The sequence below is a fragment of the Gemmobacter denitrificans genome (genome assembly GCF_036964905.1).
Lineage (GTDB): Bacteria > Pseudomonadota > Alphaproteobacteria > Rhodobacterales > Rhodobacteraceae > Gemmobacter > Gemmobacter denitrificans.
The window spans coordinates 1-57,295 of record NZ_JBALHR010000019.1; the positions used below are offsets into that span (position 1 = coordinate 1).

Consider the following 57,295-nt stretch of genomic DNA (forward strand, 5'->3'; position numbering starts at 1 on the left):
ACAACAGCCGCAATCACAACAAACACAAACAACATCATGATCTTCGAAAACAACTCAGACGGAAGAAGACTCAGGTAAGCGAAGATAAGGACGGCTTTCGTCCGAGGCGGCGCACATGTTCCCCACCCGACAGAAGGTTCCCTGTCTGCGTCTGACACGCCCCCCCAGCGCGAACGCTGGATCGACGGTCAGCTATGTGTGACAAAGCGGAACTAGGTTGGACGAAGCGGTCCTTCCATGAGCACAACGGGCAATAATATTCCCGCCCCCATCGGAACGCGTATCATGTCCAGACGATCCAGCCCCATGCTCTTATAGAATGGTTCAGCATTGAGACTGGATAATGCCTGAATCCGAACCGCCCCATCTGCACGGGCATCGTTGCTCAATCGCTCGAAAATTGCCCTCCCTATGCCAGTTCCGGATCGGTCAGGATCAACTGCAAAATGTCTTGCATGAACAAGACCGTCTACGATGGCGCCGCCCCCGGGCGGGGTAAGACTCCACCCTCCACATCCGACAATAGAGCCAATATTTTCCGCGACATAGAAAGTCCCAGAAGCCACAAGATCAGGATTTGCCCGAGTCATTGCTGGCAGGGCGAGGGCAAGCACATCTGATGCATAGGCTGGCTTCATGAGGGTCGGATAAGAGCGCCCAAGCAGGGCAGAAATCCCCTGCTCATCCTTAGCGGTGGCTACGCGCACAAGCATGATTTGCCTCCAATTGTCGCGTCTTAGGTCCGACTGTCACACAAGGAATGTCATCTATGTGGACCTAAGCAGATATTGTCGTAACTTGCTCTGAGCATATAGACTATCCTAAGCCTGAAGGGGTGTAGCTGCTTGAAACATGTCTTAGTTTTTGACTGCGAGTTCCTGACGGCCGAAGGTTCAGCGTCACGCTTCTGGTGCGGGCCGCATGATCCAGATCCAGTTGTAGCCCAGATCGGCGTGGCAAAAATCGGTCTGGAGGGGGATTTCCCTCTTCTGGATACCTTGCGAATATATATCAAACCCCGTGACCGACATGGAGCCCGGTTTGGGCTCGACCCATTTTTCTCGAGGCTGACGGGCATTACGGAGGATGACCTTCAAGAAAGAGGAATTTCCCTCAAAAACACGCTTGAGCACGTTCAGGAGTTCGCTTCTGGCGCAAGGCTCTGGTCATGGGGAAAAGATGAATTCAACATGGTCGCGATCAGCTGCTATGTGCAGGGATTTGCGCCGCCCATTCCAGCCACGCAGTTCGGCAACGCTTGTGGCCTCTTGCTGAAGGCAGGGATGCCATATGAAGATATCATGAATACCCGCAGCAATGGACTGGCCGACTACTTCAAGATCAAGCATCCCCCCCTTCAGAGGCATGATGCCCTGGATGATGCCCTCTCAGTTGCCTATGTCCTGCAGTCCCTTCTTCAACAGCAGAAACTGGGGCCATCAGATATGGCATAGTTCCCTTTGTCTTATTGATCCATAGTCCGCTTTGGGCTGAGGCTGTGTGGAAACCGGTCTCTGTGGTAGACTTTCGCAGGTCAGGCGGAGGCGGGCATGGCGGGTTTCATCGAGGGCGTTGATCGTGGCCAGTCGGTGCTTTTCCCGGATCGGCTGGAGGATTGGATTGGTGAAGACAGCCTTGTCCGCGTCGTGGATCTCTTTGTCGAAGAACTGGATCTGCAGCATCTTGGTTTCGCCCGCTCTGCCCCTGCGAGAACTGGACGTCCTGGCTATCATTCTTCTGTGCTGCTCAAGCTGTTCATCTACGGCTACCTGAACCGCATCCCGTCGAGCCGCAGGCTGGAGCGCGAGGCAGGGCGCAATGTCGAGGTCATGTGGCTGACTGGCAAGCTCGTGCCGGATCACAAGACCATCGCGGACTTCCGGCGCGACAACGGCTCGGGCATCCGCAAAGCCTGCGCGCAGTTCGTCGAACTCTGCCGCCGGATTGGCACGCTGAAGGGCGATTGCATCGCCATCGACGGCAGCAAGTTCAGGGCCGTGAACAACCGCGACAGGAACTTCACCAAGGGCAAGATCGCCAGCCGCGTCGCCCATCTCGAAGCCGATGTCGAACGCTACATCACCGAGATGGTCCGCATCGACCAGCAGGAGGAAGGCGAGGCAAGGGCTGGAAAGGTCGAGCATCTGGCCCGCCGCTATGGCCGCATCCGACAGGAGATCGCGCGGTTCAAGGAGATGGACAAGGCTTTGGCCGACGCGCCGGACGGCCAGATCTCCCTGACCGACCCCGACGCCCGCGCGATGGCGACCAGCGCCCGGCACAGCGGCTTGGTCGGTTACAATGTGCAGAGTGCTGTCGATGCCGAGACGCATCTCATCGTCGCGCATGAGATCACCAATCAGGGCTTCAACCGCGAGCAGCTCAGCCCGATGGCCATCGCGGCCAAGGCTGCCCTTGGGCGGGACGAGTTGCATGCCATCGCCGACAAGGTCTATTTCAGCGGGCCAGAGCTCCTGGCCTGCCATGAGGCAGGGATCACCACGACAGTGCCGCGGCCCGCGACCTCGGGCAATGCGACCAAGGGCAGTATGTGAAGGCGGACTTCGTCTACGACGCCGAACGGGACGTCTATGTTTGCCCGGCAGGCGAAGACCTGATCTACCGCTACACGACCGAGGAACGCAGTATTCCGATCCGGCGATACTGGATCAACGGATGCAAGACCTGCCCCCTTTGGACCCACTGCACGACCGGCAACGAGCGGCGGATTTCACGCTGGGAGCGCGAGGATCTGGTCGACGAAATGGAAGACCGTCTTGGGCGCGACCCTGACTACATGACCCTCCGCCGCTGCATCGTTGAACACCCGTTCGGCACGATCAAGGCGTCGATGGGCAGCACCCATTTCCTGACGCGCAGGCTGAAGAACGTCCGCAGCGAGATGGCGCTGAACGTCTTAGCTTACAACATCAAACGGATGGTCGCATTGCTCGGCGTCAGAGGGCTGATGCGCGCCATCCAGGCGTAAACATGCCCTCCGACACCCCCAATGCGGCCCAACCGTGGCGGCCAGGGTCCACTCAGACTCACCGCCAGAGTCGTTTTCAACGCAGGGTAAGCATGTCAGCCGACCTGCGCCGTTCCCCGCGCCAACGCTGGGTCGCGATCGCGTTTTCACACAGCCTCGGCCCTTTGCCGACATCCGACATTTTGGCTCGGAAATACCGGACTGGTGCCCGATACCCTGCTTCCACCGGAAACCTTCTGTCAGGTGGCGAATACTAGGCCCGGCGCAGAAGGTAGATGTCCATGATCCAGCCATGATCGGCCCGCGCCTGCGCGCGGGTTTCGATGATGCGCGGCCCGGCTTCCGCCAATGGCCCGTGATCGGTGATCTGTTCGGGCATCCCCGCAAAGCCTGCCCACCAGATGTGCAGCCCTTCGGGCGACAGGTGGCGGAAGGAGCATTCGCCATCCAGCATCACCACGCAGGTATCGGTGCCCGGCGGGAACCCTTCGTCCCGCAGCCGCCGCCCGGTGGTCACCATCACCGGCCCGTTGATCTCGTTCAGCGGGATCGCATGGGCCGCCGTCAGCGCCTGAATGGAGGTGATGCCCGGCACCACCTCGAGCCTTGGGGCGGGGTGCAGACGCGCGGCGATCCGCAAGGTGCTGTCGTAAAGCGACGGGTCCCCCCAGACCAGCAAAGCCACCCGGCCCGCTGCGCCCAGATGATCGGCGATCGTCTGCGCCCAGACGGCGGCGATGGCATCATGCCAGTCATCGACCCGCTGACGGTAATCAGCCACCGATTCATCCCGAACCGGCAGATCGAATTCGGCAATGCGGGTGGCAGGGTTGGTGACCACCTCGGCCACGATGGCGCGGCGCAGTTCAGCCAGATCGGCCTTTGACGCGCCCTTGCGCGGGATCAGGATCAGATCGGCCGCATTCAGCGCCCGCATGGCCTGCCGGGTCAGGTGATCGGGATTGCCGGTGCCGATGCCGATCAGGGAAAGCTCGATCATGTCTGCTCCAAAGCCGCGCGGGGTCTGGCGGCTTATCGGGCAGCGGGGGCGGCGCTGCAAGCCCGGGGGCGGCGCAGGCGTTACCGGGGCGACATCTCGGCCCGCAATTGCGCGCTCAGGGCGGCCGCAGCGGGGCCATATTGCGCGGCAAGCGCGGCTTCGCCACCCCGGGTCAGGCATCGGAAGGCAGGCACAGCCGGAATGGTGCCGAACCAGCCGATGCCGCCGGGGTTGCGCGGGGTGCGCAGCACCTCCATCTCTTCGATCAGCCCGTCACGGATCACCGGCTGCTGCACGATTTCAGGCCCGGGCAGCGCCGGTTGCGCGGGTTGGGCATCGGGAAAATGGCGACGGGCGGCCCAGAAAGGCTGATCCGCGAAACGCGGTTCCAGTGCCAGGAAATCGCGGCCAATGCGGGCCTGATGCCAGGCCGTCTCATGGGCGCGGGTGGCCAGATAGCGGCGGCAGAGATCGGTGGCATCGGCGCGCGCGTCCAGAGTGCGGCGCACCGCCGCCACAGCCAACGCGGAGGAAACCGCCCAGAACTGGCCATGGCCCGACAGCGGGTCCATCGCCGCCAGCGCATCGCCCACCGGCAGGCAGTTCAGATCGCGGGCCAGCGGCGCGGGCAGATGCGGCGCAGCGGCGCGCGCGATTACCGGCCCAGCCAGGCCCTGCAGCGGCAGACCGGATTCTGCGGATGAAATCATGTCGAGCAGCCGCGCCTCGGGCCGTCCCGGCGTGGCGGCATCCTGCATCGCCTGCACCCAGATGCGGTCCCCCGGCAGTGCCACGCGCCAGACCCAACCCCGCGCCACCGCTGTCAGCCGGCTATCTCAACAAGGAGACTCCGGCGCTGGCGAATGGCTATTACCGCACAGGCGATACGGTGGAGTTTGAACCCGATGGTTCGGTCAGCTTCATCGGGCGGTCGGATGATGTCATCACCTCTTCGGGCTATCGCATCGGGCCGTTTGATGTGGAAAGCGCGCTGCTGGAACATCCGGCGGTGATCGAGGCGGCGGTGGTGGGCGTGCCTGACCCCGAGCGGACCGAGATCGTGAAGGCCTTTGTCATTCTGGCCAAAGGGGCGCAGGGCAGCCCGGCCCTGGCCGAAGATCTGGCCCAGCATGTGCGCAAGCGGCTGTCGGCCCATGCCTATCCGCGCGCCATCGACTTTGTGACCGAACTGCCCAAAACCCCCAGGGGCAAGATCCAGCGGTTCCTGCTGCGCAAGGCCGAGGTGGAGCGGCTGGCGCAGAGTTGACCCTGCCCACATGATCCGGGTGCCGGAAAACCAGCGCGTGCCCCGGTTGCGATGCCGCAGGGGTCAGCCGAACCGGCAGCGCACCAATTGCCCGCGCCCGCCCGCGCCGGGTTGAAATTCCAGCCGCGCCCCGAACAGCCCGGCGATTTCCGACACCACAGCCAGCCCCAGCCCGTGCAATTGCTGCGCGCTGTCCACCCGCGTTGCGCGCCGGGCCATCAGATCGGCCAGCCGGTCGGGCGGGATGCCAGGCCCGTCATCCTCCACCTCCAGCACCGGGCCTTGCGGGGTCTGCAGGGCGCGCAGGGTGATGGTGGCCGCCGGTCCGGCATAGGCCATGGCATTTTCCGCCAGATTGCGCAGCAGTTCGGCACAAAGGACCGGATCGGCCTGCGCCATCAGCCGGTCTGCCCCTTCAAAACCCAGATCATGACCGTGCCGGGCGGCCTCGGGGATCAGATCGCCTGCCAGCCCCCGGGCAATCGCGGCGATATCCACCTCGGGCAAGGCCTGATGCGCCGCCGCCGCATCAATCCGCGCCAGCATCAGAAGCTGGGCCAAGACCCGTTCGGCCCGTGCCAGCGCGGCATCGGCCTTGTCCAGCCCATCGGGTGTGACGCCATCGCGCAGCAGACCCAGTTGCGCCCGCACCGTGGCCAGCGGGGTGCGCAATTGGTGGCTGGCATTGCCGGTGAAATTGCGCAGCGCGCCCAGCGCCTGCCCCAGCCGCTGCATGAAACTGTTCACCGACCCGACCAGCCCCGCCACCTCGTCCGGCACCTGCGCGGCCAGCGGCGTCAGGTCATCAGGCGACCGGTCTGCAATCGTTTCGCCCAGCCGGTCCAGCGGGCGCAGCGCCAGCGTCACGGTGATCCAGACGATCAGCGCCGCGCCCAGGATCATGCCCAGCAGACGCAGAGCCGACCGCCACAGGATCGCCCGCGCCAGGGCATCGCGCGCGCGGGTGGATTCGGCCACTGTCACGGTAAAGGGCAACCAGCCCTCGCCGGTGGAAACCTGTCGCGCCAGCGTGGCGATGCGCACCGGCGTGCCGTCAAAGCTGCTGTCGCGAAAGGCCAGACCGTCCTGGGCGCGCAACACCTCCAGCCGGTCATAGCCGGTGATGAAGCCTGCAGGCCCGTCCACCCGGTAGAACACCTGATCTTCGGCCGTCGATGCCAGCATTTCCAGCGCGGAATAGGGAATATCGACCTCGATCCCGCCGGTCAGATCGACAGACACCCGTTCGGCAATCGCCATGGCCGATCCGCCCAATACTCGATCCGAAACACCTTGCGCGGTGCGCAATGCCTCGCCCCAGGTATCCAGCAGCGCCAGCAGCCCGAGAATGGCCGTCGCCACCAGCAGCCAGCCCAGCAGGCGACGCCGCAGCGACCAGCCCCCCGTCCCGGCACCCGCCGTGGCGCCGGTCACTGGCCCGGCCCCTTTTCGATGTAATATCCGATCCCGCGCGCCGTACGCAGCACCACCCCATGCGGAGCCAGCCGCCGCCGCAGCCGCGAGATGTACTGTTCGATCGCATTGTCGGACAGCATGTCGTCAAGCGAGGTGAGCGATTGCACGATCACCTCTTTCGCGACCACCTTCCCCGCCCGCGTGAACAAAAGTTCCAGCAGCGCGCGTTCGCGGGCCGGCAGGTCAAGCATCTGGCCGCCAGCACTGAACTGGCGGCTGACCAGATCAAGCGTTATCGCCCCCAGCGACAGGCTGGAGCTGCGCAATCCGGCCTGACGGCGCAGAAGCGAGCGGACGCGCGCCTCGAACTCGCCCACGTCAAACGGTTTCGACATATAGTCATCCGCCCCCAGATCGAGCCCGCGAACCCGTTCCTCGGGAGTGCCGCGCGCTGTCAGGATCATGACCGCCGCCGGGTTCTGCCGCCCCCGCATCGCGCGCAGCACCGACAATCCGTCCAGTTCCGGCAGGTTCAGATCAAGGATCACCAGATCAAAGCTCTCCGCCGCCGCCAAAGCTTCGGCCGACACACCATCGGCAACGCAATCCACCGCATAGCCCGCCCGGGCCAGAAGCGCCGTCAACGCTTCGGCCAATGGCCTGTCATCCTCCACCAGCAAGATCCGCATTGCCCCCTCCGTCCCTTGTGCAGCCTAAGCGGCAAATGCCGCGTTGTGAACCCGCCCGGGCCTGTGCCACTCTGTGCCCATGTTGCGTATTCTGGCCCTTCTTGCCCTGATCCCCGCCGCGGCCCTGCGTGCCGAGGTGATGGCCGTGCCCGCCCCCGGCCCGCATGAGGCGGAGCTGGTGATCTATTCCTCGCTGGATGCCCGGCTGGCCCGGCCCCTGATCGAAGGATTTCAGACCGAAAATCCCGGGATCGCCGTGCGCTATGAAGACCTGCTGGCCAATGAAATCCGCGAAAGGATCGTGGCCGAAAGCGATGCCGGGGGCACCACCGCCGATTTCGCCTTTTCATCCGGCATGGACCTGCAGATGAAACTGGCCAATGACGGCTATGCCCGCCCGGTCAGCCTGCCCGCCGCCGCACATTGGCCCGATTGGGCCAACTGGCGCGAAACGGCCTTTGCCCTGACCTTTGAACCCGGGGTGCTGATCTATCACCGGCCCAGCTTTCCCGAAGGTCCGCCGCAATCGCGGCTGGCATTGATGCGCTGGTTGAAACAGGCCGGGCCTGCCGTTCAGGGCCGTGTGGGCACCTATGACATTACCCGCTCTGCGGTGGGCTATCTGTTCGTCGCGCAGGATGACGAACATTTCAGCGATATCTGGGCGGTGTTGCAGGCCATGGGCGCGGCGGGTCTGCAGACCTTTCCCACCAGTCAGGACATCATCGACCGCGTGGCCGATGGCCGGTTGCTGATCGGCTATAACATCCTTGGGTCCTATGCGGCGGATCAGGCCCGGCTGCACCCCGATCTGGGCTATGTCCTGCTGCGCGACTATACCGTGGTGGTATCGCGGGTGGCGCTGGTGCCGCGCGCAGCGGCCCGGCCCGATCTGGGTGAAAGGTTTCTGGGCTTTCTCCTCAGCCGGTCGGGGCAGGAAATTCTGGCCCGCAAACTGCGACTGCCTGCCGTCAGTCTGGAAGTGTCAGATGCCAACAGTGCCCGCAGCATGCAGGCCGCCCTGGGCGATCAGTTGCGCCCGGTGAATGTCAGCCCCGGATTGCTGGTCTATCTGGATCAGGCCAAGCGCCGCAGGCTGATCCGCCGCTGGCACGAGGCATTGAACAGCCGCTGACCGGGGTATCAGACCGCGGCGCGGCCTGCCTCTCTGCGGATGAAGTCGATCATCAGCCGCACGCGCTGTGGCAGATAGGCCTTGGTCGGATACAGCGCCCAGATGCCCGATTCAAATCCGGTCGCCGTCACCTCCAACTGCGGGAACAGGTCGATCAGGGTTCCGTCGCGCAGGCTTTGCCCCACCAGCCAATCGGTAAGCAGGGCCACACCCAACCCGTCCAGAGCCGCACGGCGCAGGGACAGCGCATTGCTGCAGATCAGCCAGCCATCCACCGGCACCTCGGTCACCCGGCCAGCCGTATCGCGGAACATCCAGCGATCGCGAAAGCCCGGCAGGGGAAAGCGCAAGGCGGGATGATGCGCCAGATCCTCTGGCCGGGCCGGGGCCGGGTTCTGCTGCAGATAGGCAGGCGATGCGACAACCCGATACCGCGCAGTCAGGATGCGGCTGCTGATCAGCGCCCCTGCCGGGGCCGGGGCCAGTCGCAGCGCCAGATCGATCCTGTCGCGCACCAGATCAAGATTGCTGTCGCTCAGGATCAACTCTACCCTGATGCCCGGATAGGCGGCATGAAACCCGCCAAGCAGCGGCATCACCACCTCGTGCCCGAACGAAACCGAGGTGGTCATCCGCAAGGTTCCGCCGGGATCGGTAGACAGTGTCTCTGCCGATCCAAGCGCCGCATCAAATTCATCCAGCAGGGGGGCCAACCGGGTCAGAAACGCCTCGCCCGCTTCGGTCACGCTGAAACGGCGGGTAGAGCGCTGGAAAATCCGCAGCCCCAACCCCGCCTCGATCTCGGCCACCCGGCGCGAGACCGAGGCGGGGTTCAGATCCAGCGTCCGCGCCGCTGCTGCAAAGCCGCCCTGATCGCGCACGAGCAGCAGGGTTTTCAGGTCATCCAGGTTCATTCGTGCAGAATGCGCACGATTATCGCGCATATCAACGTATTTAACGCAATCCATGCACTTCTTAGCTTTGCGTCATCGCCCATAGCCCTGAAAGGCCGCAGCATGACAACCCTTTTGCGCATCGATTCCTCTAGCCGCCATGATGGTTCCTGGTCGCGCCGTCTTGGCGATGATCTGGCCGCCCATCTGGCACCAACGCAAACCCTGACCCGCGATCTGGCGCTGACACCGCTGCCGCATATCTCGGCTGACAGCATCAGCGCCTTCTTTGCCGATCCCGCCAGCCTTGGCCCCGCAGAACAGCAGGCCACCGCCCTGTCGGATGAATTGCTGGCAGAAATCGCGGCGGCGGATGACATTCTGATCACGGTGCCGATGTACAATTTCGGCATCCCTTCGGCGCTGAAAGCCTGGATCGACCAGATCGTGCGCGTGGGCCGCAGCTTCAGCTTTGACGGGCAATCCTTCGGCGGGTTGATCTCTGGCAAACGGGCCTTTGTCATCGTGGCCTATGGCGCGGCAGGCTATCGCGGCGATTTCCGCCCTGCCGATTTCGCGGCACCATATCTGACCTTCGTGCTGAACTTCATCGGGATCACCGATGTGACGGTGATCCCCGTCGAAGGCATCAACATGGGTCAGGGCGAGAATGCAGAAAGCGCCGCACGCGCCATGATCGCGGCCTTGCCCGTCCGGCGCGCAGCATGAACGCGGGCATGGCACGGATCGGCTTTCTGGGTCTTGGCGCCATGGGTTCGCGCATGGCGGCAAGGCTGCTGGCGGCCGGGCACGATCTGACCGTCTGGAACCGCAGCCCCGATGCGACGGCAAGGCTTGCCAGATCGGGCGCGCGGATGGCCAAAACGCCACGCGACGCCGCGATGGGGCAGGACTTTGTTTTCAGCATGCTGCGCGACGATACCGCCGCAGCCGAAGTCTGGCTGGGCGATGACGGGGCGCTGTCGGGCATGGCCCCGGATGCGGTGGGGGTGGAGTGTTCCACCCTGTCGCTGCCGGGGGTCCGGCACCTTGCGCAGGCCTTTGCCACGGCGGGGCGGGATCTTGTCGAAGCCCCCTTGGCTGGATCGCGGCCGCAGGCCGAGGCAGGATCGCTGATCTTCCTGACCGGGGGCGAGGCCGGACCGATAGACCGTCTGCGCCCGGTGTTGCTGGCCATGGGATCGGCGGTGCATCATGCTGGACCATGCGGCGCAGGCTGTCTGGCCAAGCTGCATGTGAATGCGATGTTCGGAGCTGGGCTTGCCGTGACGGCCGAATTCATCGGGCTGATCCGCAAAGCGGGGCTAGACCCCGCACCCATCCTCGCGGCCTGGGCTGAAACCCCGGTGGCGGCCCCTGCTCTGAAACTGGCAGCGCCGGGCATGCTGGGGGACAGTTTTCCCCCGGCCTTCCCCATTGATCTTGTGGCCAAGGATTTCGCGATGATGCAGCGCAGCGCCACGGGTGCCGGGGCGGCGATGCCGGTCACCAGGGAATTGGGGCAGATCTTTGCCGCGGCGCGTGACGAAGGCCTTGGTGATCTGAATGCAACCGGGATTGTCAGGCGCTACACCATCTGACACGCAGCGATCCGCCTGATCCGGCGCCCGTCCCTTTGGGGGCGGGTGTCGGCATTTCAGGGGATTCCCTCGCTGAAGGCATGCGAATCGTGCTGTCTTGACCGTGGCCTTTCTGAACCCGCTACCCCGCGTTATCGGCGACTGCGCATAGGCCAAACCAGACAGTTCTCTGGCTTCAGTCATAATGCGACGTGCTGATTTTTCGGGATGGCTCTTGGTCGGAGCGAGAGGATTCGAACCTCCGACCCCCTGCTCCCGAAGCAGGTGCGCTACCAGACTGCGCTACGCTCCGACCGTAGCGCGGGCATTAAACCGTTCTGATACGCGATGCAAGGGGCCGGGTGGGGAATTCTAGGCGGGGTTTCCAGATTCTCGGAATGGCTGGGATGCGGGATTTCAACCGTCAGAGTGGCGTCATGCAGTATTTCGATAATTACAGAAATACAGGTTGACCGCATGCGCGCGGGCTGCCACTATTTCGACATACATAGAAATACCGCCCCCTCCCAATTCCATGCCTCTGCGAAAGGACCCGTCATGCCCGATCTCTCTGCCCTTCCCGTGGCCATCATCGGCGCAGGCCCCGTGGGCCTTGCCTCAGCGGCCCATCTTATGGCACGCGGCCTGAAGCCTGTCGTGCTGGAGCGCGGCGCAACAGTCGGCGCTTCGGTGGCCGAATGGGGCCATGTGCAGCTGTTTTCGCCGTGGCGCTATAACATCGACACTGCCGCCGCTGCATTGCTGGATCAGACCGGCTGGCAGCGCCCTGATGACGATGCCGTGCCGACCGGGGCCGAACTGGTATCGGCCTATCTGCAGCCGCTGGCCCAGCATCCGGCACTGGCCGCCGCCTTGCGCCTGCAGGCCCGGGTCGAGGCGGTGACCCGGCACAATCTGTCGCGGATCGGATCGGACAATCGCGACACCACCGCCTTTTCGCTGCTGTGGCGGGATGCGGCAGGGGCGAGCCACCGGCTGCTGGCCCGGGCGGTGATCGATGCTTCGGGCAGTTGGACCATGCCGAACCCGCTGGGTCTGGACGGGTTGCCGATCCCGGGCGAAACCGACCATGCCGATCGCATCGCCTATGGCCCGGCCCATATCCGGGGCGCGGATCAGAGGCTTTATGCCGGAAAGCGGGTTCTGGTGGCCGGGGCGGGACATTCGGCGATCAATGTCGTGCTGGATTTGCTGGACCTGCGGAAAGACCACCCGGATACCCGGATTTTCTGGGCCACGCGGGGCGGTGGCATCGCCCGGCTGCTGGGCGGCGGGCTGAATGACCAACTGCCCGGCCGCGGGCAACTGGGCCTTGCGGCGGTCGAGGCGCTGAATTCCGGGCAACTGACCCTGCTGTCACCCTATGCCGCGCAGTCCATCACCCGCAGCGGCGATGCGCTGGCCGTGCAGGGATTGCTGAATGGCATGCCGCATCAGCTTGATCTGGACCGGATCATCGTCGCGACCGGGTTCCGCCCCGATCTGGCGATGCTGCGCGAAGTGCGGCTGGGCATTGACCCGATTGTCGAGGCCCCTTTGGCGCTGGCCCCGCTGATCGACCCCAATCTGCATTCCTGCGGAACAGTGCCGCCGCATGGTGTGGTGGAACTGGCCCATCCCGAACGGGATTTCTACATCGTCGGCATGAAATCCTATGGTCGTGCGCCAACCTTCCTGATGGCGACAGGGTATGAACAGGTCCGCTCCATCGCCGCAGAACTGGCGGGGGACAGGGCGGCGGCGCGGGATGTGCGTCTGGTTCTGCCGGAAACGGGCGTCTGTTCCACGGATCGCGCGCCGATGGCGCCGGCATCGTGCTGCGGCGGTCCGGCCCAGCCCGAAACCGGCGCCTGCTGTGCGCTGGATGCTGCGGCCAGAACAGCGGGGGCCGAAGAGTGCGGCTGCGGCAGCACGGCCAAGACCCCGGCAGAGGCCAGCCCTTGCTGCGCGCCTGCTGCCTGATCGACCTCGCGGCCTCTGGACCGGCGCGGGGGGATGCGGCACTGTCGGGCCGTGGCAGGCCCACAAGGCAGATCAGGAAAGGCCGTCAGACATGCGCGATTTTCAGCTTCCCGGCCGGTCAGCGGTCAGAACCACCCGGGCGATGGCCGCCACCTCGCACCCCTTGGCGACCGAGGCGGCGCTGGACATGCTGCGCCGGGGCGGCAATGCGGTGGATGCCGCCATCGCCGCATCTGCCGTGCAGGCGGTGGTAGAGCCGCAATCCACCGGGATCGGCGGCGATTGCTTTGTGCTTTATGCCCCGAAGGGCGGCGATCAGGTGCTGGCCCTGAACGGATCAGGCCGCGCGCCGCGCGCCGCCACGATCGACGCCTTACGCAGCATGGGCCTGTCAGAGATGCCCCGCCATGGGCCCCATTCGGTGACCATTCCCGGTGCCATCGACGCCTGGGATCGGCTGTCGCGCGACCATGGGCGCAAGCCGCTGGCCGATTGCCTGCAAGCCGCGATCCACTATGCCGAGGCGGGCTATGTGGTGCATGATCGCGTCGCCTTCGACTGGGCCGATACGGCCGCGCTGCTGGCCGCCGACCCCCATTCCGCCGCGATCTTCCTGCCCGGGGGCAAGCCGCCCGCCGCGGGCGATCTGCACCGCCAACCCGCGCTGGCCGCCACCCTGCGCCTTGTGGCCGAACGGGGCCGTGACGGGTTCTATACCGGCGCAGTGGCCGAGGCGCTGGTGGCGCGGCTGCGCGCCCTTGGGGGGTTGCACAGTCTGGACGACTTCGCCGCCACCCGCTGCGATTGGGTCGCGCCGGTGTCGGTCGAATATCGCGGCTATCGCATCCACCAGATGCCGCCGAACAATCAGGGCCTGACCGCGCTGGTGATGCTGAACATTCTGGCGCATGAGGATCTGGCCCGGCTGGACCCGCATGGCAGCGCGCGGTTCCATCTAGAGATCGAGGCCGCCCGGCTTGCCTATCGCGAACGCAATACCCGGCTGGCCGAGATGGACCGCAACGATCCGGTGATCGGTGCGCTGATATCCCCCGCCCATGCGGCGCGGCTGCATGGTGCAATCCGGCATGACCGGGCGATGACCGATCTGCCACCCATTGATCTGGCACCGTCGGATACGGTCTATATCTCGGTCGTGGATGAAGACCGCAATGCCATCAGCTTCATCAACTCCACCTACTGGGCCTTTGGCAGCGGGATCACCTGCCCGCAAACCGGGGTCGTGTTGCAGAACCGGGGTTCCAGCTTCCGCATGGTCCCGGCCCACCCCAACGCGCTGGCACCGGGCAAGCGCCCGATGCACACGATCATGCCCGGCATGGTCACCCGCGAGGGCCGGGCCATCATGCCCTTTGGCGTGATGGGCGGGGATTTTCAGCCGATGGGCCATGTGCATCTGCTGACCAACATGCTGGATTACGGGATGGATGTTCAGGCCGCGCTGGACAGCCCGAGGGTCTTTCCCGACAAGGGCGTGGTGCGGGCGGAACGCGGTGTTTCGGCGGCAACGCTGCAGGGGCTGCAGGCGCTTGGCCATCCGGTCGCCGAGGCCGAGGAACCCTGGGGCGGCGGTCAGGCCATCTGGATCGACTGGCAGAAAGGCACGCTGACCGGCGGGTCTGACCCGCGCAAGGATGGCATGGCGGCAGGGTTCTGAACGGCCCTGCCCCCTTGGCAACCAAAGGGGGCAGGGGGAATGCGATCAGCCTGCCAGCAGGGCGGCATTGCCGCCCGCCGCCGTGGTATCGACGCAGAGGTGGCGTTCATGCGCGACATGCGCCACATCGGGCAGCGAGGTGATCAGCTGCACGATTTCACCATCACGGTCGGCCAATGCCTGCGCAAGATCGCGCCCGGTGGCCGCATCACCCCACCACAGCGCCGCCGAAAATCCGTCAAGGCTGGTCAGCGTCGAAGGCGCGATGGTGCCCTCCACGATCACCGCGTCGCCCCCCAGCGATTCAACCGCGGTCTTTTGCGCCGTCGCCGCCACCTTGCCGGGGCCAAGGCACAGGATCGGCGGGCGGGTATGCAGCGTCAGGCGGTTCAATTCCCCCGTCGGGCCGGGCATCACCTGTTCCCCGATCTGGCGCGGCGCATGAGCCTGAAGCACCTGCGACAGTCGCGCCACATCCACCCGGTCCGGCCATTGCGCGTCGGGGATGCTGGCCACTGGCGGCGCGAAGAAGCGGCCAACATAATTCGGCCCGCCCGCCTTCGGCCCGGTGCCCGACAGGCCCTCGCCGCCAAAGGGTTGGCTGCCCACCACCGCGCCGATCTGGTTGCGGTTCACATAGATATTGCCGACATGGATCGCCCCGGCCACCTCTTGCACACGGCTGTCGATGCGGGTGTGCAGCCCGAAGGTCAGGCCATAACCCTTTGCATTGATCGCCTGAACCACGCGGCCCAGGTCCTCGCCCCTGAAGGTGGCGACATGCAGCACCGGGCCAAAGATTTCGCGATCCAGATCCTCGATCCCGCGCACGGCGATCATGGTGGGCGGGATGAAGGTGCCCGTCTGCGGCACGGCAAGCTGATGCAGGATGCGCGCGCGGTGTTCTTCCAGATAATCGGCGATGGTGGATTGCGCGCGACGGTCGATCACCGGGCCGACATCGGTGGAAAGCGCCCAGGGGTCGCCCACCACCAGCTCGTTCATCGCGCCCTTGATCATCTCGATCAGATGCGGCGCGATGTCTTCCTGCACATAAAGGCACCGCAGGGCCGAACAGCGCTGCCCCGCCGACCGGAAGGCCGAGGCCACGATATCGCGCACCGCCTGTTCGGGCAGCGCGGTGCTGTCCACGATCATCGCATTCAATCCGCCGGTTTCGGCGATCAGCGGTGTGCCGGGGGCCAGATGGGCGGCCATGTTGCGCGCGATGGTCTGGGCGGTGGCCGTCGATCCGGTAAAGACAAGGCCAGACACCCGTGGGTCTGTCGCCAGTGCCGTCCCGACCACGCTGCCGCGCCCCGGCAGCAATTGCAGCGCGCTGCGCGGCACACCGGCCTGATGCAGCAGGCGCACGCCGATGCTGGCGATGATCGGTGTGGGTTCCGCCGGTTTGGCGATCACGGCATTTCCGGCCATCAGCGCCGCCGCAATCTGGCCCGAAAAGATCGCCAGCGGAAAGTTCCACGGGCTGATCGCACCGATGATGCCGCGCGGCCCGGCGGTGGCGGTTTCGCCTTCCGCCGCATAATAGCGCAGGAAATCGACCGCCTCACGCAGTTCGCCCACGGCATCGGGCAGGGTCTTGCCCGCCTCGTGCGTCAGCGCGGCGAAGATTTCGCCGAATTGCGTCTCGAACAGATCGGCGGCACGGCGCAGCACGGCGGCCCGTTCGGCAGCCGGGGCGTCCCATGGGCGGGCATCTTCGATGGCGCGGGTGACGGTTGCAGCATCGACATGCATCACTTCGCCGATGGTTTCGCCGGTGGCGGGGTTGATCACCGGATGCAGGCTGCCGGTTGCCGGGCGCAGGGCCAGAACCTCGGCCACGGGCCGGGCGGCATCACGGGCCGCCGCGATCCGCTGCAGCGTTTCGACATCTGACTGATCAAACCCTTGCGAATTGGCCCGCCGGTCACCGAACAGATCTTGCGGGGCCAGCAGTGCCGCAGGGGCGCGGGCGGTGGCCAGCGCCTCGAACGGATCGCGGGCCACTTCCTCGGGGCTGATTGCCTCATCGACGATCTGATGCACGAAAGACGAATTCGCGCCGTTTTCCAGCAGGCGGCGCACCAGATAGGCCAGAAGGTCACGATGCGCCCCGACCGGGGCATAGATGCGGCAGCGCCCGCCGGTTTCGGCCAGCACGATGTCATGCAGCCGTTCGCCCATGCCATGCAGCCGCTGGAATTCGAACTTCACATCGCCCGCCATTTCCAGCACCGCCGCAACGGTCTGGGCATTATGCGTGGCGAATTGCGGATAGATCCGGTCGGCATAGCCGATCAGCTTGCGCGCATTGGCGATATAGCTGACATCGGTGGCGGTCTTGCTGGTGAACAGCGGGAAACCGGGCAGGCCTTCAACCTGGGCGCGCTTGATTTCGCTGTCCCAATAGGCACCCTTCACCAGCCGCACCATGATCTTGCGATCCAGCCGCGTGGCGGTTTCATACAGCCAGTCGATCACCAGACCGGCGCGCTTGCCATAGGCCTGCACCACCACGCCGAACCCGTGCCAGCCCGCCAGAGACGGATCGGCCAGAACTGCCTCGATCACCTTCAGAGACAGCACCAGCCGGTCCTGTTCTTCGGCATCGATGTTCATGCCCATGCCCGCCGCCTTGGCCGCCTGCGCCAGTTTCAGCACAACCGGCACCAGTTCGGCCATGACGCGCTCTTCCTGCGCCACTTCATAGCGCGGATGCAGCGCCGACAGCTTGATCGAAATGCCGGGATTGGCCTCGACCGAGCCCTTGTCGCAGGCCCGTGCAATGGCGGCGATGGCATTGGCATATTCGCGGGCATAGCGGGCGGCATCGGCCCGCGTCATCGCGGCTTCGCCCAGCATGTCATAGCTGTAGGTGAATCCCTGCGCCTCGCGGCTGCGGGCGCGGTCAAGGGCGGCGTCGATGGTCTGACCCAGCACGAACTGGCGGCCCATTTCCTTCATCGCGCGGCCCACGGCGGTACGGATCACCGGTTCGCCCAACCGCTTGATCATGCCGCGCAGGGTGCCAGCCACGCCGCCCTGCCCATCGTCCAGCACCTTGCCCGTCAGCATCAAGGCCCAGGTCGAGGCGTTCACAAGGCTGGAGGACGCCTCACCCAGATGGCGGCCCCAGTTCGACGGCGCGATCTTGTCTTCGATCAGCGCGTCGATCGTCAGCCGGTCGGGCACGCGCAGCATGGCTTCGGCAAGGCACATCAGCGCCACGCCTTCGCGGGTGGACAGGCCATATTCCGACAGGAAATGTTCCATCAGCGTGGGCTTGGCCTCGCTGCGGATACGCCGCACCAGCCCGGCCCCCTTGGCCGTGATCCGGGCCCGCAGGTCAGCATCCAGCGCGGCCTCTTGCACCAGATGATCCAGAAGCGCGGCCTCGGGCTGGAACTTGGCAGACAGGGTAAAGTGCGACAGGTCGGTCATGGGGCCTCTGGGGGTCAGATCGGCGGAATAGGGATTGGGCCGATTTTACCGAACAGGCTCTGGTCGATGTGACCAAAGCAGACCAGTATGATAGGCGATTCGCCTGTTTATCCGCGGGAATTATGCGATGTCCGACCTGCTTGATCCGATCAACCGCAAGATTCTGGCCGAACTACTGGCCAATGCCCGCATCCCGATGAGCGAGCTTGCCGCCCGGGTCGGCCTGTCGAAAACCCCGGTCACCCAGCGCGTCCGGCAAATGGAGGAGGCGGGGCTGATCACCGGGTATCGCGCGATGCTGTCGCCCATGAAGCTGGGCCTGACCCATGTGACCTATGTCGAGGTGAAAATGTCCGACACCCGGCAATCGGCGCTGGACAAGTTCAACGCGGGCGTGCGCAACATCCCCGAGGTTGAAGAATGTTACATGATCGCGGGCGGATATGATTATCTGATCAAGGTCCGGTCGCGTGATATGGTGCATTTCCGGCAGATCATGGCGGAAAAGATTTCCGCCTTGCCAGGATTGCACGCCACCAGCAGCTTTGTTTCAATGGAGGCCGTGGTCGAACACAACTGGACCCCGACCTGACAGTCGCCAGGGTCAGGGAACGGCCCCTGACAGAAGGAAAGTGCGGATCATGGATATCGACAGTGCCGCCGCGCGTCTGGCGGCCCTTGGCAACCCGACCCGGCTGCGGCTGTACCGGCTTCTGGTGCGCGCGGGTGAGGCCGGGCTTTCCATGGGCGGGATTCAGGAAAAGCTGGGCATCCCCGGATCAACCCTGTCGCATCATTGCCGGGCGATGATCCAGGTGGACCTGATCCATCAGGAACGGGTTGGCACCTCCCTGATCTGCCGCACGAATTATGCGGTCATGCGGGGCCTGATCGATGATCTGGCCGCCGAATGCTGCGCGGATGCCTGCCAAACTGACGAATAGGGCATTGCCCCGCGCCCATTATTTCGATATTTACCGAAATAGAGTCAGCTGCGGGGGCACCGATGGCCGTAACGATCCGCCGAACCGGCACGCGGCCCGCCGCCCCCTCCCAGGGCGGGCCTGCACCATGGCGTTGATCGGGGTTGCCCCTGCGGCCCGTCCGGTGATTGCCGCGCTTGGGGTTACGCAGATCATCGGCTATGGCGCGCTGTATTACGCCTATGCCGTCCTGACCCCCGCCATGGCCACCGACTTCAACGTCACCGAACCCACCCTGTTTGCGATCTTTTCAATCGGGCTCTTGCTGGGGGGCTTTACCGCCCCGGCCTTCGGTCGCCGGATCGACCGGCATGGCGCGGCGCGGGTGATGTCGGCTGGCAGCGCCGCCGTTGCGGCAGCTCTGGTCGCGCTGGCCCATGCGCCGGATATCGTGACCTTTGCGCTGCTGGTGGTGCTGATCGAAATCATCAGCTTTGCCGTGCTGTATGATGCCGCCTTTGCGACGCTGGCACTGCATGCGCCGCGCAACACCCGGGCGGCGATCACGCTGCTGACGCTGATCGCGGGCTTTGCTTCGACCCTGTTCTGGCCACTGACGGGCTGGCTGGCTGAAGACATGGGATGGCGTGGCACCTATCTGATCTTTGCCGGGCTGACGCTGGGCCTTGCCCTGCCGTTGCATCTGTGGATCGCGCGCCGCCCCCTGCCCGATCCTGCCGCGATTGCGGCACATCCCGCCCAGACCGAAGTGCAGTATCAGCGGCTGTCAGGCCCCGAGGCACGGCGGGCCTTCTGGTTGATGGGCGTGGGCTTTGCCATCAGCGGCATGGTGATTTCGGCGGTCACCATCCATATGGTGCCGATCCTGCTGGCGCGCGGGATGGGGGAAACCGCCTTTCTGATCGCCATGATGATGGGCCCGGCGCAGGTGCTGATCCGGGTGGTGGATGCGACGCTGTGGCGCAACCTGCATCCGGTGGCGGTGGCCATGGTGTCGGCGGGGGCGATGCCGCTGGCGGTGCTGGCCCTGCTGCTGCCGGGGCCCCCGGTGCTGACCGGCCTGTGTTTTGCGATTCTGATGGGCACGGGCGGCGGGCTGGCCAGCATCGTGCGTGGCGCCGTGCCAGTGGCCCTGTTCGGCACCGAAGGGCTGGGCCAGCAATTGGGTCGGCTGGCGGCGATCCGCAACCTGATGGGCGCGGCGGCCCCCTTTGCCTTTGCGCTGTCCACCACCCGCATCGGCCCCGGGCCGACCCTGTGGCTGGTTGTGGCACTGGGGCTGACGGGTCTGGCGGTCATGGCCATCCTGTGGCGCAAGGTCAGCCGGGCGCAGGCCTGGCCCGCGACAGGCTGATCGCCCCACCCGCGTATCACGACTGCGCGAGCGATGTATCATCCGGCGTTCTGCCGCGAATTGCTGTTCAGGACATGCAAATCTGCGGAGCACGACATGCTGAAATCCCTGACCCTGATCGCGTTCATGACCGGCCTTGGCGCTGGCCTTGCCCCCAACCTTGTGCTGGCAGGCCCGCAATATGTGGACCAGACCGGCTTTGCCGCGTCAGGCCATGATGTCGTGGCCTATTTCTCGCTGCCGCAGGCCCCCGTGGGTCAGGCCCAGCCCAACGCCGTGCCGGGCCGCGCCGATATCACCGCCGAATACAATGGCGCAAAATTTGCATTTTCCACCCCCGAGAACCGCGATCTCTTTCTGGCCGATCCCGCCCGCTATGCCCCGCAATATGACGGACACTGCGCCTATGGGGTGTCAAAGGGCGGCAAGGTGCCGGGCAACCCGAACCTGTGGCGCATCGTCGATGGCAAGCTCTATCTGAACATCACGAAGAATGTCGTCGGCTTCTGGGAAGAAGATATTCCCGGCAATATCTCGCTGGCGCAAACCAACTGGGTGGGCGGTGTTGAACCGAAGGCTGCAGCCGACAGTGGTATTCCCGATTTCGTTTCCACCGCGCCGGTGGCACCCTGATACAAGCCCGAGAAGGGGCAGGCACAGGGAAGAACAGACATGACGACTGCGCAAGATACCGGGGCCGGGGTTATCGGCCGGATGCTGGCCGGGGCCGGGGCAAGCCATGCCTTCGGCATTCCGGGCGGCGAGGTGCTGGCCCTGATCGAAGGGCTGGACGCGGCCGGGCTGCGCTTCGTGCTGGTCAAGCATGAAAACGCGGGCGGCTTCATGGCCGAGGGGCATTGGCACATGACCGGTGCCCTGCCGGTGCTGGTGGCCACCCTTGGCCCCGGTGTCGCCAATGCGGTGAATGTGGTGGCCAATGCGCTTCAGGATCGTGTGCCGCTGATCTTCCTGACCGGCTGTGTCGATTCAGCCGAGGCGGAAACCTATACCCATCAGGTCTTTGACCATCAGGCGCTGCTGCGCCCGGTGGTCAAGGGCAGTTTCCGCGCTGCGCGGGGGGCCGTGGCGCAGGTGATGGCCAAGGCCATCACGCTTGCCCTGTCTGGCCAGCCGGGGCCGGTGCATGTCGATGTTCCCATCGGCGTGGCAGAAGGGGCCGAGCCGTCGCTGCCCTTTGCAGCAGCCCTGCCCGATCTGCCCGCCGCGACACCGGGGCAGATTGCCCGGCTGCAGGCCGCGCTGGACACGGCCGAGCGGCCTATCGCGATTGCGGGGGTCGATGCGGTGAACGAAGGCGCCGGGGCGGCCATTGCCGAATTCTGCCACGCGCAGGGCATTCCGCTGATCACCACCTACAAGGGCAAGGGGCTGCTGGCCGAAGATGATCCGCTGTCGCTGATGGGGGCTGGCCTCAGCCCCCGCGCCGATGGCGTTCTGCTGCCGCTGATCCGGCAGGCCGATCTTGTGGTCTTGCTGGGCTATGACCCGATCGAAATGCGCATCGGCTGGCGCGACATTTTCGCCCCGCATCAGACCGTGTTCGAAATCGCGCCGGTGCCGCGCCTGCATGGCATGCATCGCTGCGACGAAACCCTGTTGGCCGGGCTGGGCGACACATTGGCCCGGCTGAAACCCGGCACCACGGCACGCTGGCCGGGGGGGCGCATTGCGCAGGCCCGTGCGGCATTGCAAGACCTGTTTGCCGGGCCATCGGATCAATGGGGGCCGCATGCCGCCTTTGCCGCCTTGCGCAAAGCCCTGCCCGATACGGCGGTCATCACTGCCGATAGCGGGGCGCATCGCATCCTGCTCAGCCAGATGTGGCAATCGCCTGCGCCGCGGCTGATCCTGCAATCCTCGGGACTGTGTACCATGGCCTGTGCCTTGCCGCTGGCCATGGGGGCCCGCCTTGGCCGCCCCGACGCGCCCGTGGTGGCGGTGATGGGCGATGCCGGGCTGGAAATGGGCGCGGGCGAACTGGCCACGCTGCGCGACCTTGGCCTGCCGGTGATCGTCTGCGTCATGGTCGATGAAAGCCTGACCTTGATCGAAATGAAACAGCGTGGATCAGGCCGGGCCAATCTGGCGGTGGATTTCGGCGCGACCGATTTTCCGGCGCTGGCGGCGGCTTTTGGCGGTCACGGCGTCTGGGTGGACAGTGCGGCGGCGATGCGGGACGAGGTTCAGGCCGCCATGGGCCGCGATGGCTTTACCCTGCTGGCCGTCAGGATCGGACGCCGGGCCTATGAGGGGGCATTTTGACCCCGCATATCAGACATATGTCGGCTAAACCTCAGCCAGCTGGCCGAACCTGCAAAGGCAGCCAGACCCCAGACCCAGCCATGCAGGCTACCCGAGGTGATGCCCCCCAGCAATGCGCCGATGTTGCAGCCCGAGGACAGCCGCGCCCCATAGCCCATCAGCACCCCGCCCAGAATGGCGGTGATGACCTCTGTCACGCTCATCCGCAGGCGGGGGCGATAGCGCCCGGCCAGGGCGGCGGCAGCCATGGCCCCGGCCATCAGGGCCAGATCCATCACCGTGGTGGTATCGGCCAGAACCGGCCCGACCAGTTGGGCGGCGCGTCCGCCCTGCCAATAGGGCCAGCTTGCCACATCGACACCGGCGATCTGCACCAGCTTTGCCCCCCACAGGGCAAAGGCCTGTGTGATGCCCCAGGGCCTGCCCGCCACGACAAAGGTGCCGATGGCCACCAGGGCCAGCATCACCGCCCCGCCCCATTTGGGCCAGGGGCCACGACGCCAATCGGTTTGCACCGGATCGGGCTGAAAGCCGCGCGCGCGTTCCACCCGCAGGCTCAGTGCCACGATCAGGGCCAGAACGGCCCAGCCGATCAGCACGGCGGGCAGCGGCCCCAGGCTGCGCAAGGCCGAAACGGGCGGCAGGCTGGGCCAGCCGGCCCCGCTCAGCCCCGGGGCGGTGCCGATCACCGACCCGGCCACAAAGGCCGCCAGGACCAACACCATGCGACTGCTGCCACCGCCAGCGGTGAACAGCGTGCCCGAACCGCAGCCGCCTGCCAGCTGCATGCCGATCCCGAACAGGAAGGCCCCCAGAACCAGCGCGGCCCCCAGCGGAACCACATAGCCCCCGGCCATGCCAGAGGCGATCAGCGCATGGCTGGCGGGCAGGATCAGCGCGATCAGCAGCGCCTGCGCCCGCAACCCGCGCCCGTCGCCCAGCAGGATGAACCGCTTCCACCCCCCGGCAAAGCCAAAGCTGGCGTGGTACAGCGCCAGCCCGGCCAGCGCCCCCAGCCCAACCAGGCCAAGACTCTGCAAGGTGACAGGTCCGGGCCGCAGCAGGGCAATCAGGATCAGACCCGCAATCGCGGCGAACAGCGGGATGATTTGGGCGGTGGGTCTGGCGGCGATGCTCTGGGTCATGCCGCGACCTTAGGCAACCGGGCAGCGTCGCGCCGTCACAAAAGCGTGTCTTTATTCCCCTCTCGTCCAATGGGCGCGGCGGGGGCAGTGCAGATCAGGAAAGGGGCAAGCCTTGCTCGACACCCATGATACCACGACCGATCTCAGCGGGATCGCAACCAGCCTTGGGCGTGAACGGATCGGCGGCTGGAACCGCACCCTTGTGGGCTTTCTGTCCCATGCTGCGGCAACGGGGCCTGACCTGAACGCCGTGATCACGGCCGCACCGGATTTCGCGCTTGGCCATGCGATCAAGGGCTTTGCCTGCCTGTTGCTGGGCCGGTCCGAAATGGTGCAGATCGCGCGTGATGCCCATGTCGATGCGCTGGCCGCCTTGCAGCGCGCGCCTGCAACGGCACGGGAGCGGGCCTTTGTTGCAGCCCTTGGCGATTGGGTGCAGGGCTGGCCCGGACGGGCGGCGCAACGGCTTCAGGCGGAACTGGACCGCGCACCGCAGGATGCGCTGGCGATGAAGCTCATTCAGGCGATCTGGTTCGTGCTGGGCCGCCCCGATCTGATGCGTCAGTCGATCGAAGGCGCTCTGCCTGCCTTTGCCGATCATGCGGCGCGCGGCTATGCGCTGGGCTGCCATGCCTTCACGCTGGAAGAAACCGGTGAATATGCCCGGGCCGAGGCGATTGGCCGCGAAGGGGTGGAGCTGTGCCCGCCCGATGCCTGGGGTCTGCATGCGGTGGCCCATGTCTGTGACATGACCGGCCGCGCCCGCGACGGGCTGGACTGGCTGTCAGGGCGCGAGGCATCATGGACCCATTGCAACAACTTCCGCTTCCATGTCTGGTGGCACCGCGCGCTGATGCATCTGGACCTTGGGCAATATGATGCGGCGCTGGACTTCTATGACCGTGACATCCGGGCCGACCGCACCGATGATTACCGCGACATTTCCAATGCCGCCTCGCTTCTGTCGCGGTTGGAACTGGAGGGGGTGAATGTGGGCCATCGCTGGGACGAACTGGCCGATCTGTCGGAACGCCGGGCCGAGGATGGCTGTCTGGCCTTCGCCGATCTGCACTACATGCTGGCCCTGATGGGCGGCGGGCGCGACGAGGCCGCGGCGCGGCTGATCGGGCGCATGGCGGCGGCCCGTGCCGGAACGGGCGAGGCACAAGAGATCATCGCCCATCCCGGCCTGACGGCGGCGCAGGGCCTGCAGGCCTTTGCGGCGGGCGATCACGGAACGGCCTTTGCCCATCTGTCGGCGGCGCAGCGTGATCTGCCCCGGATCGGCGGCAGCCATGCCCAGCGCGACATTTTCGTGCGGCTGACGATCGAGGCGGCCCTGCGCAGCGGTCGGCTTGAGGCCGCCGAGTCGCTGCTGGCCGATCGTCAGGCCCTGCGCGCTGGCGCATCGGACGGCTATGCCGAACGGCGCCGCACCCTGATTGCTGCCGCCCGCCAGGCCGCGCAGCCGGGGGCCTGAGATGCAGACAGCGCCCGCCCGCCGCCCGCGCGACCCCAGGCTGGATGTGTTCCGGGGCCTGGGCATGTGGATAATCCTGATCGCCCATATCCCCGGCAATCCCTGGACACTGTGGATTCCGGCCCGCTTCGGGTTTTCCGACGCGACCGAAATCTTCGTCTTCTGTTCCGGCATGGCCTCGGCGCTGGCCTTCGGCGCGATCTTTCGCCGCGCCGGCTGGGTACTGGGCACGCTGCGCATCCTGCAGCGGATGTGGCAGGTCTATTGGGCGCATCTGGGCGTGTTCTTCACCGCCCTGTTCTGCATGCTGGTGTTGAATGCGACCGGCTGGTTCGAGAAAGACTATATCGCCGCGCTGAACCTGTACCCTTTCATCACCCAGACCGGATCGAACCTGATCGGGTTGATGACGCTGACCTATGTGCCGAATTATTTCGACATCCTGCCCATGTATATCGTCATTCTGGCGATGATCCCGCTTGCCATGGCGCTGGCGCGGATCAATCCAAAGCTGGTGGTGCTGGTATCGGTACTGTTGTGGCTTTGGGCCGGGCGACCGGGGGTCAGCCTGCCTGCCGAATTGTGGTTCGCCAAGCCATCAAGCCGGGGATGGTTCTTCGATCCCTTCGCATGGCAACTGGTATTCTTCACCGGATTTGCCCTGCAATCGGGCTGGATTCCGGCCCCGCCGGTGCGGCGATGGCTGGTCGTTCTGGCTGCGGCCTATGTGATCGTCACCCTGCCGCTGGCCTGGCATGTGCTGCTGGGTGCCTCTGAAACCCTGCGGCAATGGCGCGGCGATCTGGGGGGGCTGGTGTCAAAGACAAATGTCGGTGCCCTGCGCTATCTGCATTTTCTGGCCGTGGCCTATCTGGCCTGGGTGGCGGTTGGCCCCGGCGGCGCAAGGCTGGCGGCTGCCGGACCGCTGGTGCCGGTGCTGATGCGGGTGGGGCAGCAGTCGCTGGCGGTGTTCATGGCATCCATGGTGCTGGCGCGGGTATTCGGAGTGGGCTTCGATCTGTGGGGCAGCGGGCCGATTGTCACCGTGGTGATCAATCTGGGCGGCATCGCGGTGATCACCGGGATCGCCTATGCCGTGGGCTGGATGAAATCCGAACCCTGGCGGCAGCCTGCCCAAAGCCCGGCGCCCCATCCGGCCCCCCGAATGGCCCGATCATGATCCTGCGCTGTCTTGCCCTGATCGCAGCCCTTGCTGCCACATCCGCCCAGGCTGGCTGCGGCGATGCGCCCGAACCCTGCAGCATTGCGGGGGGAACCTATCACATCACCCTGCCCGACACCGCCCGGCCTGACGGGCCTGCCGTCGTCTTCCTGCATGGCTGGGGCGGCACGGGGGCCGACATGCTGCGCATGACGGCAATGGTCGCGGCGATCCGGGGGCGGGGCCATGCGCTGATCCTGCCCGATGGACTGCCGCGCGACCGGGGCCGTGGCCAAAGCTGGGCCTTTCACCCCGACCGGCCCGGCCCAAGGGACGAGGCCGCCTTTCTGCGCGCCGTGGCCGATGATGCCGCCACCCGGTTCGGCCTGAACCGCGACCGGATGTTGCTGGCCGGCTTTTCCATCGGCGGATCGATGACAAGCTATGTCGCCTGCAATGACCCGCAGGCCTTTGCCGCCTATGCCCCGGTCGCGGGGGCCTTCTGGCGCCCGCATCCCACAGGCTGCGCGGCCCCGGTGCAACTGTTCCACACCCATGGCTGGACCGACCGCACCGTCCCGCTGGAAGGCCGCCAGCTTGGATCAGGCTTTGCGCAGGGCGATGTCTTTGCGTCATTGGAGATCTGGCGCGAAGCCCTGCGCTGCCGCAGCCCCGACCCGGACAGAAGCAGCGCCGATGGCCCATTCTGGCTGCGCCACTGGGACAGGTGCGCGCCCGGCAGCAGCCTGCATCTGGCCCTGCATGGCGGGGGCCATTCCGTGCCGAAGGGCTGGGCCGACATGGCGCTGGACTGGTTCAGCACCTTGAACTGAGCGCCATCAGATCAGGAATTCTGCCAGCGCCTCATCCCCGGTAATGTCGCGATAGGCAAAGCCCGCCGCGTCCATCTTGGCGGTCAGCGCCGCAAAATGCGCGGCCTGCCGGGTTTCAATGCCGATCAGCACCGACCCGAAGTTGCGCGCCGATTTCTTCAGATATTCAAAGCGCGCAATATCGTCATCGGGGCCCAGCATCTGTAGAAATTCCTTCAGCGCGCCGGGGCGCTGCGGCATGCGCAGGATGAAATACTTCTTCAATCCCGAAAACCGCTGCGCCCGTTCCTTCACCTCGGGCAGGCGTTCGAAATCGAAATTCCCGCCCGAGGTCACGCAAACCACAGTCTTGCCCCGGATCACATCGGCCAGCACCGGCAGCGCATCGACCGACAGCGCCCCGGCTGGTTCCAGCACGATGCCTTCGATGTTCAGCATCTCCAGCATGGTGACGCAGATCCGGTCTTCGGGGGCCAGCAGAACCTGCGCCGGATCGGCCCATTTCAGGCAGTCATAGGTATGGCTGCCCAGCCGGGCGACTGCCGCGCCATCGACAAAGGTGTTGATCCGCGGCAGCGTGACCGGGCCGCCTGCCTCCAGCGCGGCCGAAAGGCTGGCACCACCCAGCGGTTCAACAAACCGGAAATCCACCCCCGGCGCGACGTCGCGCAGATAGCGTGTCACGCCCGAGGCCAGGCCGCCCCCGCCCACCGGCAGGATCACCAGATCGGGCGGCACCCCCAATTGATCCAGCAATTCCACCGCCACGCTGGCCTGCCCTTCGATCACATCGGCATCATCGAAGGGCGACAGGAAATGCGCGCCATGATCGCGGCAATAGGCCTGGCTTGCGGCCAGCGTCTGATCGAAATAGTCGCCTGTCAGCACGATTTCGACCGCGCCATTGCCAAAGGTCCGGGTCTTGTCGATCTTCTGCTGTGGCGTGGTCACCGGCATGAAGATCGTGCCCTTCACCCCGAAATGCCGGCAGGCATAGGCCACACCCTGCGCATGATTGCCCGCGCTGGCACAGACGAAATGGCACTGCCCCGGACGCGCCGCACGCACCTTGCGCATGGCGTTGAAGGCCCCGCGCAGCTTGTAGCTGCGCACCGGCGTCAGATCTTCGCGTTTCAGATAAATCTCGGCCCCATAGCGCGCCGACAGATGGTCATTGCGCTGCAGGGGGGTGGCATCGAACAGGTCGCGCAGGGCTGCCGTGGTGAGGCGGGCGTTGTGGGCAAAATCATCCATCCCGCGATTAGACCCGCCCGCCCCGGCTTTGCAAGAGGTCAGACCAGCGGGCGCTTTTCGATGTAATGGCCATAAAGCGTGGTCAGGATCGAAAGACCGACCATCAGCATCATCCAGCCCAGTGCGACATTCCACGCAAAGCTGAGGATCGACACATCACCCAGGACCAACGTGCCCAGAAAGGACAAAAGGAAGGAGCCACCGAAAGACAGCACGAAGAAGGCAACGACGCTGATCACCGACAGCACGAAAAACGTCTCGGTTTCGCCCTTTGTTGCCTCCCAACCTGCACTGAACGCGCGTTCTTCATCCAGCGCGATGCCGGGCAGAGCCGTGGACAGACGGTAGGAAATCACTGCGACCGGCAGATAGACCAGAACGAACAGGATGAACATCGACCCCAGGCCGGGCCCGGTCGCGCCTGACAGTCCGGCTGCGATCACCCCGGCAACGACGCCCAGCGGAATCGCCACGGCGATACACAAAAGCCCAATAACAAAGGACCGGCCGAAATAGGCAAGGCTACGCGGAGCGGCAAAGGAGGGAACAAAACCTTGGGGCACTTCGTTTCGAAGAACAAAGCGATGCCAGGCTATGGCAATCCAGAGGCTGGTGAAAATGGTCACAACCAGATTCAGCGCAACACTGCCAAAGTAACCGATATTGGCAGTGTCGGGGCTGAAGCCACTGTCCATCATCATGTCCGGCCCCAGCAGGATCAGGGCCGCAAGGACCTGAATGGCGAAAGGCAGGGCCGAAATCCGCAGCGCGCTGTCCAGGTTGCCGGTTACCTGCCGCACCGAATGCAGAAAGATGTGAAGGCCCTTCATGATGTTCCTTTCTCGTTCGCCTGGGCGGGATTTGAGGCAGGAAGATTCGGGCTGTCAACCGCGCTTCCCTTGCCTAAAGGTGGTTTTCGCTTTATCGCGACGCAAACCTTGATGGAGCCTTCTTATGCAGAAGCCGAAGAAAGTCGTGCTGGCCTATTCCGGCGGCCTCGATACCTCGATCATCCTGAAATGGCTGCAGACCGAATATGGCTGCGAGGTGATCACCTTCACGGCCGATCTGGGCCAGGGCGAAGAACTGGAACCCGCGCGCCAGAAGGCCCTGCTGATGGGCATCAAGGAAGAGAATATCCATATCGTTGACGTGCGCGAAGAATTCGTGCGCGACTTCGTTTTCCCGATGTTCCGGGCCAATGCGCTGTATGAAGGGCTGTATCTGCTGGGCACATCGATCGCGCGCCCGCTGATCAGCCAGCATCTGGTGAAGATCGCGCAGGACCATGGGGCCGATGCCGTGGCCCATGGCGCCACCGGCAAGGGCAACGATCAGGTGCGGTTCGAACTGTCGGCAGCGGCGCTGGACCCGTCGATCAAGGTGATCGCGCCGTGGCGGCTGTGGGATCTGACCAGCCGCACCCGGCTGCTGGAATTCGCCGAGGCGAACCAGATCCCGATCGCAAAGGACAAGCGCGGCGAAGCGCCCTTCTCGGTCGATGCCAACCTGCTGCACACCTCGTCCGAAGGCCGCGTGCTGGAAAACCCGGCCGAAGAATTCCCGAACTATGTGCTGCAGCGCGTGGTTCCGGCCGAAGAGGCCCCGGATACCCCGGAAATGGTGGAAATCACCTTTGAACGCGGCGATGCCGTGGCGATCAATGGCGAACGCCTGTCGCCCGCCACCATTCTGGCGCGGCTGAACGATCTGGGCGGCAAGCATGGTGTCGGCGTGCTCGATCTGGTGGAAAACCGCTTTGTCGGCATGAAATCACGCGGCATCTATGAAACGCCCGGCGGCACGATCCTGCTGGAAGCCCATCGCGGCATCGAACAGATCACGCTGGATGCCGGTGCGGGCCATCTGAAAGACAGCATCATGCCGCGCTATGCCGAGCTGATCTATAACGGTTTCTGGTTCAGCCCCGAACGCGAGGCGCTGCAGGCGCTGATCGACAAGACGCAGGAACACGTCACGGGCACCGTGCGGGTCAAGCTGTACAAGGGCCGCGCCGTGACGGTGGCGCGCTGGTCTGACCATTCGCTTTACAGCGAAAAGCATGTGACCTTCGAAGAAGATGCCGGCGCCTATGATCAGAAGGATGCCGAAGGCTTCATCCGCCTGAACGCGCTGCGGCTGAAACTGATCGCCACGCGCAACGCCCGGGTGGCAAAGAAGTAAACCGGTTTGTTCCGGAAAAGGATCGGGCCGCGCCTGTGCAGGGCGCGGCCTTTTGCGTGACGCAACGGCGCAGTTGCCAGCGGGCAGCCCCGGCCCTTAGCTGTGGCCAGCAAGGCAGGGGGCACCATGGAACAGATCGCGGCAGATATTCGCAAGGTTCTGGAAACGCGCAGCTTTTCCGGCAGTCTGAAATTCGATTGCGGGGATGACGGGGTGATCGTTCTGGCAGATGGCACCGCCCTGACCGAAAACCGCGAAACGGACTGTACGCTGCGGCTGAGCCGGGACAATCTGGTTGCGCTGTTGCGCGGCAAGCTGAACCCGATGATGGCCATGGCGACCGGCAAGCTGAAACTGTCGGGCAATCCGGCGGTGGCCATGGGTCTGGCCAAGCTGCTGGGCTGATCTTCTGTCAATCAAGCCCGCGTGACATCACGCAGGCGTTTCTTGCCCGCACCCCCCGTGCCGCGCGACCCTGTGGCGGAATTGGCAAAGGGGGCTGTGATGCGGTGGATTCTGGCAATGATACTGGCCCTTTCGGCCACAACGGCGCAGGCCGAAATCCGCAAGGCGGTCGTGGCGGGCGGCTGTTTCTGGTGCGTTGAATCCGATTTCGAGGGCGTGAAAGGCGTGATCTCTGCCGTTTCGGGGTTTTCCGGCGGCGCGACCGATGCGCCAAGTTACGATCAGGTCACAGCAGGCGGCACCGGCCATTACGAGGCGGTGGAAATCACCTTCGACGATGCCATCCTGCCCTATGACCGCCTGGTGTCGATGTTCCTGCGATCCATCGATGTCACCGATGCGGGGGGGCAGTTCTGCGACCGGGGCGACAGCTATCGCAGTGCGATTTTCGCCACCTCGGGCCAAAGGGCCACGGCCATGGCCGCCATTGCCGAGGCCGAAGCCGCGCTTGGCCGCCAGATTGTAACCCCTGTGCTGCCACTGACGAAGTTCTGGCCAGCTGATGCCTATCATCAGGATTATTACAAGTCATCGGATATCGTTCTGACCCGGATCGGACCAAAACAGAAGAAGAACGCCTATAAATTCTATCGCAAATCCTGTGGCCGCGATGCGCGGGTCAAGGCGATCTGGGGCGATCAGGCCTTTCCGGGCTAGGGATCAGCGCGATCCCGCCTTTGTCAGCCGCCGCACATTGGCGCTGGTTTTCTGCCGGACCGGTTTCATGGCAGCCATGGCGATGCCGGCGACACCCTTTCCGGTCATCATCGCATGGCCCGCGTCGATGCTGGATTGGGCCATCGCCTCGACCTTTTCCTGAACCATGCGGACCGTTTCGTCGGGCCGGGTGTTCCAAAGGCCCGCCATGCCCCAAAGCCGCATGGCAATGACGATCTGAGCCTCTGAGACCATCTGGCCGGCTTCAAGCGACAGGCGCAGGGCTTGGGCTGGGGTAACGATCATGGCATGCCTTCCGGGTACGGGTTAGCACCGCAGCATGGAACCAAATCGTCAGGACGCAAGCCTTACTTCAGGGAACCTGTACGAAAGTTGCAGCTTATGTCCTGCGCGCCAGCCTTGGCCATGAACCTGAAAAGGCAGGAAAACCCTATTGCACCAGGAATTCGGCATGCAGCGCCCCGGCAGCATTGATGCTTTTCAGGATGTCGATCATGTCATGCGGGGCAACGCCAAGGGCATTCAGCCCGGCCACCACATCCGACAGGCTGGTACTGTCCGACAGCTCGGCCAGACCAGTGCCCGGTGCCTTTTCCAATTCGGCATTGGTTCGGGGGACCACGACTGTTTCGCCCTCGGCAAAGGGGTTGGGCTGCACCACCATCGGGGCCTCTTCGACCCGCAAGGTCAGATTGCCCTGCGCGACGGCCACCTGGCTGATGCGGACATCCGACCCCATCACGATCGTGCCAGACCGCTGATCCACAACCACGCGCGCCTTGGTTTCAGGTTCGACCAACAGGTTTTCGAGCCGCCCCATGGCATGCGCCGGTGATCTGGCGCGCGTCCGATCCAGATCCAGCGAAACTGTGCCGGCGTCGGTCATCGTGGCCACCTGCCGCCCGAATTCGCGGTTGATCGCAGATTCGATCCGCGATGCCGTGGTGAAATCCGGCTGACGCAGGGCCAGCCGCAGCGAGCTGATCGTGCTGAAGTCGAACTCGACCTCGCGTTCGACCCGCGCCCCGGCAGGGATCACCCCCGCCGTCGGCACCCCCTGCACCACGCGTGCGGCGTCGCCTTCGGCCGACACACCTCCGGCAATGATCGTCCCTTGGGCGACGGCATAGATCTGGCCATCAGCCCCATTCAGCGGGGTCATGATCAGCGTGCCGCCCAGCAGGCTTTTGGCATCGCCAATGGCCGAGACGGTCACGTCGATGCGCCCGCCCGACCGGGCGAAGGGCGGCAGGCTTGCCGTCACGAAGACCGCAGCCACGTTCTTGGGCCGGAACTGCTCTCCCGTCACGTTGACGCCCAGCCGTTCCAGCAGGTTGGCCATGATTTCTTCGGTGAACGGGGCATTGCGGATGCCATCCCCTGTGCCGTTCAGCCCCACCACCAGACCATAGCCGACCAGGTCATTGCCCCGGACGCCATCGAATTCCACCAGATCCTTGATCCGGATCGGCGCCGCCAGCAGAAGCGACGGCCAAAGCAGCAGGGTGAGGACCAGAGAAAGCCAGCGCATCACAGGTAATCCGACAGCGTCATGCGCGACATCCGCGCCGTGATGGCATAGATCAGTTCCAGCTGGGTCGAGGCCTCATCCAGACGCGAGGCGGTTTCCATCGGATCGACCGCAACAATCTTGGACCTTGCGATTTCCAGCGCCGTGCTTTCCGCACTGTTGCGGCTTTGTGCGGCAGCGATCTGCTGTTCGGCAACCCCCAGCCGTGCTGCCACTTCCGACCTTGCGCTCTGGCTGTTGAGCAATTGCTGTCCGGCCAGCTTGGCCAATTGGGCGCGGCCTTCCAACGCCGGGCCGGGCTGGTTCCGGTCCACAAGGGCCGCCATGGCGAACCCCTTCAGCGTTTCGCGAATTCCGTCAGTCTGGGCTGTGACCGTCAGTTCTGCGGTTTCCCCCTGGGAAATCGCGACCGGCGCCAGAACCCCCTGACCCTGATACAGGGCGCCAAATCCGGCCGGATCATCGAACCAGGCTGATACCGCCAGACGCACATCTTCGGCCGTGGCCAGCGTGCCAATCGCGGTTTCCAGGGCCTGCAGGATCGTTTCGCCATCGGGCAGGGGCGATCGGTCGGTCGCCATGCCCGCAAACAGTGACCGGTCACCGGCGCGGGTATTCAGCGCCGAAATCGCCGCCTTGAACTTCTGTTCGCCATCGTCGCCAATGGCAGACAAGGAACCTGGCTGCGAGCCTGCCGCCGCCGACAGCAATTGCGGCGCAAGCGTGGTGGCGAAACCATCAATCACCCCCAGCGCCGCCTGCTGACCGGCTGCCATCAGCTCCAGTTCGGTGGTGGCCGCATAAAAGCCCTCCAGTTGCGCAAGCCGGTTGTCGAGAGCGTGCAACGGGCCAAGATCGGCGGCGGTCTTGCGGGTCACATCCGCCGAAACCCCCGTTGCCATTTCCTGCGACAAGACATCCATCTGGGTCTTGATCAGGCCCATATTGCGCCGCAGCATCGTCGATTGGGCCAGGTCACCCAAGGAAACAAGGGGCATGTCAGATCTCCATCAGGTTGCCAAGCATCTGGTCCAGCGCCTGCATCACACGGGCATTGGCCGCATAGGCCTGTTCGACCAGCAGCAATTGCTGCATTTCCTGGTCTGTATCCACGCCGCGTTCCTGCTCTGCCTCTTGCAGGGCTGAATAGCGCGCCGTGGCAAAGCTGAGTGTTTCATCGCTGTCCAGACGTTGCCGCGCGATGGATGATGTCAGATCAGATGCCAGACCCGAAAAGCTGCGCATGCCGTTGGAAAACGGGGCCGAGGCTGGGGTCCGCTGCTCTGTCAGCGCCGATTGAAGGACGGTAATCAGACGAGAGTCGCCGGTCGGGCCCGAGGCCGCTGCCCCAAGCCCATCGCGCAACCGCCAGACTTCGCCACCCTGGCGGGGATCGACGGCTGCATTCAGGCTGATCCTTGTGGCAAGCCCAGGTTCGTTCGCGGCAACAAAGGCGGCACCCGCATCGGTAAACAGCCCCGGATCGCCCGGCGCCCGTGTGGCATCAAGCCCGCTTTGCTGGAACCGTTCCACCAGATCGCGGGCCAAGGCATCCAGCCCGGCCTGTGCTTCGGTTCCGACCTCGTCGCGCAGGGCGAATTGCGCGGCCAGCGTCCCGCCCCCCAGCAGCCCCGATTCCGTTGTGGAAACAGACTGGCCGTTCAGCGTCAGCCCCGACAGGCCCGTACCCAGAACCATGGCCTCGGTCACGGTGCCCGCAGTCGTAAACCCGAAGGTCGAAGGCCTGCCGTCAATCAGGGCGGCCCCCCCCGCGGAAAAGAGCGCGACCGAACCATCCTCACGGGCGACTTCGCGCAAGGGGACGATTTCGGCCAGCAGATCGATCTGTTGCTGGCGTTGATCCTGCAAGGCTGAGGTATCGGCACCGCCGATGGTGTTCAGCTTGATGCGGTCATTCAGATCGGCGATCCGGGCAAGCCCATGATTGAGCCGATTGACCTGCAACCCGATGGACGTATCAGCCCGACCGCGCACCGCCTGCACCTCGGACGAGGCTTGGGTGATATGCGACACGAGATCTGCCGCAGCGGTCACCGCGGCAGACAGGCGTGCCTCCGATTCCGGTCGGCTGGCCGCGGCCAGCAAGGACTGATCAAAGGCTGCGATGCGCTTGAGCAGCGAGCTGGCACTTTCTTCTGACCCGATCGCGCTTTCGATCTGCCGCAGGGCATTGGACCGGGTTTCCTGCCCGCCATGGCCCGCCTGCGCCCCGCGCCGTTCCGACAGAAGGAAGGCATTGGTGTCGCGCTGGACACCAATGACACGGACCCCCTGCCCCGTCCCGCCCAGACTGCGCGCGGACAGGTCGGCTTCGCGCCGGGCATAGCCGGGCGTCAGCGCATTGGCGACATTGGACGAGATCAGTTCGGCCACCCGGGCACTGGCGGTCAGCCCTGACAGGGCCGAGGAAAACGCGGAAGACAGGCTCATGGGTCAGGCCTTACCTTTTGATGTTGGTGGTTTCCTGCAGCATTTCATCCACAGTCTGGATCACCTTGGCGTTGGATGAATAGGCGCGCTGGGTCTGGATCAGGCTGGTCAGTTCGGCGGCGACATCGGTGGTCGATCCTTCGCGGGCATACCCTTCGATCGTTCCAGTCGGGCCTTCACCGGCATTCCACAGGAAGAATGACCCCGACTGCTGCGAAGCGGCAAAGGTCTGGTTGTCCATCGGGATCAGGCCGTTGATATTGGGCACATCCACAACCGGGATCTGATACAGGGTGCGGGTAAAGCCGCTGTCATAGGCGGCGACCAGCATGCCTTTTTCATTGATCTCTACGCCCAGCAGCGTGCCTGCGGGCGATCCGTCCTTGGTGATGCCGGTCGGGCTGTATGTGTCTGACAGCTGGGTCAGGCCATTGCGTTCGCCAGGTATACCGATTTCAAGGCTGATCGGCCCGCCAGCCACAGTCAGGGCAATCTGACCGGTCAGCGGATCGTAGGCACCGCCAGCCACGGTGGTCACCGACAGAAGGCTGCCGCCCGTGGCCCGGGTATCGTCAAACACCAGGGTATATTCACCGACCACTGTGCCACCCGATGCGGAATCGGTAATCTCCATCGTCCAGGTATTCGACTGACCGGTCGCATTCACCGTGGGCGTGAAGGTCATATTCAGCGATTCGGACGTGCCAAGATTGCCGAAATATTCAACCGACAGCGGCAGCGGGTCGCCCGGCGAACCGGCAAGCGTATCGGTGGCGGGCAGGTTCACCCCAAGCTTGATGGCCGTGGTCGGATCGCCGACCTGCTGGTTCTGGTTGATGACGACCGGGCTGAGGCCAGCAACAGAATCGCGGGCGATGGTCGGGATGTTACCCTGTGCATCGGCGGGCCAACCCAGCAGAACCAGCCCGGACGCCGTGCGCAGAATGCCGTTTTCATCCATCCGGAACGCGCCGGTGGTTGTCATCTTCAGCCGTTCATTGGACATCAGCGCATCAATGGATGACATATCGGTCACCGGCAGCATCCCGCGCCCCGAAACCGCCATGTCCAATGCGTTGAGCGTGCCAACCAGGCCACCGCGTTCATCGATCATCCGGGCCGAGTTTGCCCGAACCCCGCCAGCGGTATAGACCCCGGACGAGCCGCTGGAACTGAGAACCATCGCCTCGAATTCGGTCGAGGCGCGCTTGTATCCATAAGTTCCGGAATTGGCGATATTGTCCGAAATCGTCGCCAGCCGGTTAGCATTGGCATTCAAGCCGGCCACACCGGCATTGAGGGCGGAAGAGATGGTCATGTGAAAGCGCCTTTCTGCAGCTTCGATTCCTTGCTCGATGCTGACCCTGCGCTCTCCGCCTTAATTTCCGGCTAATAGCTAAAACTCTACCGATCCTTCCGGAGCAGGACGATCTCGATCCGGTTGTTGCGGATCACCATCGGATCTGCCGTCACGGGAACCCGGTCGGCATGCCCGGTGATGCGGCGAATACGCTGCGACGCCATGCCGGACGCTTCGAGAAGACCGCGGATCGTTTCTGCGCGGGCTGCCGACAGATCCCAGACCGGATTGTTGATCAGCGTCACGGGATAGGAACGCACATGGCCGTTGACCGCGACACCATTGGTGGCGATGGCCAGAACATTGGTCACGATTCCTGCAATGTCACGGGTGATCGGCTGGGGTTCTGCCGTCTCGGCCGTGAACAGCGGCGCATCCTCAAGATCGAAAATCTCGATGACCAGACCTTCATCCGTGATCTTGGTCACGATATGGCGCAGCGCCCGCTGCATCGTCATGCTTTCACCGCCATAGGCTGTCAGCTTATGGTCGATTTCTGCCTTCATTTCCTTCAGTTGGGCCGCCGTCATCTCGCCGCCGGTGCTGGCATTTCGGCCACCTTCCACGCCGCTGCCGCTATAGGCCATCGAGTCTTCCTTAACGCTGGAATCGCCGGCCAGCATGCCTTCGCCCCCGCTTGACGGGGTCATCGACACGGTGGGGCTGAAATAATCCGCCACCCCCTTGCGTTGCTTTTCGGTCGTCGCGCCCAGCAACCACATCAACAGGAAGAACGCCATCATGGCGGTCACAAAGTCGGCATAGGCAACCTTCCACGCACCACCGTGGTGACCACCGCCGCCGACAACTTTCTTCCGTTTGATGATGATAGGCGCGGCATTGGATTTGCCGCTCATCACACACCCGTCCTTTACACCCGGGATCAGAACTATCCGAACGGGGTGAACAGGGGCTTAAAGGATAAAAGGCCGGTCAAAATTGGCGACTCAGGGCGCATGCAGCACCAACGCCACCCCCTGACCGACGCCGACGCATAGCGTGGCAAGGGCAAGGCGGCCCCCCGTTTCGTGCAATTGGCGCGCGGCTGACAGGGCGATTCGTGCCCCTGTCATGCCCAGGGGATGCCCCATGGCGATTGCACCGCCATGGCGGTTCACCTGCGGCGCATCATCGGGCAGACCCCAGGCCCGCAGACAGGCCAGGGCCTGCGCGGCAAACGCCTCGTTCAACTCGATCACATCGAAATCCTGGGCACTCAGGCCATCGCGCGCGGTCAACCGCGCCAGCGCGGCCACCGGCCCGATGCCCATGATCCGCGGCGCCACCCCGGCCGAGGCTGCCGCCCCGATCCGCGCCAGCGGCACCAGATCATGCGCGCGCATCGCGCGTTCCGAGGCAAGGATCACCGCGCAGGCCCCGTCATTGACGCCCGAGGCATTGCCCGCTGTCACGCTGCCGCCCTTGCGAAACGGGGCGGGCAGGGAGGCCAGTTTTTCGGCGGTGGTGGCGCGGGGGTGTTCGTCCCGGTCCACGACCGTATCACCCTTGCGGCCCGGCACGGTGACGGGCGCAATATCGGCAGCATGCCATGCGGCGTCATAGCGCTCCTGGCTGCGCAGGGCGAACGCATCCTGATCGGCGCGGCTGACCGTGAAATCGGTGGCCACATTCTCGGCCGTTTCGGGCATCGATTCGATCCCGTATTCCGCCGCAATCCGCCGATGGGCAAAGCGCCAGCCAATGGTGGTATCGTGAATTTCGGTCTGACGCGAAAAGGCGCTTTCCGCCTTGGGCATCACGAAGGGTGCCCGGCTCATGCTTTCCACCCCGCCTGCAATCACCAGATCGGCTGCCCCGCAGGCGATGCTGCGTGCACCCGCGATCACCGCATCCAGCCCCGACGCGCACAGCCGGTTCACCGTCAGCCCCGGCACCGTATCCGGCAGGCGCGACAATAGAACGGCCATGCGCGCCACATTGCGATTGTCTTCGCCCGCCTGATTGGCGCAGCCAAAGATCACCTCATCCACCGGCAGGTCGCGCCCAGCCAGCACGGCATCAATCACATGGGCCGCCAGATCGTCGGGGCGCACCATGGCCAGACTTCCGGCATGGCGGCCAATCGGGCTGCGCTTGCCGTGGCACAGGAAAACAGCGGTCATGCAAGGGCCTCCAGCGCCGCAGCGGCGGCATATCGGGGTTTCAGGGTATCAGGGGCCGCCGCCTGCAGCCGGGCCAGTTCGGCCCGGATCGCGGGCAGGCCATGACGGCGCGCAGCTTCGAACGGGCCGCGCGGGAAATTGAGCCCAAGCTTCAGCGCCGTATCGATTCCCGCCATGTCAGAGCCGTTTTCAGCCAGAATCGTCGCGGCTTCATTGGCCAGCATCGCCTCGATCCGCAGGGCGATGGCTGCTGCGTCATCGGGGGCTGGTGGCAGGCTGTCGGGATAGATGAACCCGCGCCCGGACTTGCGCCCCAGATCGCCCCGCGCCACCTGCGCCCGCAGGGTTGGGAATACATGATAGCGCGGATGCCCCGCCATTGCGGCCAGCAGGCTTTCTGTCGCAGCCAGGTTGATATCGGCCCCGACCAGATCGATCAGCTGGAACGGGCCCAGCCGATAGCCAGCCGCCACCATGGCGGCATCAATTTCGCCCGCGCTGCGGCCTTCTTCCAGCAAGGCCAGGGCTTCACCGTAATAGGGCCGGGCACAGCGGTTCACGATGAATCCGGGCGTATCGGCACAGGCGATCACGGTCTTGCCTGCGGTTTCGGTCAGGCTGCGGGCCAGCCGCAGCGCTGCGGCATCCGTTCCGGGCAGGGAAATGAATTCGACCAGCTTCATCACGGGGGCGGGGTTGAAGAAATGCAGCCCGATCATCCGCTGTGGATTTTGCAGCCCCGTCGCGATGGCCGCAACCGACAGGGACGACGTATTTGTTGCCAGAATGGCCCCGGAAATCGTCTCTAACTGCCGGAACAGTGACTGTTTGGCCGCCAGATTTTCGGCAATCGCCTCGATGATCAGATGACAGGGCGCCAGATCGGATAACGGGCCGACCTGAAGACGGGACATGATCGCCGCCATTTCCGGTGCCACCATCTTGCCCGCATCCACCCGCGCCTGCAGACCCTGGCGCAGCCGTTGCAGCGCCGCCTCTTGCGCAGGCGCATGGGCGTCATGCAACCGCACCTCATGCCCGGCCTGCGCATAGACCTGCGCGATGCCCAGCCCCATCACCCCAAGGCCGACAACCCCGATCACTGCCATGGCTTCCTCCGCGATTTCCGGCTTTGCGCCCTTTGGCATCGTCCACTTTGCGCAAAAAGATTTCAAGCTGGAAATTTCAAGCTTGAAATAAAATCGGCACGGTGGCAGCATCCCAGCAAGACACGCGGATAATTGGAGGACACAGATGAAGGTGCTTTGCCTGGGCGGCGGCCCTGCCGGTCTTTACTTCGCGATCTCGATGAAACTGCGCGACCCCGCGCATGAGGTTGTCGTGCTGGAACGCAACCGCGCGAATGACACATTTGGCTGGGGCGTCGTGCTGTCGGATGACGCGCTGTCGCGGATGCAGAAGAACGATCCCGTCTCGACCGAAGCGATCCGCAGCCATTTCGCCTATTGGGACGATATTGCCACCGTGCATGATGGCGTGCGCACGGTGTCGGGTGGCCATGGCTTTGCCGGGATCGGGCGCAAGCAGATGCTGATCCTGCTGCAGCAGCGGGCGCGCGAACTGGGCGTGGACATGCAGTTCGAAACCGAATTCAAGACCGCCGAGGAATATCGCAAGGAATATGACATCGTTGTCGGCTGCGATGGCATCAATTCGGTGGTGCGGCGCGAATATGAAAGCGTGTTCCAGCCCGATATCGATATCCGCAAATGCAAATTCGTCTGGCTGGGCACGCATCAGAAATTCGATGATGCCTTCACCTTCATCTTCGAAAAGACCGAACATGGCTGGGTCTGGGCCCATGTGTACCAGTTCGATGCCAATACCGCGACCTTCATCGTCGAATGTCTGCCCGAAACCTGGGATCGCTGGGGGTTTGAGCATATGTCGAAGGAAGACACGGTCGAAACCTGCCGCAAGATCTTTGAACGCCATCTGGGCGGGCATGACCTGATGTCGAATGCCGCCCATCTGCGCGGATCGGCAGTGTGGATGCAGTTCCCGCGGGTGATCTGCAGCACCTGGTATCACGAAAATGTCGTGCTGATGGGCGATGCGGCGGCAACAGGGCATTTTTCCATCGGATCGGGGTCGCGTCTGGCCTTCGACAGCGCCATTGCGCTGGCCGAATACCTGCACAGCGAACCAACCCTTCAGGCCGCCTTCCAGCGCTATCAGGACGAACGCCGGGTCGAGGTGATGCGCCTGCAATCGGCGGCGCGCAACAGTCTGGAATGGTTTGAACAGGTCGAACGCTATCTCGACATGCCGCCGATGCAGTTCGCCTATTCGCTGCTGACCCGCAGCCAACGCATCAGCCATGAAAACCTGCGCCTGCGCGACCCGGAATGGCTGGCGCGCGCCGAAGACTGGTTTGCCGAACAGGCCGGCGGCGAAAAGGGCCGGCGGCCGATGTTCACCCCGTTCAGGCTGCGTGACATGACGTTGAAGAACCGCATCGTGATGTCGCCCATGGCGCAGTACAAGGCGGTGGATGGCTGCCCGACGGATTGGCATTTCACCCATTATGCCGAACGGGCCAAGGGCGGGGCCGCGCTGATCTATACCGAAATGACCTGCGTTGCCGCCGAAGGCCGCATCACCCCCGGCTGCCCCGGTCTTTATGCCCCGGAGCATGAGGCGGCCTGGAAGCGGCTGGCCGATTTCATCCATGCCGAAACCAGCGCCAAGCTGTGCATCCAGATCGGCCATGCCGGGCGCAAGGGATCGACCTGCCTGCCCTGGGCGGGCGGGATCGACAAGCCTCTGCCCGATGGCAACTGGCCGATCATCAGCGCCAGCGCCCTGCCCTATCGGGCCGAAAATCAGGTGCCACGCGAAATGACGCGCGCGGATATGGATCGGGTTACCGCGCAATTCGTGGCCGCCACCGAAATGGCCGATCGCGCCGGGGCCGACATGATCGAAATGCATGGCGCGCATGGCTATCTGCTGGCCAGCTTCATCAGCCCGGTCACCAACCACCGCAGCGACAGCTATGGCGGTTCGCTGGAAAACCGGCTGCGCTATCCGCTGGAGGTCTTTGCCGCGATGCGGGCCGCCTGGCCTGCGCATAAACCCATGTCGGTGCGCATCAGCGCGCATGACTGGATCGATGGCGGCGTGACCCCGGCCGAAGCGGTCGAAGTGGCGCGGGCTTTCCGCGCGGCGGGTGCCGATATCATCGACGTTTCTTCGGGCCAGACCGACCCGGCGGAGAAGCCGATCTATGGCCGCATGTTCCAGACCCCGTTCAGCGACCGTATTCGCAACGAGGCCGGCATCCCCACGATGACCGTCGGCAATATCAGCGACTATGATCAGGTGAATGGCATCCTGATCGCGGGCCGAGCCGATCTGGTCTGCCTGGCCCGGGCGCATCTGGCCAACCCCTACTGGACCCTGCATGCCGCAGTCGCGCAGGGCGATGAGACATCGGACTGGCCCGCGCCCTACAAGGGCGGGCGCGACCTGCTGTTCCGGCTGGCCCAGAAACAGGCCGAGGCGATCCGGGTATGACCATGCAGGGCAAGCGCGTTCTGATCACGGGCGGTGGCACCGGTGTCGGGGCCGATCTGGCACGCGGCTTTGCCGCAGCCGGGGCCGAAGTGGTGATTGCCGGGCGCAGGCTTGCCCCGCTGCAAGAGGTGGCCGCCCGTCTTGGCGCACGGGCGGTGGCGGCCGATGTGACGGATGAAGCATCCGTTTCCGCCATGTTCGAGACGGCAGGCCCCTGCGATATCGTGATTGCCAATGCGGGGGCCGCAGACAGCGCCCCCTTTGGCCGCACCACGCTGGACCAGTGGAACGCCATGCTGGCGGTGAACCTGACCGGGGTGTTTCTGACCTTCCGCGCCGGTCTGGCACAGATGCAGGGCTGGGGACGGCTGATCGCCGTGGCCTCTACCGCCGGGTTGAAGGGCTATGCCTATGTTGCGCCCTATGCGGCCGCCAAACATGGTGTCGTCGGCCTGACCCGCAGCCTTGCGCTGGAAGTTGCCAGAAAGCCCGTCACCGTGAATGCGCTGTGCCCCGGATTTCTGGATACAGAAATGACGGACCGGTCGGTTGCCACGATCATGGAAAAGACCGGGATGGATGCAGCGGCAGCACGGGCGGCGCTGGCAGCCACCAACCCGCAGAAACGGCTGATCAAGCCCGCCGAAGTGACGGCAGCGGCGCTGTGGCTTTGCGGGGCGGGATCGGAAGGTGTTAACGGTCAGGCCATAGCGATTGCCGGAGGCGAAACATGACCGACCCCCTTTCCAAACGCCGCCTGAAAACATGGATCCGCCTGCTGGGCGTGACCCGCAGCGCGGAAAACCATCTGCGCGAATTTCTGCGCGTGAACCATGACACCACCCTGCCGCGTTTTGACGTGATGGCCGCGCTGTGGCGGCGGCGCGATGGCGTCACGATGAGCGAGCTGAGCCGGATGCTGCTGGTTTCCAACGGCAATGCGACGGCTGTGGTGGACCGGCTGGAAAAGGACGGGCTGGCAAAGCGCACGCAAAGCGCCACCGACCGCCGCACTGTCTATGTCGCGCTGACCGAAGAAGGCCTGCGCGTCTTTGAAGGCCAGGCTGCCGATCACGAAGGCGAGGTGAACGCGCTGTTTGGCAAGCTGTCCGAGGCCGACCTGGATGCGCTGACCGAAATCCTGCGGCGGGCCGCGGAAAAAGGAGAGACGACATGACCGAACTGGCCGGGCTGAAGCCCCAGCATTTCCTGTGGGAGGTCAAGGACCGCATCGCCACCGTGCGGCTGAACCGCCCTGACCGCAAGAACCCGCTGACCTTCGACAGCTATGCCGAATTGCGCGACACCTTTCGTGCGCTGGTCTATGCGACCGATGTGGATGTGGTGGTCTTTGCCTCGAATGGGGGCAATTTCTGTTCGGGCGGCGATGTGCATGACATCATCGGCCCGCTGGTCGGGATGGACATGAAGGGCCTGCTGGCCTTTACCCGGATGACCGGCGATCTGGTCAAGGCCATGATCGGCTGCGGCAAGCCGATCATCGCGGCGGTGGATGGCATCTGTGTCGGCGCCGGGGCCATCATCGCCATGGCGTCAGATCTGCGGCTGGCCACGCCCGAGGCAAAATGCGCCTTTCTGTTCACCCGCGTCGGGCTGGCGGGCTGTGACATGGGGGCTTGCGCCATGCTGCCCCGCATCATCGGGCAGGGCCGGGCGGCAGAACTGCTCTATACCGGGCGGGTGATGGCAGCCGATGAGGGCGCGGCCTGGGGTTTCTGGAACGCGCTGCATCCCGCTGACAGGCTGGAGGCCGAAGCGATGAAACTGGCAGAACGGCTGGCGGCCGGGCCGACCTTTGCCCATGGCATCACCAAGACCCAGTTGAACCAGGAATGGAACATGGGGCTGGAACAGGCGATCGAGGCCGAAGCGCAGGCCCAGGCAATCTGCATGCAGACCCAGGATTTCGCCCGCGCCTATCACGCCTTTGTCGCCAAGGAAAAACCGGTGTTTCAAGGGGATTGAGCCGACGGACGGGGGGGGTCACACCCCCCGGACCCCGGTGGGAAATCTGGACCAAGGTAAAAGCATGAGCGACCGCAGCTTCCTGAATTGGCCCTTCTTTGAAGACCGTCACCGCGCTCTTGCCGCGCAGGTGGAGGCGTGGGCGGCCCGGCATCTGCCGGTGGATCATGGCGATGCCGATGCGGCCTGCCGGGCCCTGGTGGCCGATCTGGGCGCGGCGGGGCTGCTGCGTCATAGCGGGGCCGATACGGGCGAGGTGCTGGATGTGCGCAGCCTGTGCCTGATCCGCGAAACGCTGGCGCGGCATGACGGGCTGGCCGATTTCGCCTTTGCCATGCAGGGGCTGGGGATGGGCGCAATCAGCCTGTTTGGCACAAGCGCGCAGCGCGGCTGGCTGGAACGCACCCGGGCGGGTCGGGCAATTTCCGGCTTTGCGCTGACCGAACCCGGGGCCGGATCGGATGTGGCCCATACCGCGACCACGGCAGAGCGGGTTCCGGGCGGGTTCCGGCTGAATGGCGAGAAAACCTATATTTCCAATGGCGGGATTGCCGATCTTTATGTGATCTTTGCCCGCACGGGCGAGGCGCCGGGGGCGCGGGGGCTTTCGGCCTTTCTGCTGCCCGCCGATACGCCGGGCCTGTCGGTGGTCGAGCGGATCGAGGTGATCGCGCCGCATCCACTGGCCCATCTGCGGCTGACCGATGTGATGCTGCCAGAGGCGGCGCTGATCGGGCGAGCAGGCGAGGGGTTCAAGATCGCCATGTCGGTGCTGGATGTGTTCCGATCCACCGTCGGGGCGGCGGCGCTTGGTTTTGCCCGGCGCGCGCTGGACGAGGCGCTGGCCCGGGTGCAGCGGCCCAGGGTGGGCGGCGGTACGCTGGCCGATCATCAGATGGTGCAGGGCCATCTGGCCGATATGGCGCTGGAGATCGATGCGGCGGCGCTGCTGGTCTATCGCGCCGCCTGGACCAAGGACAGCGGGGCCGCGCGGGTCAGCCGCGAGGCGGCCATGGCCAAGCTTTACGCGACCGAGGCTGCGCAGCGGGTGATTGACACGGCACTGCAACTGCACGGCGGCGATGGGGTGCGCCACGGCTTTGCGGTGGAAAGCCTGTATCGCGAAATCCGCGCCCTGCGCATTTATGAAGGGGCCAGCGATGTGCAGCGGGTGGTGATCGCGCGGAGTGTTCTGGGATGATCTATCACCGCCCCATCCAGATCGAATTCAATCATTGCGACCCTGCCGGGATCGTCTTCTACCCCCGCTATTTCGAAATGACGAATTCGGTGGTGGAAAACTTCTTCGCCGATGTGCTGCGCTATCCCTTTGCCCGGATCACGATGGAGGAACATTCAGGCGTGCCCACCGTGCGGATCGAGGCGGATTTCCGCGCGCCATCGCGGCTGGGCGATCGGGTGGATTTCACGCTGGAGGTGCTGCGCATCGGCGCATCCAGCGCCAGCTTCCGCCTGCGCGGGGCTGTGGGGGAAGAACTGCGGATGCAGGCCGACCTGACGCTGGTCTGGGTAACCCCCGAAGGCCGCGCCGCGCCATGGCCCGAGGTGATCCGGGCCCGGCTGACCGAATTCAAGGAGAGACAGGCATGACGATCGAAGCGCTGCACCCCAAGGGCTGGAAGGCGACGCCGGGCTATTCCAACGGCATGGCCGCAACGGGCCGCATGGTCTTTACCGGCGGGATGATTGGCTGGGATGATCAGCAGGAATTCCAGACCGATGATTTCGTGGGCCAGGTGGAATATGCGCTGAAGGGCATCGTGGCCGTGCTGGCCGAGGCAGGTGCCCGCCCCGAACATCTGGTGCGGCTGACCTGGTATGTCACGTCCAAGCGCGACTATCTCGACAGCCTTAAGGATCTGGGCCGGGTCTACAAGGCCGTGATCGGGCGGCATTATCCGGCCATGGCGCTGGTGCAGGTTGTGGCGCTGGTGGAAGACCGCGCCAAGGTGGAAATCGAAGCGACTGCCGTAATTCCGCAGGAATAGACACTGTTTCGGGCCAAAGGCGCCCAAGACGCCTGCCCTTTCGACCATGGGAGAGACCGATGCTGGAACCGAAACTCGGGCCTTCTGGCCATAGCGACACATTCACCCGCGACAACCTGCCCCCCTTTGATCTGTGGCCCGACATCGATCTTGGGCCCTTCGCCTATCCTGACTGGCTGAATGCCGGGGTAGAGCTGACAGATGCCATGGTGGCGCGCGGCTTTGGCGACCATACCGCCTTGATCGGCAATGGCCGGATGCGGACCTACAAGGAACTGACCGACTGGACCAACCGTATCGCGCATGCGCTGGTTGAGGATTACGGGGTCAAGCCCGGCAACCGGGTTCTGATCCGGTCGGCCAACAATCCGGCCATGGTGGCCTGCTGGCTGGCGGCCACCAAGGCGGGGGCTGTGGTCGTGAACACCATGCCGATGCTGCGGGCCGGGGAATTGGCCAAGATCATCGACAAGGCCGAAATCAGCCATGCCCTGTGTGACACAAGGCTGATGGATGAACTGGCAAATGCCGCCAAGGGCAGCCGGTTTCTGAAAACCGTTGTCGGTTTTGACGGTACGGCCAATCACGATGCGGAACTGGACCGGATCGCCCTGTCGAAACCGGTGAAGTTTCAGGCCGTGCCGACCGGGCGCGATGACGTGGCGCTGCTCGGCTTCACCAGTGGCACGACGGGCGAACCCAAGGCCACCATGCATTTCCACCGCGATATCCTGATCATCGCCGATGCCTATGCGAAGGAGGTGCTGGATGTGCAGCCCGAGGATGTTTTCGTAGGCTCGCCCCCCTTGGCCTTTACCTTCGGTCTGGGCGGTCTGGCGGTGTTTCCGCTGCGCTTTGGCGCTTCGGCGGCACTGCTGGAAAATGCGTCACCGCCCAACATGATCGAAATCATCCAGAAATACCGCGCGACGGTCTGTTTCACGGCGCCAACCGCCTATCGGGTGATGCTGCGCGCGATGGAGGAAGGGGCCGATCTGTCCAGCCTGCGCGCCGCCGTGTCCGCCGGGGAAACCCTGCCCGGCCCGGTCTACGAGGAATGGGTGGCCAAGACCGGAAAACCGATGCTGGATGGCATCGGATCGACGGAAATGCTGCATATCTTCCTGACCAACCGCTTTGGCGACAGTTTTCCAGCCTGCACCGGACGGCCGGTCACCGGGTATCAGGCAATGATCATGGGGCCGGACGGGCAGGAAATGCCGCGCGGCGAAATGGGGCGGCTGGCGGTGAAAGGGCCGGTCGGCTGTCGCTATATGGCCGCGGCCGACAAGCAGCGCGCCTATGTTCACAACGGCTGGAACCTGACGGGCGACAGTTTCTGGCAGGACGAGGCAGGCTATTTCCACTTTGCCGCCCGCACCGACGGCATCATCGTCAGTGCAGGATACAACATCGCCGGGCCCGAGGTGGAGGCGGCGCTGCTATCCCATCCCGATGTGGCCGAATGTGCGGTGGTGGGCGCGCCCGATGCCGAACGCGGACAGATCGTCGAGGCGCATGTGGTGCTGGCACCCGGCGTCAACGGCGACGGGGCCACGGTGAAGATGCTGCAGGATCATGTGAAGGCGGTGATCGCGCCGTTCAAATATCCGCGTTCCGTGGTGTTCCGCGATGCGCTGCCCAAAACCGAAAGCGGCAAGATTCAGCGGTTCCGGCTGCGCGACGGGCAGTGATGGCAGGGGGGGCCGGAAAACCGGCCCCCCCCCTGCCCTGTCAATCCCACAACAGGATATTGTCGGCACTGAGCGCATTCACCCCGGTCAGGCGCACGATGGCCAGAGCGGCACCCGATCCGGTGCCATCGGCATCCCAGAACAGGGTGTCATTTGCACGGTTGAAGATGAACTGGCCCTGCGCGCTGGTCGCGCGTGTGCCATTCACCAGATTGACCGTATCGGTCATCCCGGCGAATTCTTCGATGTAAAAGGCCAGATAGTCACGGTTTGCCCCCGCGGCGGTGCGGAAATCGGTCACAGTATCTGCCGCGTCAAGTTCATAGGTGCCATCGAAATAGAAGGTATCGCTCCCCCCGCCCCCAATCAGCGTATCGGCCCCTTCACCCCCCTGAAACTGGTTGTCGGCGCTGTTGCCCTTCATCCGGTCGGCCTGCCAGCCACCAATCACGGATTCGATATTGGTCATGGTTTCGGTATTGCCAAACCCGTCATCAATCACCTGCCCGGTCCGCCGGGTCAGATCGATGTTGATGCCACCCAGGGCAGTATCGGTGAACTGACTGTTGAAACGGACGGAATCAAACCCGTCATCGCCATCATAGCTGTCCTTGCCTTCGCCGCCCCAGAAGCTGTTGTTCTGGGTCGAGCCGACGAATTTGTCATCAAACCTTGTGCCGCGCACACGTTCGATATCATAGGTCGTATCGCGGTTGCCGAACCCGTCGCGGATGGTGCCCTTGATGCGGCCCTGCCCATCGACCGAAGTTTGCAGATCGACCACGATCCCGCGCCGACCGCCCTGCCAGTAATCATTGTCGTAATGCAGCCGGTCCTGATCGCCGCCGCCAATGAACACATCGTTGCCACGCAACCCGGAAAATTCGTTCCGCGCCCCATCACCGATGAACGTATCATTGAAGCGGCTGCCTTCGAACCGTTCGACATTCACGAAGGTGTCCGTCCCGCCCCAGGCATCAATGATGCGGCCCGCGGCGACATCAACCTCGATCCCCTGAATGGCCGTCTGGCCGACGTTGTAGGTGGTTTCACGGAATGTGATCACATCATTGCCATCACCGCCATCATAGCGATCATTGCCGATGCCCCCGCCCATCTGATCATCACCGCCGCCCATCTGGAACGTGTCATTTCCGCCATTCACGCCGGGCAAGATGCGCCTGTCGCGAAAATCGCCGCCAATGAACGTGTCATTCCCGGCCAGCAGATGGCTCCAGGCGGAATTGGCATCGGGGTTCGGGCCATCGTTGTCACCGACGCGGCTGCCGAAGACATTCGAAAAGAATTGCGCGAAATCAGCCGCAAAGGCCGAGGCATTGATACTTCTGATGGTCAGAATCGTCGCGCCGCTGGCATCCTGAAAGGTGATGCCGGTCATGGTGCCAGCGATCGCCTCGCCGCTGTCATAGCTGAACCCACGCCCCGCGACGCGCACGGTATATCCTGCAAAATCATGATCTTCGCCAAAGCGAAAGACAAAGTTCTTTGCAGAACGGGTGACGATAGTGCTGCCACCATCATCTTCCAGCAGGCGCCCCGGCCATGGGCCAAGATTGCTGAAGGCTTCCGTAAATTCTACTCGTGCCATGCTATTCCCCCTGAAAATCGTGATAATGAATCACAGAGAGATCGTAACACGATATCCAGTCTGGCAAGCGGTTTCCTCCGCCCGCCCAGGATCAGCGTTCACGCAGCGCTTCGCGCGATTTGTAAAGCGGCTTGGTCAGGTAGGTCAGGATCGTCTTGCCACCGGTCTGCAATTCCACATCGGCCAACATGCCAGGGCGGATTTCAAGGGCGCGCTGGCGTTCGGTCAATTGCGTCAGGTCCACCTTCACCGTGACCTTGTAATGCGGGTCGCCATCGGGATTGCGCGACCGTTCATCCTTGAACGTATCGGCCGAGATGAAATCCACCTTGCCCTGCAACGTGCCGAAGATGGTGTAATCATAGGCCGTCAGCTTGATCGTGGCATCCTGATCCTTGCGGACCGAGGCGATATCCTGCGGTTTCACCCGTGCCTCGATATAAAGCTCGTCCTCCAGCGGGATGATCTGCAAGATCTCTTCGCCCGGGCGCACCACGCCGCCGATGGTGGTGACCGAAAGCTTGTTCACCACGCCTTTCATCGGCGCGATCAGCACGGTGCGATCCAGTTGATCCTGCGCCGTCTTCAACTGCTGGCGCAGCGTGGTCAGCTTGGCCAGCGTGTCGGAATAGGTGGTCGCGCGATCCAGTTCGATCTGGGTGATCACATCGTTCAGGCGGTTTTCGGCCTCGGATGTGGCCTTGCGCGCCGCCGTCACCTCGATCAGCGGGGCGACTTCCAGCGCCAGCATCTTTTCAAGGATATCCAGTTCGTTCTGCGATTGCAGCAGAACCTCTTCGGCACCTTCGCGTTTGGATTTGTAATCGAACAGCCGCGCATTCAGCAGCGCGGTTTCCGAGGCGACGATATCGGGCACCCGCTTGGAAAATTCTTCGGCAATCTCGAAATCCACGACGCCGATCGCTTCGGCCTCCAGCCGGGCGCGACGGATTTCCAGCGTGGCGATCTGATCCAGCAGGTCATCCACGCCGGATTGGTATTGCGTGCCATATAGCCGGGCCAGAACCTGGCCTTCTTCGACGATATCGCCTTCGCTGACATCCAGTGACGCCAGAATGCCACCTTCCAGGTTGGATATGATCTGCGGCCGCGACGATGACACCACCGTGCCCGGCGCATGCACGATCTCTGCGACCCAGGCGATGGCCGCCCAGCCCAGAAACACCGCAACCGCCAGCCCGATGAGCCAGATGATCATCGAAGGGCGGCGGTTCTTTTCGGCAAAATCGTCGTCGAATGTCGCGATGCTCATGCCTTATCCCCGGGTTTGTGCCTTTGACAGATGGGCAAGCACCGCATCGCGCGGGCCATCCACTGCCATCTTGCCGTTCTGCAGGATCAGCGTGCGGTCCGTCAGTTGCAGGATCGGCACGCGATGGGTGGCGATTACCGCCGTGCGGCCCTCCAGCCAGCCCTTCAGCCGGCTGACCAGCGTGGCCTCCAGCGTCTGATCCAGCGCTGCGGTCGGTTCATCCAGCAGCACCACGCTTGGGTCTTGCAGCCAAAGCCGCGCCCAGCCGATGGACTGGCGCTGCCCGACAGACAGGCCTTCGCCCATTTCCTTGATTTCCAGATCCAGCCCGCGCGGATGATTGCGCACGAAGGGCCCCAGCCCCGCGAAATCAAGCGCGGCAAACAGCCGGTCGTCATCGCGTTCCAGCTGGGTCAGATTCAGGTTGTCGCGGATGGTGCCCGCAAACAGCCGCACGTCCTGCCCCAGATAGCCGATATTGCGGCGCACATCGCGCGGGTGCATCTGGCCCAGATCAACCCCATCCAGCAGGATACGGCCTGCACTGGGTTCATAAAGCCCTGCCAGCAACCGCAGGAAGGTGGATTTGCCCGATCCGTTCGACCCCAGAACCGCCACATGCTGCCCCTGCCGGATCGCCAGCGCGGCGATATCGACCACGGGGCTCGATTTCCCGTCATAGCGGAATTCCAGATTGCGCAGTTCGAAATTGCCGGTGATCTTTTCGCGCCGCAGATAGCTGCGCCCGGCCTCTTCCTGCTGTGGTGCCTCGGCAATGGTGTTCAGCGCATTCAGCGCCTCGCGCACATTGGCCCAGCGGGCCAGCGTGGCCGAAACCTGGCTGAGCGGGCCCAGCGTCCGCGACGTCAGGATGCCCACGGCGATGATGGTGCCCACAGTGAAATTGCCCGCAAACACCTGATAGGCACCAAAGACAACGGCGGCGATATAGGTCAGCTGCTGCGCCGCCTGTGCCCAATAGGTCAGGATCGACGACAGATGCCGCTGTTCCGAAGTCTTGACGGCCGACACCGCCGACAGCTCGGCCCAGGTGCGACGAATCCGGTCCTGGCCCCGCTGGGTGGTGACGGTTTCATGTTCATAGACCGCTTCATACAGCAGCCGCGCCGCCCGGGCCGATGCGCCCTGATTGCTGGCAGTCAGCGCCATCATCTTTTTCTGGAACAATATCCCCGGCAGCACCATGGCAATGCCGCCCAGCACCAGAATCCAGACCAGATTGCCGCCGATGCTGGCCACCAGCGCAAAGAAGATCAGCAGGAACGGCAGATCGGCCAGCGTGCCGATGGTGGTGGAGGTAAAGAATTCCCGCACTGCCGAAAATTCGCGGATCGCGGCAAAGGTCTGCGAAGGGGCGCGGCTGCCGGGGCTTTGCTTCATGCCCAGAAGCCGTTCCATAAGCCGTTCCTGCACCGCAAGTTCGATGCGCCGGCCCGTCACATCCATCAGGGTGGACCGGGCGATCTTCAGCATCACCTCCAGCAGCACCGCCAGAAGCGCGCCCAAAGCCAGGACCCACAGCGTCGGCAGCGATTGATGCGGGATCACCCGGTCATAGACCTGCAGCGAAAACAGCGCGATGGCCACGGCCAGAAGATTGGCCACCAGAGAACCGGCGGCAACTTCGGTCAACTGCTTGCGATAGTTGCGGAATTCACCCCAGAACCAATGCGGCTGCCGGGCGTTTTCGACATGGCGGTCTTCCAGCTGTTTCAGCGTGGGGCGGGCGCGCAGCACCATGCCGCCATAGACCGATTTGAAATCGTCATGCGCCACTTCGGCGCGTTTGTCGGGCAGCGACGGGTCATAGATGGTGATCTGGCTGTCATCCTGGCCCAGAACCAGCACGATCTGGCCCGAGGTCATCTGCACCAGCCCCGGCCAAAGCGCGGGCAAAAGCTGCGGCGCATGTTCCACGCGGGCTGTCAGGTCCAGCGCAGCAATGGCGCGGGCCAGTTCCGGCAGACCGGGGGGCTGATCGCCTTCCACCACCTTTTCCACCTGTTCAACCAGATCGGCGGTGGAAATGTCGCAGCCCAGAAGGCCCAGATAGATCGCAGTCAGATTGGCACGGGCCAACGCCTTTTCGCTGGCGCGCGGGGCAGGCGCGGGCGCAGACGGACGCGGCGCGGGCGGCGTAGCGCTGCCCCGGTTTGCATTCATGTCAAAGGCGATGACCTGGTTGCTCACAATTCCGTCCCGTTCACCAACACACCCCTGTCGCGTGCGATCTCCAGCCGCTTCAGGGCAATTTCATATTTCAGCCCGGCCTGGTTGCGCGCCAGCCCGGAATAGGTTTCAGACATGCCGACCAGTTCCATCAGCGGGCGGCGCCCCACTTTGAACTGTTCGGTGAACATCTGTAGCGTCGCTTCGGTTTCGGCCAACACCATGGCCCCTTCGGCCTGACGGGCCTCCAGTGTGGCGATTTCATGTTGCAACGCCACGATGCGGCGGTTGGCCTCTTCGGCGCTGCGGGCGATGCGGCGGTCCACGACATCGCCGGTCATGTTGATCGCGGCGATTTCGGCCCCGGTGCCCAGCCCGAGCGAATTTTGCAGCCCCAGCGTCAGACCGCTGGTCAGACCGTCATCCTTGTCGATCGTCGCGGTGGCACTGAGCCCGGGGGTATAGCCCGCGCGGGCCATATCGGCCTCGGCCAGACTGCGGGTGGCTTCGGCACGCGTCTTGACCACCGAAACCGGCTCGGGCGCCCCCGGATCACGCGGCAGCGGCTGCAGACCCGACAGACCATCCAGCGGGCGCGAGGCCATGGCGTTCAGTTCGGCCATCGCCTGTTCGGCGGTAAAGCGGTCGGTAGACAGCTGCGACCGCAATTCCAGCGTCTTTTGCTGGATCACACCTTGTTCCGACCGGTCGGCCATGCCGCCATCGGCGCGGATCGTGATGATCCGTTCATATTCGGCCATCCGCGCAACGGCCTGCTGCGACAGGACCGCCTGTTCGCGTGCGCGCTGTGCCCGGATGTAATGACTCAGCCCTTCCAGAACGCGGGTATTGGCATCGGCGGACAAGGTTGCCGCCGCAACCTCGACATCGGCCGCAGCCCAGGCCCGTTCGGCCTTGCGCGCACCGCCATCAAAGATCGCCTGTTCGATCAGCATGGAGGCCGCAACAGCGCCCAGATCGGTCAGGCTGACGCGCGGGCCGATCTTGGGCAACCAGTTCTTCGCCTTGGCTTCGGCCTTCAGCCGCGCCACACGCAATTCGGCACGGGCAACGCCGGCATTCGCCTCGGTCACCGCGCGGGCGACCTCGGCATAGGGGCCGGATGTCGGCAACATCGACCGGCGTGACACCAGATCATCGACAATCGCCGACCGCCGTTCAGCCCCGGCCTGCTGCAGTTGCGGGCCGGGCACCTGATCGGGGCGCATACCCGCCCCGAAGCCGAATTTGGAAACCCCCGGCCCATCGGTGCCCATGCAGCCGCCAAGGGCCAGCATGAAGATCAGGGCCGGGCCGGGGCGCAGGGCCCCGGTTCCGACTTTTTCACCGCGAGCTCTGGGCATCTGGCTCCTCCGATCAGAGCGGCGACGTGTTGATGTCGTCGTCGATCAGAAGCGTGCCGCGACCTTCGCCCAGGGTGTAGACCGTATAGCTCTGGCCCTCGATGGTTTCGGTGCCCGACTGAACGAACTCGCCATCCAGTTTGACATCGTCGAAGCGGTCGCCCTTGATGACCAGTGTCTTGTCCGGCCCGGTCAGACGGTCCAGATCCTCGGCGCTGATCGTCAGCTGGGCATCGGGTGCCCAGGTCAGGTCGATCGCGGCCAGATCCATCGCATCCAGCCCCGTGCGGTCCAGATCGACCTCCACCGAATTGGTGGTGTTGACGATCAAGAGGGTCGAGGATTCGTTCCCGGCCACATCGGTGTTGTTGATGACCAGATAGCTGCCATCCGGCACGGTATTGCCCGAACCGAAGAAGAATTCGGTTTCACCCCGTGCCGCATTGTCGGTTTCGGTCACATCCAGCCGGGTGACGGTGCCATCGGCGCCGATCCGGTCGAAGGTATAGGTGTCATCGTTCGCTTCGGTGTAAAGCGCGCGCATCCCGATGGCATTGCCCAGACCATCCTTCGTCGGCGTGATTGCCACGATTTCCGGCGACAGCGGTGCAACCGTGTCGATCGTCACCGTTTCGATGAAGAAATCGGTGTTGCCGACGCTGTCGGTGGCCGAAACGCGGATGTCATGGCTGACGCTGTTGCCGGTCGGGATTTCCTGCGCGTTGAAGCGCACGCTCCACTTGCCATCGGCCCCGGCCCGCACTTCCTTGAAGCTGCCATTCTCGAATTCCACCCGCACCAGCGAGTTGGCTTCGACAAAGCCTTCCAGAACCACACCGGCCTTGTGTTCGGCGGCGTTGATGATGCCGTCGCCCGCCACTTCGCCCGTCAGTTCCAGCCGGTTCACCAGCGTGTCGATATGGACCGTGCCGGTTTCATCCCGGGTATTGCCCAGATGATCGGTGGCGCGGACGGTGATCGACGGATCGCTTTCGCCCGGTGTCAGTTCGCTGGCCGGGATGGCCACGGACCAGTTGCCATGGGCATCGACATCAGCCCGGTGCCAGAAGCCATCGGCCAGTTTGACCAGCACTTCGCGTGCCCCGGATTCCACAGTGCCGGTGATGACCAGATCTTCGGCCATGTTGGCCGAGGTCACGGTATCGGTGTCGGCCACCGTCAGCGGTTCGACCTCGGTGTCGATGTCGATCATCTGGGTGCTGGAGGTGCTGTTGCCGGCTTCATCGGTCACGGTCAGGCCGATTTCGGCCTGGGTCGTGCCGGTGGGCAGGCCCGCATTGGTGAAGGTCGCGCTCCAGGTTCCATCGGCACCGATCACCACGGTCTGTTCCTGACCTGCGAAGGTCACAACCGCAGTCGCGCCCGCCTCACCGGTGCCGGTCAGGGTGATACCCGCGGTGGCCCCATGTTCGGCACCCGAGATATAGTTGTCACCCATCTGCGTGGCGTCGATCGCGCCCGAAATTTCGGTGTCGATGTTCACCGTGCGGGTATCGGTCGCAGTATTGCCCGCAGCATCGGTCGCGGTGACGGTCAGCTCGCTGCCATTCACCGTGCCCGAAGCCAGACCGGCGGCAAAGGCCACCGACCAGGTGCCATCGGCCCCGGCAACCGTGTTGACGGTCTGGCCCAGCCATTCCACCACGATGCTGGCCCCGGCCTGCGAGGTGCCGGTGAAGGTGATCTCGCCACCAGCTTCGCTGGCATTGATCATGTCGTCACCGGTGATGAGCGTCGCGTCGAAGGCCACTTCGGTGAAGGTGTCGATGGCCACCTGTTCGGTGATCACCGTCACGTTGCCCAGCGGATCGGCCGAGGTGATCGTGGCGTCGAACACATGTTCGCCTTCCGGGATCTCCGAAGTCGCAAAGGTCACCGACCAGGTGCCATCCGCCCCGACCGTGGTGGAATGGCTGTGGCCATTCACCTCGACCAGAATGCTGGCGCCCGCTTCACCGGTGCCGGCGATGGTGACACCGTCGGCATATTCGGCACCGTTTTCGATATCCCCCACAGCCACGACGCCCTGGGTGGCATCGACCGGCGGCGGTGTCATGTCGATCAGGAAGCCCGGACCATCGAGTTCATAGGTGAACCCGCCGCCGGTCACCGTGACCACGGTTTCGTAATCCCCGTCAGCGGGGAAGTTCTCATCCTGGAACACCACACCCCAGGTGCCATCATCGCGGATGGTGGTGGTCTGGCTTTGATCGCCGATCACCACCACAACCGTATCGCCCGGCTCGCCGGTCCCCGTCACCACAAGGCGCGGGTCTTCGGTGTTG

General features: G+C 64.2%; 49 protein-coding genes, 1 tRNA gene and 1 pseudogene (1 of these 51 cut by a window edge). 27 read left to right on the forward strand and 24 right to left on the reverse strand.

Features of this window, described 5'->3' with window-relative positions:
* Positions 1–212: 212 nt before the first annotated feature.
* Entirely contained in the window at positions 213–713 is a 501-nt protein-coding gene (locus V6590_RS20900; RefSeq protein WP_350339898.1) for a GNAT family N-acetyltransferase, read from the reverse strand.
* A gap of 132 nt (positions 714–845) precedes the next feature.
* Here V6590_RS20900 and V6590_RS18860 point away from each other — a divergent pair, with 132 nt between their 5' ends.
* On the forward strand, positions 846–1,454 hold the full coding sequence (locus tag V6590_RS18860; RefSeq protein ID WP_335425252.1) for a 3'-5' exonuclease family protein: 609 nt from the start codon (positions 846–848) through the stop codon (positions 1,452–1,454).
* Positions 1,455–1,550: 96 nt separating this feature from the next.
* Positions 1,551–2,989: pseudogene (locus V6590_RS18865) on the forward strand (IS1182 family transposase).
* A gap of 253 nt (positions 2,990–3,242) precedes the next feature.
* Here the strand turns inward: V6590_RS18865 and cobF are convergent.
* Positions 3,243–3,989: a precorrin-6A synthase (deacetylating) gene (cobF, locus tag V6590_RS18870; RefSeq protein WP_335425253.1), complete on the reverse strand. Its 747-nt coding sequence runs from the start codon at positions 3,987–3,989 to the stop codon at positions 3,243–3,245.
* 80 nt (positions 3,990–4,069) lie between these two features.
* Positions 4,070–4,783, reverse strand: coding sequence for a hypothetical protein (locus tag V6590_RS18875; RefSeq protein WP_335425254.1), 714 nt, complete (start codon positions 4,781–4,783; stop codon positions 4,070–4,072).
* Here V6590_RS18875 and V6590_RS18880 point away from each other — a divergent pair.
* The gene (locus V6590_RS18880; RefSeq protein ID WP_434063287.1) at positions 4,777–5,256 is read left to right on the forward strand and encodes an AMP-binding enzyme; all 480 of its coding nucleotides are present in this window, start codon (positions 4,777–4,779) and stop codon (positions 5,254–5,256) included. The genes V6590_RS18875 and V6590_RS18880 overlap by 7 nt on opposite strands.
* A gap of 63 nt (positions 5,257–5,319) precedes the next feature.
* Here V6590_RS18880 and V6590_RS18885 read toward each other — a convergent pair whose 3' ends face one another.
* Together V6590_RS18885 and V6590_RS18890 are read right to left on the reverse strand one after the other, a co-directional pair.
* The gene (locus V6590_RS18885) at positions 5,320–6,690 is read right to left on the reverse strand and encodes a sensor histidine kinase (RefSeq protein WP_335425255.1); all 1,371 of its coding nucleotides are present in this window, start codon (positions 6,688–6,690) and stop codon (positions 5,320–5,322) included.
* Positions 6,687–7,361, reverse strand: a complete 675-nt coding sequence (locus V6590_RS18890) for a response regulator (RefSeq protein ID WP_335425256.1) — start codon at positions 7,359–7,361, stop codon at positions 6,687–6,689. The genes V6590_RS18885 and V6590_RS18890 overlap by 4 nt, the downstream gene beginning before the upstream one ends.
* 79 nt (positions 7,362–7,440) lie before the next feature.
* On the opposite strand from V6590_RS18890, the gene V6590_RS18895 reads away from it, so the two are divergent.
* Positions 7,441–8,496 carry an ABC transporter substrate-binding protein gene (locus V6590_RS18895; RefSeq protein WP_335425257.1) on the forward strand — a complete coding sequence of 352 codons (1,056 nt, stop codon included), beginning with the start codon at positions 7,441–7,443 and terminating at the stop codon, positions 8,494–8,496.
* 8 nt (positions 8,497–8,504) lie between these two features.
* Here the strand turns inward: V6590_RS18895 and V6590_RS18900 are convergent, their stop codons facing one another.
* Positions 8,505–9,410 (reverse strand): LysR family transcriptional regulator, encoded by a 906-nt coding sequence (locus tag V6590_RS18900; RefSeq protein ID WP_335425258.1) that lies wholly within the window; start codon positions 9,408–9,410, stop codon positions 8,505–8,507.
* Positions 9,411–9,512: 102 nt separating this feature from the next.
* On the opposite strand from V6590_RS18900, the gene V6590_RS18905 reads away from it, so the two are divergent.
* Positions 9,513–10,118 carry an FMN-dependent NADH-azoreductase gene (locus V6590_RS18905; RefSeq protein WP_335425259.1) on the forward strand — a complete coding sequence of 202 codons (606 nt, stop codon included), beginning with the start codon at positions 9,513–9,515 and terminating at the stop codon, positions 10,116–10,118.
* Positions 10,115–10,990, forward strand: a complete 876-nt coding sequence (locus tag V6590_RS18910; RefSeq protein WP_335425260.1) for an NAD(P)-dependent oxidoreductase — start codon at positions 10,115–10,117, stop codon at positions 10,988–10,990. The genes V6590_RS18905 and V6590_RS18910 overlap by 4 nt, the downstream gene beginning before the upstream one ends.
* Before the next feature lie 215 nt (positions 10,991–11,205).
* Here V6590_RS18910 and V6590_RS18915 read toward each other — a convergent pair.
* Positions 11,206–11,282, reverse strand: a tRNA-Pro gene (locus V6590_RS18915).
* 245 nt (positions 11,283–11,527) lie between these two features.
* Between V6590_RS18915 and V6590_RS18920 the strand changes: the two genes are divergently transcribed.
* Both V6590_RS18920 and ggt read left to right on the forward strand, forming a co-directional pair.
* The gene (locus V6590_RS18920) at positions 11,528–12,952 is read left to right on the forward strand and encodes an FAD-dependent oxidoreductase (RefSeq protein ID WP_335425261.1); all 1,425 of its coding nucleotides are present in this window, start codon (positions 11,528–11,530) and stop codon (positions 12,950–12,952) included.
* Between the two features lie 91 nt (positions 12,953–13,043).
* Positions 13,044–14,630: a gamma-glutamyltransferase gene (ggt, locus tag V6590_RS18925; protein ID WP_335425262.1), complete on the forward strand. Its 1,587-nt coding sequence runs from the start codon at positions 13,044–13,046 to the stop codon at positions 14,628–14,630.
* Positions 14,631–14,675: 45 nt separating this feature from the next.
* Here ggt and putA read toward each other — a convergent pair whose 3' ends face one another.
* A complete protein-coding gene (putA, locus tag V6590_RS18930) occupies positions 14,676–18,077 on the reverse strand; it encodes a bifunctional proline dehydrogenase/L-glutamate gamma-semialdehyde dehydrogenase PutA (RefSeq protein ID WP_335425263.1) in 3,402 nt (1,133 codons plus the stop codon).
* A gap of 127 nt (positions 18,078–18,204) precedes the next feature.
* Between putA and V6590_RS18935 the strand changes: the two genes are divergently transcribed.
* From V6590_RS18935 to V6590_RS18955, 5 genes are all read left to right on the forward strand, one after another.
* A complete protein-coding gene (locus V6590_RS18935) occupies positions 18,205–18,669 on the forward strand; it encodes an Lrp/AsnC family transcriptional regulator (protein WP_335425264.1) in 465 nt (154 codons plus the stop codon).
* Positions 18,670–18,718: 49 nt separating this feature from the next.
* Positions 18,719–19,021, forward strand: coding sequence for an ArsR/SmtB family transcription factor (locus V6590_RS18940; RefSeq protein ID WP_335425265.1), 303 nt, complete (start codon positions 18,719–18,721; stop codon positions 19,019–19,021).
* A 127-nt stretch (positions 19,022–19,148) separates the two neighbouring features.
* Positions 19,149–20,375 (forward strand): MFS transporter, encoded by a 1,227-nt coding sequence (locus tag V6590_RS18945; protein WP_335425266.1) that lies wholly within the window; start codon positions 19,149–19,151, stop codon positions 20,373–20,375.
* A 126-nt stretch (positions 20,376–20,501) separates the two neighbouring features.
* The gene (locus V6590_RS18950; protein ID WP_335425299.1) at positions 20,502–21,008 is read left to right on the forward strand and encodes a YHS domain-containing (seleno)protein; all 507 of its coding nucleotides are present in this window, start codon (positions 20,502–20,504) and stop codon (positions 21,006–21,008) included.
* 39 nt (positions 21,009–21,047) lie between these two features.
* Positions 21,048–22,658 carry a thiamine pyrophosphate-binding protein gene (locus V6590_RS18955; protein ID WP_335425267.1) on the forward strand — a complete coding sequence of 537 codons (1,611 nt, stop codon included), beginning with the start codon at positions 21,048–21,050 and terminating at the stop codon, positions 22,656–22,658.
* On the opposite strand, the gene V6590_RS18960 is transcribed toward V6590_RS18955, so the two are convergent.
* Positions 22,640–23,803, reverse strand: coding sequence for a YeeE/YedE family protein (locus tag V6590_RS18960; protein WP_335425268.1), 1,164 nt, complete (start codon positions 23,801–23,803; stop codon positions 22,640–22,642). The two genes, V6590_RS18955 and V6590_RS18960, sit on opposite strands and share 19 nt — an antisense overlap.
* A gap of 112 nt (positions 23,804–23,915) precedes the next feature.
* Between V6590_RS18960 and V6590_RS18965 the strand changes: the two genes are divergently transcribed.
* Genes V6590_RS18965 through V6590_RS18975 form a run of 3 tightly spaced genes read left to right on the forward strand, consistent with a single transcriptional unit; the run spans position 23,916 to position 27,278 of the window.
* Entirely contained in the window at positions 23,916–25,283 is a 1,368-nt protein-coding gene (locus V6590_RS18965) for a tetratricopeptide repeat protein (protein ID WP_335425269.1), read from the forward strand.
* 1 nt (position 25,284) lies between these two features.
* The gene (locus V6590_RS18970; RefSeq protein WP_335425270.1) at positions 25,285–26,463 is read left to right on the forward strand and encodes an OpgC family protein; all 1,179 of its coding nucleotides are present in this window, start codon (positions 25,285–25,287) and stop codon (positions 26,461–26,463) included.
* Positions 26,460–27,278 carry a CE1 family esterase gene (locus tag V6590_RS18975; RefSeq protein ID WP_335425272.1) on the forward strand — a complete coding sequence of 273 codons (819 nt, stop codon included), beginning with the start codon at positions 26,460–26,462 and terminating at the stop codon, positions 27,276–27,278. Before V6590_RS18970 ends, V6590_RS18975 begins: the two co-directional genes overlap by 4 nt.
* A gap of 6 nt (positions 27,279–27,284) precedes the next feature.
* On the opposite strand, the gene ilvA is transcribed toward V6590_RS18975, so the two are convergent.
* Together ilvA and V6590_RS18985 are read right to left on the reverse strand one after the other, a co-directional pair.
* On the reverse strand, positions 27,285–28,532 hold the full coding sequence (gene ilvA / locus V6590_RS18980) for a threonine ammonia-lyase IlvA (protein WP_335425273.1): 1,248 nt from the start codon (positions 28,530–28,532) through the stop codon (positions 27,285–27,287).
* A 38-nt stretch (positions 28,533–28,570) separates the two neighbouring features.
* Complete coding sequence (locus V6590_RS18985) at positions 28,571–29,362, reverse strand: hypothetical protein (protein ID WP_335425274.1); 792 nt, start codon at positions 29,360–29,362, stop codon at positions 28,571–28,573.
* Positions 29,363–29,486: 124 nt separating this feature from the next.
* Here V6590_RS18985 and V6590_RS18990 point away from each other — a divergent pair, with 124 nt between their 5' ends.
* The 3 genes from V6590_RS18990 to msrA all read left to right on the forward strand — a co-directional run bounded on the left by V6590_RS18990 (position 29,487) and on the right by msrA (position 31,838).
* Positions 29,487–30,716 (forward strand): argininosuccinate synthase, encoded by a 1,230-nt coding sequence (locus V6590_RS18990; protein WP_335425275.1) that lies wholly within the window; start codon positions 29,487–29,489, stop codon positions 30,714–30,716.
* 126 nt (positions 30,717–30,842) lie between these two features.
* A complete protein-coding gene (locus tag V6590_RS18995; protein ID WP_335425277.1) occupies positions 30,843–31,121 on the forward strand; it encodes an SCP2 sterol-binding domain-containing protein in 279 nt (92 codons plus the stop codon).
* 99 nt (positions 31,122–31,220) lie between these two features.
* On the forward strand, positions 31,221–31,838 hold the full coding sequence (msrA, locus tag V6590_RS19000) for a peptide-methionine (S)-S-oxide reductase MsrA (protein WP_434063288.1): 618 nt from the start codon (positions 31,221–31,223) through the stop codon (positions 31,836–31,838).
* A 3-nt stretch (positions 31,839–31,841) separates the two neighbouring features.
* On the opposite strand, the gene V6590_RS19005 is transcribed toward msrA, so the two are convergent.
* The 8 genes from V6590_RS19005 to V6590_RS19040 all read right to left on the reverse strand — a co-directional run bounded on the left by V6590_RS19005 (position 31,842) and on the right by V6590_RS19040 (position 40,472).
* Positions 31,842–32,144, reverse strand: coding sequence for a hypothetical protein (locus tag V6590_RS19005; protein WP_335425278.1), 303 nt, complete (start codon positions 32,142–32,144; stop codon positions 31,842–31,844).
* Between the two features lie 145 nt (positions 32,145–32,289).
* Positions 32,290–33,390 carry a flagellar basal body P-ring protein FlgI gene (locus tag V6590_RS19010; protein WP_335425279.1) on the reverse strand — a complete coding sequence of 367 codons (1,101 nt, stop codon included), beginning with the start codon at positions 33,388–33,390 and terminating at the stop codon, positions 32,290–32,292.
* Positions 33,390–34,388 (reverse strand): flagellin, encoded by a 999-nt coding sequence (locus tag V6590_RS19015; protein WP_335425280.1) that lies wholly within the window; start codon positions 34,386–34,388, stop codon positions 33,390–33,392. Before V6590_RS19015 ends, V6590_RS19010 begins: the two co-directional genes overlap by 1 nt.
* A gap of 1 nt (position 34,389) precedes the next feature.
* Positions 34,390–35,841 (reverse strand): flagellar hook-associated protein FlgK, encoded by a 1,452-nt coding sequence (gene flgK / locus V6590_RS19020; RefSeq protein WP_335425281.1) that lies wholly within the window; start codon positions 35,839–35,841, stop codon positions 34,390–34,392.
* Positions 35,842–35,851: 10 nt separating this feature from the next.
* Positions 35,852–37,159, reverse strand: a complete 1,308-nt coding sequence (locus tag V6590_RS19025; protein WP_335425282.1) for a flagellar hook protein FlgE — start codon at positions 37,157–37,159, stop codon at positions 35,852–35,854.
* Positions 37,160–37,245: 86 nt separating this feature from the next.
* Positions 37,246–38,058 (reverse strand): flagellar motor protein MotB, encoded by an 813-nt coding sequence (locus V6590_RS19030; protein WP_335425283.1) that lies wholly within the window; start codon positions 38,056–38,058, stop codon positions 37,246–37,248.
* A 90-nt stretch (positions 38,059–38,148) separates the two neighbouring features.
* The gene (locus tag V6590_RS19035; protein WP_335425284.1) at positions 38,149–39,324 is read right to left on the reverse strand and encodes an acetyl-CoA C-acyltransferase; all 1,176 of its coding nucleotides are present in this window, start codon (positions 39,322–39,324) and stop codon (positions 38,149–38,151) included.
* Positions 39,321–40,472, reverse strand: coding sequence for a 3-hydroxyacyl-CoA dehydrogenase (locus tag V6590_RS19040; protein ID WP_335425285.1), 1,152 nt, complete (start codon positions 40,470–40,472; stop codon positions 39,321–39,323). Before V6590_RS19040 ends, V6590_RS19035 begins: the two co-directional genes overlap by 4 nt.
* 106 nt (positions 40,473–40,578) lie before the next feature.
* Between V6590_RS19040 and V6590_RS19045 the strand changes: the two genes are divergently transcribed.
* From V6590_RS19045 to V6590_RS19080, 8 genes are all read left to right on the forward strand, one after another.
* Complete coding sequence (locus V6590_RS19045) at positions 40,579–42,864, forward strand: bifunctional salicylyl-CoA 5-hydroxylase/oxidoreductase (protein WP_335425286.1); 2,286 nt, start codon at positions 40,579–40,581, stop codon at positions 42,862–42,864.
* Entirely contained in the window at positions 42,861–43,598 is a 738-nt protein-coding gene (locus V6590_RS19050) for an SDR family NAD(P)-dependent oxidoreductase (RefSeq protein WP_335425287.1), read from the forward strand. Before V6590_RS19045 ends, V6590_RS19050 begins: the two co-directional genes overlap by 4 nt.
* A complete protein-coding gene (locus V6590_RS19055; RefSeq protein WP_335425288.1) occupies positions 43,595–44,041 on the forward strand; it encodes a MarR family winged helix-turn-helix transcriptional regulator in 447 nt (148 codons plus the stop codon). Before V6590_RS19050 ends, V6590_RS19055 begins: the two co-directional genes overlap by 4 nt.
* Entirely contained in the window at positions 44,038–44,850 is an 813-nt protein-coding gene (locus tag V6590_RS19060; RefSeq protein ID WP_335425289.1) for an enoyl-CoA hydratase family protein, read from the forward strand. Before V6590_RS19055 ends, V6590_RS19060 begins: the two co-directional genes overlap by 4 nt.
* A gap of 64 nt (positions 44,851–44,914) precedes the next feature.
* Positions 44,915–46,051, forward strand: coding sequence for an acyl-CoA dehydrogenase family protein (locus V6590_RS19065; protein ID WP_335425290.1), 1,137 nt, complete (start codon positions 44,915–44,917; stop codon positions 46,049–46,051).
* The gene (locus tag V6590_RS19070) at positions 46,048–46,461 is read left to right on the forward strand and encodes an acyl-CoA thioesterase (protein WP_335425291.1); all 414 of its coding nucleotides are present in this window, start codon (positions 46,048–46,050) and stop codon (positions 46,459–46,461) included. Before V6590_RS19065 ends, V6590_RS19070 begins: the two co-directional genes overlap by 4 nt.
* Positions 46,458–46,859, forward strand: coding sequence for a RidA family protein (locus V6590_RS19075; RefSeq protein WP_335425292.1), 402 nt, complete (start codon positions 46,458–46,460; stop codon positions 46,857–46,859). The genes V6590_RS19070 and V6590_RS19075 overlap by 4 nt, the downstream gene beginning before the upstream one ends.
* Positions 46,860–46,918: 59 nt before the next feature.
* Positions 46,919–48,553, forward strand: coding sequence for an AMP-binding protein (locus tag V6590_RS19080; protein ID WP_335425293.1), 1,635 nt, complete (start codon positions 46,919–46,921; stop codon positions 48,551–48,553).
* 40 nt (positions 48,554–48,593) lie between these two features.
* Here the strand turns inward: V6590_RS19080 and V6590_RS19085 are convergent, their stop codons facing one another.
* From V6590_RS19085 to V6590_RS19105, 5 genes are all read right to left on the reverse strand, one after another.
* Entirely contained in the window at positions 48,594–50,162 is a 1,569-nt protein-coding gene (locus V6590_RS19085; protein ID WP_335425294.1) for a calcium-binding protein, read from the reverse strand.
* 91 nt (positions 50,163–50,253) lie between these two features.
* Positions 50,254–51,435: a beta-barrel domain-containing protein gene (locus V6590_RS19090; RefSeq protein ID WP_335425295.1), complete on the reverse strand. Its 1,182-nt coding sequence runs from the start codon at positions 51,433–51,435 to the stop codon at positions 50,254–50,256.
* A gap of 3 nt (positions 51,436–51,438) precedes the next feature.
* On the reverse strand, positions 51,439–53,619 hold the full coding sequence (locus tag V6590_RS19095; protein WP_434063289.1) for an ATP-binding cassette domain-containing protein: 2,181 nt from the start codon (positions 53,617–53,619) through the stop codon (positions 51,439–51,441).
* A 23-nt stretch (positions 53,620–53,642) separates the two neighbouring features.
* A complete protein-coding gene (locus V6590_RS19100) occupies positions 53,643–54,989 on the reverse strand; it encodes a TolC family protein (RefSeq protein ID WP_335425297.1) in 1,347 nt (448 codons plus the stop codon).
* Between the two features lie 13 nt (positions 54,990–55,002).
* Positions 55,003–57,295, reverse strand: part of the annotated coding region (locus tag V6590_RS19105; RefSeq protein ID WP_335425298.1) for an Ig-like domain-containing protein (this coding region is incomplete at its 5' end). 500 nt of the annotated region lie beyond the right edge of the window; 2,293 of its 2,793 annotated nt are in view.

What these genes read in the sequence shown, in the direction of transcription:
- V6590_RS20900 (WP_350339898.1), bottom strand. Translation starts at nt 713, where the DNA reads ATGCTTGTGCGCGTAGCCACCGCTAAGGATGAGCAGGGGATTTCTGCC.
- cobF (WP_335425253.1), bottom strand. Translation starts at nt 3,989, where the DNA reads ATGATCGAGCTTTCCCTGATCGGCATCGGCACCGGCAATCCCGATCAC.
- V6590_RS18890 (WP_335425256.1), bottom strand. Translation starts at nt 7,361, where the DNA reads ATGCGGATCTTGCTGGTGGAGGATGACAGGCCATTGGCCGAAGCGTTG.
- V6590_RS18895 (WP_335425257.1), top strand. Translation starts at nt 7,441, where the DNA reads ATGTTGCGTATTCTGGCCCTTCTTGCCCTGATCCCCGCCGCGGCCCTG.
- V6590_RS18900 (WP_335425258.1), bottom strand. Translation starts at nt 9,410, where the DNA reads ATGAACCTGGATGACCTGAAAACCCTGCTGCTCGTGCGCGATCAGGGC.
- V6590_RS18905 (WP_335425259.1), top strand. Translation starts at nt 9,513, where the DNA reads ATGACAACCCTTTTGCGCATCGATTCCTCTAGCCGCCATGATGGTTCC.
- V6590_RS18910 (WP_335425260.1), top strand. Translation starts at nt 10,115, where the DNA reads ATGAACGCGGGCATGGCACGGATCGGCTTTCTGGGTCTTGGCGCCATG.
- V6590_RS18920 (WP_335425261.1), top strand. Translation starts at nt 11,528, where the DNA reads ATGCCCGATCTCTCTGCCCTTCCCGTGGCCATCATCGGCGCAGGCCCC.
- ggt (WP_335425262.1), top strand. Translation starts at nt 13,044, where the DNA reads ATGCGCGATTTTCAGCTTCCCGGCCGGTCAGCGGTCAGAACCACCCGG.
- putA (WP_335425263.1), bottom strand. Translation starts at nt 18,077, where the DNA reads ATGACCGACCTGTCGCACTTTACCCTGTCTGCCAAGTTCCAGCCCGAG.
- V6590_RS18935 (WP_335425264.1), top strand. Translation starts at nt 18,205, where the DNA reads ATGTCCGACCTGCTTGATCCGATCAACCGCAAGATTCTGGCCGAACTA.
- V6590_RS18940 (WP_335425265.1), top strand. Translation starts at nt 18,719, where the DNA reads ATGGATATCGACAGTGCCGCCGCGCGTCTGGCGGCCCTTGGCAACCCG.
- V6590_RS18945 (WP_335425266.1), top strand. Translation starts at nt 19,149, where the DNA reads ATGGCGTTGATCGGGGTTGCCCCTGCGGCCCGTCCGGTGATTGCCGCG.
- V6590_RS18950 (WP_335425299.1), top strand. Translation starts at nt 20,502, where the DNA reads ATGACCGGCCTTGGCGCTGGCCTTGCCCCCAACCTTGTGCTGGCAGGC.
- V6590_RS18955 (WP_335425267.1), top strand. Translation starts at nt 21,048, where the DNA reads ATGACGACTGCGCAAGATACCGGGGCCGGGGTTATCGGCCGGATGCTG.
- V6590_RS18960 (WP_335425268.1), bottom strand. Translation starts at nt 23,803, where the DNA reads ATGACCCAGAGCATCGCCGCCAGACCCACCGCCCAAATCATCCCGCTG.
- V6590_RS18970 (WP_335425270.1), top strand. Translation starts at nt 25,285, where the DNA reads ATGCAGACAGCGCCCGCCCGCCGCCCGCGCGACCCCAGGCTGGATGTG.
- V6590_RS18975 (WP_335425272.1), top strand. Translation starts at nt 26,460, where the DNA reads ATGATCCTGCGCTGTCTTGCCCTGATCGCAGCCCTTGCTGCCACATCC.
- ilvA (WP_335425273.1), bottom strand. Translation starts at nt 28,532, where the DNA reads ATGGATGATTTTGCCCACAACGCCCGCCTCACCACGGCAGCCCTGCGC.
- V6590_RS18985 (WP_335425274.1), bottom strand. Translation starts at nt 29,362, where the DNA reads ATGAAGGGCCTTCACATCTTTCTGCATTCGGTGCGGCAGGTAACCGGC.
- V6590_RS18990 (WP_335425275.1), top strand. Translation starts at nt 29,487, where the DNA reads ATGCAGAAGCCGAAGAAAGTCGTGCTGGCCTATTCCGGCGGCCTCGAT.
- V6590_RS18995 (WP_335425277.1), top strand. Translation starts at nt 30,843, where the DNA reads ATGGAACAGATCGCGGCAGATATTCGCAAGGTTCTGGAAACGCGCAGC.
- msrA (WP_434063288.1), top strand. Translation starts at nt 31,221, where the DNA reads ATGCGGTGGATTCTGGCAATGATACTGGCCCTTTCGGCCACAACGGCG.
- V6590_RS19005 (WP_335425278.1), bottom strand. Translation starts at nt 32,144, where the DNA reads ATGATCGTTACCCCAGCCCAAGCCCTGCGCCTGTCGCTTGAAGCCGGC.
- V6590_RS19010 (WP_335425279.1), bottom strand. Translation starts at nt 33,390, where the DNA reads ATGCGCTGGCTTTCTCTGGTCCTCACCCTGCTGCTTTGGCCGTCGCTT.
- V6590_RS19015 (WP_335425280.1), bottom strand. Translation starts at nt 34,388, where the DNA reads ATGCCCCTTGTTTCCTTGGGTGACCTGGCCCAATCGACGATGCTGCGG.
- flgK (WP_335425281.1), bottom strand. Translation starts at nt 35,841, where the DNA reads ATGAGCCTGTCTTCCGCGTTTTCCTCGGCCCTGTCAGGGCTGACCGCC.
- V6590_RS19025 (WP_335425282.1), bottom strand. Translation starts at nt 37,159, where the DNA reads ATGACCATCTCTTCCGCCCTCAATGCCGGTGTGGCCGGCTTGAATGCC.
- V6590_RS19030 (WP_335425283.1), bottom strand. Translation starts at nt 38,058, where the DNA reads ATGAGCGGCAAATCCAATGCCGCGCCTATCATCATCAAACGGAAGAAA.
- V6590_RS19035 (WP_335425284.1), bottom strand. Translation starts at nt 39,324, where the DNA reads ATGACCGCTGTTTTCCTGTGCCACGGCAAGCGCAGCCCGATTGGCCGC.
- V6590_RS19040 (WP_335425285.1), bottom strand. Translation starts at nt 40,472, where the DNA reads ATGCCAAAGGGCGCAAAGCCGGAAATCGCGGAGGAAGCCATGGCAGTG.
- V6590_RS19045 (WP_335425286.1), top strand. Translation starts at nt 40,579, where the DNA reads ATGAAGGTGCTTTGCCTGGGCGGCGGCCCTGCCGGTCTTTACTTCGCG.
- V6590_RS19050 (WP_335425287.1), top strand. Translation starts at nt 42,861, where the DNA reads ATGACCATGCAGGGCAAGCGCGTTCTGATCACGGGCGGTGGCACCGGT.
- V6590_RS19055 (WP_335425288.1), top strand. Translation starts at nt 43,595, where the DNA reads ATGACCGACCCCCTTTCCAAACGCCGCCTGAAAACATGGATCCGCCTG.
- V6590_RS19060 (WP_335425289.1), top strand. Translation starts at nt 44,038, where the DNA reads ATGACCGAACTGGCCGGGCTGAAGCCCCAGCATTTCCTGTGGGAGGTC.
- V6590_RS19065 (WP_335425290.1), top strand. Translation starts at nt 44,915, where the DNA reads ATGAGCGACCGCAGCTTCCTGAATTGGCCCTTCTTTGAAGACCGTCAC.
- V6590_RS19070 (WP_335425291.1), top strand. Translation starts at nt 46,048, where the DNA reads ATGATCTATCACCGCCCCATCCAGATCGAATTCAATCATTGCGACCCT.
- V6590_RS19075 (WP_335425292.1), top strand. Translation starts at nt 46,458, where the DNA reads ATGACGATCGAAGCGCTGCACCCCAAGGGCTGGAAGGCGACGCCGGGC.
- V6590_RS19080 (WP_335425293.1), top strand. Translation starts at nt 46,919, where the DNA reads ATGCTGGAACCGAAACTCGGGCCTTCTGGCCATAGCGACACATTCACC.
- V6590_RS19085 (WP_335425294.1), bottom strand. Translation starts at nt 50,162, where the DNA reads ATGGCACGAGTAGAATTTACGGAAGCCTTCAGCAATCTTGGCCCATGG.
- V6590_RS19090 (WP_335425295.1), bottom strand. Translation starts at nt 51,435, where the DNA reads ATGAGCATCGCGACATTCGACGACGATTTTGCCGAAAAGAACCGCCGC.
- V6590_RS19095 (WP_434063289.1), bottom strand. Translation starts at nt 53,619, where the DNA reads ATGAATGCAAACCGGGGCAGCGCTACGCCGCCCGCGCCGCGTCCGTCT.
- V6590_RS19100 (WP_335425297.1), bottom strand. Translation starts at nt 54,989, where the DNA reads ATGCCCAGAGCTCGCGGTGAAAAAGTCGGAACCGGGGCCCTGCGCCCC.